This window comes from Tenuibacillus multivorans (genome assembly GCF_900103915.1).
GTDB lineage: Bacteria > Bacillota > Bacilli > Bacillales > Alkalibacillaceae > Tenuibacillus > Tenuibacillus multivorans.
In genome coordinates this window covers 57672-115342 of record NZ_FNIG01000007.1, presented here as the reverse complement: position 1 = coordinate 115342, position 57671 = coordinate 57672, and the positions used below count along the sequence as shown (strand labels likewise).

The following is a 57671-nucleotide window of genomic DNA, read 5'->3' as shown; positions in this document are numbered from 1 at the left end:
GGAAACGTGGGATGAGCATAAGCAATACGACCGTTTAGGGTTGGATGAGGCTAAAATGACGATTATGGACGTGCAGCTACCCAAGGCGACAATTCCAGTTAGACCGGGTCGTAACGTTTCGGTTATTATCGAAGTGGCCGCGATGAACTTCCGACTGAAAAGAATGGGTGTTAATACGGCTGAGGAATTCTCAGACAGACTCACAGCGGTTATTGATGATGTAGATAAAAGAGAAATTGAATAAGGGGGATAACGGATGTATTGTACGGCTGAACCATATGACAGAGTTTTTTTTAATTTAGGCCCACTTCCAGTTTATTGGTACGGGGTTTTAATTATGCTGGGAGCGCTAATCGGGTTAATCGTCGCACAGCGCGAAGGTAAGCGCCTCGGTTTGCATAAAGATTTTTTCATCGATCTACTTGTATTTGCGATTCCAGCAGCGATTGTCGGTGCGAGGCTATACTATGTGATTTTTCAATGGGAGAATTATGATTCCTTATTAGAGATAATTGATATTCGCGAGGGTGGCCTTGCGATTCACGGGGCACTTATTGGTTCCGTGTTAACGGCTTGGATTTATACGCGTTACAAAAAAGTGTCCTTTTGGAAAATTGCTGATATTGCGGCGCCGAGTTTATTAATCGGTCAAATGCTTGGGCGCTGGGGAAATTTTATGAACCAAGAAGCCTATGGAGGCCCGGTATCTGAAGCGGCTTATCAAAATGTGTTACAATATTTACCGGACTGGATTATGAATCAGATGTGTGTGGACGGTGTCTTTCACCATCCAACATTCCTATATGAATCAGTATGGAATTTTCTCGGACTAATTTTATTATTATTTTTACGCTACAAGGTTAATCCTCGCCGCGGTGTTATTTTCTTATCTTACCTCATGTGGTATTCATTTGGACGATTCTTCATCGAAGGCATGCGGACGGATAGTTTATACATCGTGCCAGGATTAAGAACAGCACAGGTAATTTCAATATTACTCATCATCGGTAGTTTAATTGTGTTATATTATCGAAAACAAAAAGGTTACGCCGATGAATTATACGATGGGACGTCATTAAAGAAAAAGTCGTCTAAAAAGAAGAAAAAGAAAAAATAGACAGATAAGAGGAGGGCATAACGTGCAGGCAACATTGAAAAGGGGATTACAAAGTGGTTTAAACTTAACGTGGACATTAGGAAAAGTTATTTTTCCAATCACGTTAATCGTAACTATTTTGCAGTATACACCAGTCCTTCCAGCTATTATTGAGTGGTTAGAACCGTTAATGGGCCTTCTCGGTTTATCTGGTGAAGCGGCTGTGCCTCTCGTTTTAGGTAATGCGTTGAACCTTTACGCGGGGATTGCCGCGATTGTAAGTTTTGATTTTACGGTAAAAGAAGTATTTATATTAGCGATGATGCTGTCGTTCTCGCACAATCTGTTTATCGAATCGACGGTTGCAGCCAAAGTAGGTGTGAAGTTCTGGGTTATTATCGTCGTTCGGGTCGGATTAGCGATTACGGCGGCGATGCTTATTAACCTTTTCTGGAATGGTGGTCAGGAATTAGCGCAATATGGTCTGATTTCAAATGAAGGACCGGAGCCAACTGGCTGGATGGAGATTAGCTTAACAGGGTTAGAAACAGCTATCTTATCCATTATCCAGCTTGCGGCGATTGTCATTCCACTGATGGTTGTGATGCAATGGCTACGCGACAATCATTGGATGGACTGGATGTCGCAAAAATTATCACCATTTACAAAATTACTCGGGGTTAATCAAAATGCGTCTATGACATTAGTAGCTGGTCTTACAATCGGCTTGGCATACGGTGCTGGGATGATGATTCAAGCGGTGAAAGAAGATGGAGTGTCTAAGAAAGATATGACCCTTGTCTTAATCTTTTTAGTGACCTGTCACGCTGTCGTTGAGGATACGCTTGTGTTTATCCCACTTGGTATACCCGTATGGCCGCTATTAGTTATTCGATTGATTACAGCGATTGTTCTAACGATGACCATTGCTTATATTTGGAATCGTGTCGAAAAGAATAAGGATAAGGACATCGGAAAGGATGCAGTTAGAAATGAGCATACGTACGATTCTATTTGACCTAGACGGGACACTAATTGATACAAACGAGCTAATCGTCGAGTCCTTTAAGCATACGATTCGGGAGCATTTAGGTGAAGAGTATAAGCGAGAGGATATTTTACCGTTTATGGGATCACCTTTAAGAGATATGTTAGAAAAGGTAAAGCCTGATGAAGTTGAGGACATGATGAAGACCTATCGCACGCACAATTTGGCGAACCACGATCTATTTGTGAAAAGCTTTGATGGTGTGTTTGAGACGATTAAAGCTTTACATGAAAAAGGAATTCCAATGGCGATTGTTACGACTAAAATTCATAAAACGGCCTTAAAAGGGCTAGCCTTAACTGAGTTAGATCAGTTTTTCGATGTGGTCATAGGCTTAGACGATGTGAGTCAGGCTAAGCCAGATCCGGAGCCAGTGTTAAAAGGAATACGTGCGTTAAACGGGGACCCGGGAACAACCCTGATGATCGGTGATAACTCACATGATATCCATGCAGGTCAAAATGCCGGTACGAAAACAGCGGGTGTCGCCTGGTCAGCAAAAGGTCGAGATTTTATTGAGTCATTAGAACCCGATTATGTATTGAACCATATCTCAGATTTGTTAGATATCGTCGAGGAGTGATGGGCATGCGCCGGACGAAGCGCTATCGCGTTCATAGCCACAATTCATTATGGCAAATCTATAAGACCGTTCCTTTTTTAAAAGTCGTCAAAAACTTCATTTTTATTCAGTTAGGTCGGTATACCCCATGGTTATCGGTTAAAAACTGGATGTATCGGACGTTTTTACGGATGAAAATTGGAAAAGAATCAGCATTAGCGCTTATGGTCATGCCCGATACAATGTTTCCTGAAAAAATTCATATTGGGGAAAACTCGATTATTGGTTACAATACAACGATTCTAGCGCATGAATATTTAATTGAGGAATATCGTTTAGGTGATGTTCATATTGGTGATGAGGTTATGATCGGTGCGAACTGTACGATTTTACCCGGTGTTACGATTGGTGATGGAGCAGTGGTTTCTGCCGCAACGCTCGTGCATGAGGATGTGGCCCCAGGTAGCTTCGTCGGTGGGAATCCGATGCATGTCATTTATACGAAAGAAGAGATGGACAAGCGAAAATTACAGTAACCATAATATTATTGGCTTGATACACGTATACTTCCTAGAGTATGCGTGTTTTTAATGTGGTAGATTGTTCTCAATATTAGGGGAGAAGTTCTCAATAAAATATGATTAGTTCTCATTATCGGAAGAAAAATTCTCAATATCGAGGAAATAGTTCTCAAAAATTATATAAAAGTTCTCAAAGTCGGAAAAGCGTTCTTAAATTTTCTTATTCTAAAAGTTTGGTAGAATATACAAAAAGGGAAGGATAAGTAAGGAGGAATGGCAATGGAGACATTCATTTTGTCACTCGATCAAGGAACGACTAGCTCAAGAGCCATTTTATTTAATCATCAAGGTGAAATAGTTGAGGTCGCGCAACAAGAGTTTAAACAGTATTTTCCACAACCGGGCTGGGTTGAACATGATGCGAATGAGATTTGGACATCAACGCAATACTGCATGACAGAAGTGTTGCGAAAAGCAGATGTTGAACCGAGTCAAATAGAAGGCATTGGGATTACGAATCAACGCGAAACAACGGTTGTCTGGGACCGGCACACAGGCCGCCCTGTTCATAAAGCCATTGTTTGGCAGTCCAGACAAACTGAGGACATTTGTCATGAGCTAAAGGAGCAGGGCAATGAAGATACGTTCCGGCAAAAAACGGGATTACTACTTGATCCGTATTTTTCAGGAACAAAAGTAAAATGGATTCTCAATCACGTTGAGGGCGCACGCGAACAAGCAGAAAAAGGTGACCTAATGTTTGGGACGATTGATACGTGGTTAATCTATAAATTAACTGGTGGCGAGGTCCATGTTACTGATTATTCGAATGCGTCGCGAACATTAATGTACAACATTCACGACTTACAATGGGATGATGAACTATTAGACATTTTAGATGTTCCGAAAAGCTTATTGCCTGAAGTACGTCCTTCATCTGAAATCTATGGCCATACGTCCGAGTTCCAATTTCAAGGTCACAACATTCCAATCGCTGGAGCTTGCGGTGACCAGCAGGCCGCGCTATTCGGTCAGGCGTGCTTTGAGCGGGGAATGGCGAAAAATACGTATGGGACCGGTTGTTTTATGCTGATGAACACGGGTGATGAAGCGGTGCAGTCTGAACACGGTTTACTGACGACCTTAGCATGGGGTATCGATGGCAAAGTTCATTACGCTCTTGAGGGAAGTATTTTTGTTGCCGGTTCTGCGATTCAATGGCTTCGTGACGGCTTACGCATGTTTAAATCATCAGCGGATAGTGAAGCGTACGCCGAACGAGTGGAATCAACGGATGGCGTTTATGTTGTTCCGGCATTTGTCGGCTTAGGTACACCGTATTGGGATAGTCAGGCACGCGGGGCAGTCTTCGGCTTAACACGTGGGACGGAGAAGGAGCATTTCATCCGAGCGACATTGGAATCATTAGCTTATCAGACGAAGGATGTTGTCAATGCTATGATTGAAGATGCTGATTTTAAGCTGAAAAAGCTTCGCGTTGACGGCGGTGCTGTAGCCAACGACTTTTTAATGCAATTTCAAAGCGATCTATTAAATGTTGCGGTTGAGCGTCCGGTTGTGAATGAAACGACGGCTTTGGGTTCTGCTTATTTAGCTGGTTTAGCGGTTGGATTCTGGAAAAGTAAAGATGAAATAGCAAATCAGTGGCATATTGATCAAATGTTTGAACCAAATATGGATAATGAAACACGCCAAGAAAAATATAATGGATGGAAACGTGCCGTTAAAGCAACTCAAGCCTTTACGTCATAGAAAGGGTGCTGATCTTTGAACTTTTCAAGCCATAAATATCGTCAGGAAAACAAAAAAGTATTAAACGAGCCATTTGACTTAATTGTAATCGGTGGAGGTATTACGGGTGCTGGTATAGCCTTAGATGCGATTACACGTGGGTTAAGCGTACTCGTTTTAGAGATGCAGGATTTTGCAGCTGGCACGTCGAGTCGTTCGACTAAGCTTGTCCATGGTGGCCTTCGTTATCTGAAAAATTTGGAGGTACGAATGGTCGCTGATGTCGGGAAAGAACGCGAAATCGTGTATGAAAATGGTCCGCATGTGACGACACCTGAATGGATGATGCTTCCGTTTTATGAACTGGGGACTTTTGGACCTTATTCCACTAACATTGGCTTGCGTGTGTACGATCTTTTAGCTGGTGTAAAAAAATCTGAGCGTCGGCAAATGCTCTCACCTGAAGAGACGTTAGAAAAAGAACCGCTGCTAAAGTGGGAAGGATTAAAAGGGAGCGGCTACTATGTCGAATATAAAACTGACGATGCGCGGTTAACCTTAGAGGTATTGAAAAAGGCGATTGAAGAAGGTGCGGTTGCTTTTAATTATATGAAGGTGGAGCAGTTTCTCTATCGTGATGGGCAAGTGATTGGCGTTCAAGCACGCGATGTTATTGATGACGAGGTTCATGACGTTTACGGACATAAATTGGTTAATGCAACAGGTCCTTGGGTTGATGAATTACGATCGAAGGACCATAACAAGAAGGAAAAGCATCTGTTCCATACGAAGGGTGTCCATTTAGTGTTTGACCAATCCGTTTTTCCACTTCAGCAAGCCGTCTATTTTGATACACCAGATGGGCGAATGATTTTTGCGATTCCACGAGACGGTAAAACGTACGTCGGGACAACTGATACAGCATATGAAGATGATTTGGCTAACCCGACGACAAATCAGGAAGACAGGACGTATCTTCTAAGTGCGATTCACGAGATGTTTCCCAACTTAAAATTACTTGAGGATGACATCGAATCGACTTGGTCTGGCATTCGTCCACTGATACATGAGGAAGGAAAAGACCCTTCTGAAATCTCGCGTAAAGACGAAATTTTCGAGTCAGATTCGGGACTAATCTCAATCGCAGGTGGCAAATTAACTGGATATCGCAAAATGGCCGAGCAAATCGTTGATCGTGTCGTTCGATTAATAAAAAAAGAAACAGGTGAAACATATCCGAAATCGAAAACGAAGCATCTAGCGATTAGTGGTGGAGATGTTGGAGGCTCGAAAGGCTTTAATGCATTTAAGGCGATTGCCATCAAGGAAGGAAAGGACCGGGGTCTATCTGAAAACTTGATGAATCGCTGGATAAAACGGTACGGGGGAAATCTTAAACACGTGCTCGATTACTATGAGTCAGCCCCTGAAGATTTACAGTTTGACTACGCGGTTTATGCTGAGTTGATGTATAGTTTAGAACATGAACTCGTCTATCGTCCGGTAGACTTTTTTGTTAGGCGGACTGGCGCGATGTTTTTTCATATCCGTTATGTTGAGGTAAATAAAAATTCAGTCATCGATTTCATGCAGGATTATTTTGACTGGTCCGATTATGAAATGGAATTTTATCAAGATGAGCTTGAACTTGCATTAAGGCAGGCGAAAGAACCAACCCCACAGGCATAAGCTTGTGGGGATTTTACGTTTTGGAGAACTTACGGGTGATTGAGAACTATTTGGCTGGGAATGAGAAAAATCTGGTCGATTATGAGAACTATTTAGCTGTGATTGAGAAAAAATGTTGTAATAATGAGAACTAATTATCCGATAATAAGAACTTTTTTACTTAGACAAAAACTGATAATCTTTTACAAATATGCTATACTTAAATATCAGCATTTTACTTGAGGAGGCCTTTATGCAAACGTCAGAGAAGAAGATCATTCCGTATCGCCATGACGGTGATTTTTATTTTTCTTATGGGGTAAAAGCATTTAAAGAAAAGCGTTTTGATCGTGCGGAAAAATGGTTTAATAAAGCGTTGGACATTAAACCGACGAGCGCGCTTTACTTATCCCAGCTATCCGTTTTATATACTGAAATGGGCGAATACCATCGGGCGAATGATTTATTACAAAAAGTGATCGACAACCATGGACATACATATGCGGATTGTTTTTATTTATTAGCGAATAATTTTGCGCATTTAGGTCTGTTTGATGAAGCTAAAAAACATGCCAATCATTATCTTGAACATAATTCTGATCATGAGTTCCGGGATGAAGTGTTGGAGTTATTGGAGATGTTGAATCAATTATCGAAAGACGAAGCGAAAGAGGATGATTTAGAGCTTGATGATATGGACGAGCTCATCATCTATCAAGAGACGGCTTTTTATCATTTGGAGCATGAAGAATGGGATGAGGCGTTAGAGGTACTAGAAGAGATGATGACGTTTTACCCTGAGTATATGTCCGCTAAGCATGAATATGCGTTTGCATTATTTCAGCATGGTGACAAGGAAGAGGCTATGACACTAGAGGAAGCTTGGTTTGACCAAGATCCGACCTCGCTACATAGTAGACTCAACCTGACTTACTTTTACTATGCAACTGGTAAAAATACTGGATTTCAGGAAATGTTGCCATCCTTGTTTAATGTATATCCAACCTATGAACCGCAGAAATTAAAGTTAGCGGTGACTCTGGCTCGTGTTGGTCAATTTGAACAGGCTTTAAAACGATTTTTAGGCATTAATCAAGTTTATGTTTCCAATTATTTAAGCTATTATTATTGGTTTTCACACGTTTTAGCTCACAATCAGCAGCATGAGCTAAGCGAACGAATATGGGGCCAAGGTGTTAAGAAGCATCCTGTTTTGGATTCGTTTAAATAAATAATTTAAGCAGAAAATTTGTCGCTTTTCAGCTAATTTAATATGATATAGAAAGATGGAAGAGAAAAAGGAGTTGAAACAAATGACCGAAGATCGTATTTTTGATGTCATTATTGCTGGTGCGGGTCCTGCGGGATTAACAGCTGCTGTTTACACGTCTCGTGCGGATTTAGATACGTTAATGCTTGAACGTGGCGTACCAGGGGGTCAAATGGTCAATACTGAAGATGTTGAAAACTACCCGGGATATGATCATATATTAGGACCGGATTTATCTAATAAAATGTATGAACACGCACAAAAATTTGGTGCAGAATATGCTTATGGTGATATTAAAGAAATCAAAGATGGAAAAGAATATAAAACCATCGTGGCAGGTAATAAGGAATATAAAACACGTTCAATCATTATTTCAACCGGAGCGGAATATAAAAAGCTAGGTATTCCAGGTGAAGAAGAATACGGTGGACGTGGGGTATCCTACTGTGCGGTATGTGATGGTGCCTTCTTTAGAGAAAAAAATCTATTCGTCGTAGGTGGAGGTGACTCCGCTGTCGAAGAAGGTGTTTACCTTACACGTTTTGCGGATAAAGTGACGATTGTTCACCGCCGTGATGAATTGCGCGCGCAAAAGATTTTACAGCAACGCGCTTTTGATAACGAAAAAATTGATTTTATTTGGAATACCGAGATGAAAGAAATTAAAGAGAAAGACGGAAAAGTTGGAAGTGCGGTTCTTTATAATAACGAAACAGGTGAAGAACGCGAAGAACCAATTGATGGGGTCTTTATTTATATTGGGATGATTCCTTTGAATGATCCGTTTAGAGATATCGGTATTACGAATGAAGAAGGTTATGTTCCGACCAATGAAAATATGGAGACGAATATTCCTGGTATTTTTGCAGCGGGTGATATTCGTGATAAAGAGTTGCGTCAGATCGTGACTGCAACGGGGGATGGAAGTATTGCGGCGCAGTCTGCTCAGCATTATGTTGAAAATCTTCTCGAGGAGCTTAAAGTCAAGCAGTAAACGTAATTACATTTTAACTCTGTTGTAACACGGGTGAAACATTCATACGTTACAATGGAATTAATTAATTGACCCCCTTTATTAACTATAGATGTTTAGTTAACACAGGTAGCCATTCTACCTGTGTATTTTTTTGTGAAAGAGGATGAGACAACATGTTTAAACTTATTCGAGGTTATACATAGTTCTTAACCTCATTCGCTGTTCTCGAAGACTTAGAACATGTATAATATAGATAGAGACAGACTTATTTATATTGACAAAAAAGGGGATCACATCATGCAGGAAAATAATAAAATGGTTGAATTAGTTATTATTACCGGAATGTCGGGAGCAGGGAAAACGATTGCGATTCAATGCTTTGAAGACATGGGGTATTTTTGTGTTGATAACCTACCACCGACACTTTTGCCAAAGTTTTTAGAGCTGATGAAGGAAAACCCTGAAGAAACCAAAAAGCTCGCTGTTGTGATGGATCTTCGTGGACGTGAATTTTTCGATAGCTTATATGAAACACTTGATCAGCTAGGGGCTGAGAGCTGGATTCATGAGCATGTGTTATTTTTGGATGCTGATAACGAATCACTCGTTCAGCGCTACAAAGAGTCTCGGCGCTCACATCCACTCGCTCCAGATGGCTTGCCTTTATCAGGGATCAAGCAGGAACGAAGTATTTTAGATGAACTAAAAGGACGTGCGCAGAAAATAATCGATTCAACAGGATCATCTGCACGTGAATTAAGAGAAAAGATTATTAATAATTATACAGAGAAAAAGCAGCAAATATTTTCCGTACAAGTGGAGTCATTTGGCTTTAAGCACGGTGTACCCATTGATGCGGATTTGGTATTTGATGTGCGCTTTTTACCGAACCCTCATTATGTTGAGTCCATGCGTGATTTGACAGGCCTGAACCAAGAGGTCAATTCCTACGTGTTTAAATGGAAAGAAACGCGTCAGTTTATTCGTAAGCTGAAGGATTTACTAGAATTTATGTTACCGCAATATGTACGTGAAGGAAAAAGTCAGCTTGTCATAGGTATTGGCTGTACAGGGGGTCAGCATCGCTCGGTTGCAATAGCTGAGAAACTCGGTGAAATTATCAATCAAAAATATACAGCGCATGTCTATCATCGTGATATTGATAAGAAGGGGAATAAGAAATAGATGACTAATATAAATGGACCGAAAGTGGTCGTCATCGGAGGAGGAACCGGGTTACCGGTTTTACTAAGGGGACTTAGACAATTTCCGGTTAATTTAACAGCCATTGTGACGGTGTCAGATGATGGGGGAAGCTCGGGACGATTACGAGAAGACTTATCGATTCCAGCGCCTGGAGATATTCGAAAAGTCATTGCCTCGATGTCCGATGTGGAACCAACGTTATTAAAATTATTTCAGCATCGTTTTGAAAACGGAAACGGTTTATCCGGCCACGCTTTAGGTAATTTAATTTTAGCGGGGATGACGTCGGTGATAGGTGATTTTTATAAAGGCATAAAAGAGATTTCGCGCGTGTTTAATGTGAAAGGCCGAATCTATCCGATTGTAAATGAGAATATGTATTTAAAGGCCGAATTTGAGGATGGAACGGTCGTCCGTGGGGAGTCGAATATTCCTAAAGTCGGTAAAAAGATCAAACGCGTGTTTTACGATTCCCCTAAAATTGAGCCGTTACCTGAGGCAGTGAAGGCGATTAAACGGGCAGAAATGATTGTCATTGCACCTGGAAGTTTATACACAAGTATTATACCGAATTTAATTGCCCCGGAAATTAAAACGGCATTACGTGAAGCTAATGCGCAAAAGCTTTATGTATGTAATATCATGACGCAGTATGGTGAGACTAGTCGTTATAATGCATCGGATCATATAAGAGCGTTGCATAACCATGTTGGAGAACCGTTTGTTGATCAAATCGTCGTTCATTCAGAAACAATCGAGTCAACGATTAAAGAAGGCTATGCTAAAGAAAAAGCAGCGCCTGTTCTTTGTGATGATGATCCAATACGTGAGATGGGTCTCGACATATTAAAAGGCGATATTGCAAGTCTCCATACAGATGGGACGTTAAAGCATGATGAGCAAAAAATCGCCAAATTACTATACGACTTGTTATAATATGTTTAGTTAAAGGATTAAAGGAATAATAAAGTTTGTCCCTGTATATGATGGTGACAAGCTTAGATTTTAGAAATGAGGGGAATACCATGTCATTCGCATCTGAAACGAAAAAAGAATTAACGAGTATTGAGAGCGATGACTGCTGTAAACGTGCTGAGCTAGCGGCGCTTATAAGAATGAACGGTTCGTTATCTTTTTCAAATCGTCAATATATATTAGACGTTCAAACGGAAAATGCCGCGATTGCAAGACGGATTTATTCATTAATTAAAGGGCTTTACGATGTCCCTTTAGAATTGTTAGTCCGTAAGAAGATGCGTTTGAAAAAGAATAATATTTATATCGTTCGCATGTATGAACAGGTCAAAAACTTACTGACAGACTTAGAAATTCTAGACGGGGCTTTTGCGATTAAGCGTATCGTTTCGAATGACTTTATTAAAGATGAATGCTGTAAGAAATCGTACTTACGTGGGGCGTTTTTAGCAGGGGGTTCTGTCAATAACCCTGAAACATCATCTTATCATTTAGAGATTTTTTCTTTTTATGAAGAGCATAATGACACGATGTGTAAGCTACTGAATTATTTCGATTTAAACGCGAAAAAGCTTGAACGGAAAAACGGTTATATTTGCTATATTAAAGAGGCCGAGAAAATCACAGAGCTCCTCATTTTAATTGGCGCCCATCAGGCCTTATTAAAATTCGAGGACGTTCGTATTATGCGAGACATGAGAAATTCCGTCAACCGACTGGTGAACTGTGAAACGGCAAACCTTAACAAAACAATTGGTGCAGCCTTCAGACAGGTTGAAAATATACGTTACATTGAAAAAACAGTCGGATTAGATGCCTTACCTGATAAGCTTCGCGAAGTAGCTGAACTCCGAGTGCAGTACCAAGACGTGTCTTTGAAAGAGCTCGGTGAGTTGTCAACAAGTGGTAAGATCAGTAAATCAGGGATTAATCACCGTTTGAGAAAGATTGATGAATACGCTGAAAAATTACGTCAGGGCCAATTGTTAGAAAAATAGACACTTAATTTAGCTTTTTATTTTAATTTATTCATGCTATAATGAATAAAAATTTCCTAATGAAGCGCTTTCGACGTCGTTATAAATACTTGGAAGAGAGGAGTAGCTGTATTGGTTGAAAAGGAATTAACCATTCAATTAGAAACGGGACTACAAGCAAGACCAGCTGCTAAATTTGTTCAAGAAGCCAATCGTTTTTCTTCAGATATTTTTTTAGAAAAGGACGGTAAACGTGTTAACGCCAAAAGTATTATGGGTGTTATGAGTTTAGCGATTGGTTCAAAAGAAGTTGTTGAGCTTCAGGCAGAAGGCCCGGATGAACAACAAGCAATGGATTCATTAATCACTTTTATTGAAAATTCATAAGACTTAGGTTCTAAACCACGATCGGTAAATAAGCTGAACGTGGTTTTTTTATGCCATTTATCAGGTAGTAAGCCTAAAAAAACATTAATTCTGGTTTGGCGATAAGCCAAGTTTTTCTTTGGCAGGTAGGAAAGTATAAAATTTTACCCTACCTGCATAAGGGCAACTACGTCTCTGACTTCGCCTAAAGGCTCGTCAATCGACAAGTTTTCTTTATAATCTTGAAGTTTGGGGAATAATAACTCTGGGAAATGAAATCAATAAACTACATGATTTGGTTTAGAAAGGTGTGAAACATCTATGTCAAAACAAGATTTTAAACCAGATGTTCCCTCAAACAAAAAGCTGCCTGAATTTACGGGTATGGCGATGTTTATTGGTGCCATACTTGCGATTGTTTTTGGTGCAGCCAATGCTTATTTAGGTTTAATTGTTGGAATGACAGTTTCTGCTTCGATTCCGGCAGCTGTTATTTCCATGGCGATTTTACGTGTGATATTAAAACGGACATCGATTTTAGAAAATAATATCGTTCAAACGATTACATCGACTGGTGAATCTTTAGCCGCGGGTGTGATTTTCACACTACCTGCTTTGTTTATTTGGCAGTTAGAGCCAAGCTTAACCACAATTGCGATTATTGCGTTAGCAGGCGGTATTTTAGGGGTAGTCTTAATGATTCCGCTTAGAAAAGCGCTTATTGTAGATGAACACGATACGTTGCCTTACCCTGAAGGAACCGCTTGTGCTGGTGTTTTACGTGCTGGCGAAAAGGGTGGTGAAGGTGCTAAGTATGTGTTTAAAGGTCTTGGGATTGGGGCCATATTTAAATTTTTAACTGATGCAGTTAAAGCGTTCCCGGCATCTGTCGAATGGGAAATATATCGATTTAAAAATGCGGCGATCGGGATGGATACCCTACCTGCGTTATTAGGTGTCGGTTATATTATTGGACCGCGCATCGCGGGTGTTATGTTCGGTGGCGCGGTTCTGGGATGGTTAGGGATTATACCATTGATCAGCTATATTGGTGAGTTTACGGACACACCGATCTATCCTGGTGAAACTCCAATTGCTGAAATGGATTACTGGGCCATTTGGGATTACTACATTCGCTATATTGGTGCTGGTGCCGTTGCTTTCGGTGGTGTCATTGGTTTAGTTAAAACGTTACCGACAATATGGTCTTCTTTTAGAGGCGCGTTGAAAGGATTCGGTGCTGATTCAGGTATGGAAGACTTAAGAACCGAACGGGAACTTCCTATGAGTGTCATTGTTGTATTGACGCTCGCCTTTTTAGGCATTTTAATGTTTTATCCAACCATTGATTTAGGCATTATTGGTTCCATCCTACTCTTTATCTTTGGATTTTTCTTTGTAACGGTATCTTCGCGTATCGTTGGTATTATTGGTAGCTCGTCAAACCCGGTATCCGGGATGACCATTGCAGCATTAATCTTTATAGCGCTTGTGTTAACAGCCGTTGGGCAAACAGGTGAGGCTGGTATGGTGACAGCGATTACGATTGGTGCGGTCGTTTGTATTGCAGCAGCAATTGCTGGTGACACGTCGCAGGACTTAAAAACGGGTTTCCTGATTGGTGCTACACCAAGATGGCAGCAAATTGCTCAGCTATATGGTGTGTTGTTAACGAGTGTGATAATCGGTTTTATCTTGATCCTATTAGATAACGCTTATGGATTCGGTTCATCTGAATTACCGGCTCCACAGGCTGTTTTAATGTCTATGGTTGTTGAAGGGATTATGAGTGGCGATTTACCTTGGAACTTAATTTTTATTGGCATGGCGGCGGCACTCATGGTTGAATTGTTTGGGATTGGTTCATTACCATTTGCCGTTGGACTTTATTTACCGATCCATTTAAGTGCGCCGATCATGTTTGGTGGATTGATTCGAGCTGCTGTCAGTAGACGGACAAAAGATAAAGAGCTACTCGAACGGAAAAATGAACAAGGTATTCTGCTAGCGTCCGGTTATATTGCCGGTGAAGCGTTGATGGGGGTAATCGTAGCCATTGCGGTTACAGCAGGTGTCGCGTTCCCAGAGAGTCCATTTTTCGGACCACTCCTATCGATAGTCGCGATATTGGCAGTTGCATGGTATCTCTACTATACAGCAAATAAAGTTAGATAACGTTTGTGAAAAGTGCAATCCATTTAAGGGTTGCACTTTTTTTATAGAGAAAAAATATGACGAAATGAGAACTTTTTGAGCTGGAATGAGAACTTTTCATAGAATATTGAGAAATAATCCAGAATTAATGAGAAATTATTACGTAAGAATAAGAACTCTGCATGTCATATCGAGAAAAATTTTCCGCATGAATTGACGATTTATGTCGTAATTTTTGACTATTCAGAGTATTGTAATTTTAATCGCTTGTGCATATAATTTAATTATAGAATGTTAATGAAATAACGTTTCAATAATTGAAATGACAGGAGGCAAAGGAGTTGAAATTTTCCTCGGAGCGGGTTGAAACATTACCTCCGTATGTATTTTCTCAGTTTCATAAGCGGAAAAAAGAGCTTGAGGCTGAGGGGTTAGATATTATTGATCTAGGCATAGGATCTCCAGATTTGCCAACACCCGAATTTATTGTTGATGAATTAGTTCAAGAAGTTTATCATGCCAACAATCATCGTTATTCACCTTATCAGGGAAGTGCTGAATTCCGTCAAGCTGTTGCAGACTTTTATCGATCAAATTACGAGGTTGATCTAGATCCAGAAACAGAAGTTTTAACACTGATTGGATCAAAAGAGGGCATCGCTAACTTAATCACCGCTGTCGTCAATCCCTCAGAAACTGTACTCGTCCCTGACCCAGGGTATCCCGTTTACCAATCAGCGATCCATCTAGCAGGCGGAAAAACAGCCTTATTACCACTCATCCCAGAAGAGGATTATAAACCCAACTATCAATCACTACCCCAAGATATTCTAGACAAAACAAAACTGATGTTATTGAATTACCCGAGTAATCCAACAGCAGGAACCGTTAATATTGACGCTTTTTTGGAGGCGGTTTCATTAGCGAAAAAACATGATATTGCGATTGCACATGATGCGGCATACGGTTTAGTGACGTTTGATGACTATGAAGCACCGAGTATTTTGCAAGCACCAGATGCAAAGGACGTGGCGGTCGAATTCGGATCTTTATCGAAAAGCTTTAATATGACGGGCTGGCGCATTGGCTATGTTGTCGGTAATCGTGACATTATTCAGGCACTTTCGGTTGTTAAAAGTAATACGGATACGAGTCAGTTTTTACCGATTCAAAAAGCGGCTGCTAAAGCGCTAAGGAGTGATTTTTCAACGGTTAATGACAACAATGCCGTTTACGAACAGCGACAAGACAAGGTACTTTGTGCTTTAAAAGAGTTAGGTATTGAGGTCAAACGGCCGCGTGGAACATTTTTTATCTGGGCCAAGGTACCAGATGGGTTTAAATCAATGGAGTTTTCCGAGCTTATGCTTGAAAAAGCGGGTGTCATCATCACACCTGGGAGCGTTTTTGGTCCGTCGGGTGAGGGTTATTTTCGCATATCATTGTCTGTTCCGAGTGAACGCTTGGAAGAGGCCATTAAACGAATGAAGGTGTTAGAGGGGGGAGTGTAGTGGAGCGAACGTTTGAATCAATGACTGGAACGAAAGAGCTAACGGCTGGGGAAGCTGTTGTTGCGTATTTAAAGCATGAACAAACAACGCAAGCCTTCTGCGTTCCAGGAGAGAGCTATTTGCCAATATTAGATGCTTTACACGATGAACCGTCCATTGATCTCATCACCAATCGCCACGAGGGAGGGGCGTCATTTATGGCAGAGGGCTATGCTAAGGGATCGGGTAAGCCTGGGGTCCTCCTGGCGACACGCGGAGTTGGTGCGGCGAATCTTTCGATAGGCGTTCATACGGCGATGCAGGACTCGACGCCAATGATTGTACTACTCGGTCAGGTCCATAGCAAATTTCGTGGGCGTGAAGGATTTCAAGAAGTGGATTTAGATCAATTTTTTAAACCAATCACGAAATGGGCGACTGAGGTTCATGATGCCGAACGTATTCCAGAGTTCATGCAACGAGCGTTTCGCATCGCACAATCGGGTCGACCTGGGCCTGTCGTTCTTTCATTTCCGGAGGATGTTTTAAAGGAAAAACATTTGTACGCTTTTGGTCCACGGTTTGAACGTCCGGCACCAAGGGCTAATCAATCGGAAATTGAAGCGATTGAACGATGTCTGCAAACGGCTCAAAGGTCTGTCGTGATCGCTGGCGGTGGTATTAAATTAGCCGGAGCAGAGGAGCTGTTCCAAGACTTTGTTGATCAATTCGAGCTTCCTGTTTTATCAGCCTTTAGACGTCATGATGTTTTGGCTAACAATCACCATTGTTATGGCGGACATTTAGGCTTGGGAACAAGTCCAAAACTCAAACAAACAGTCGAGGAAGCCGATATCGTTTTGGCCATTGGTACAAGGTTATCCGAGGTAACAACTCAGGACTATTCGATTTTAAAACCTCACCAAAAGCTGATTCACATTGATATTGCTGATGATGTCATCGGCAAATCCTATCCACCATTCATCGGGGTTCAAGCTGATGCAAAAAAAGCGTTAGAGGATTTAGTCCATATGAATGTACAACCGACATGGTCAGAATGGCGTGAGTCGAGGCGATCAGCCTATAAGCAGACTGCATTAAAACCAATTGAAGCATCAGATCCTATTAACCGGCATATAATTGAACGGTTACAAACGATACTGCCAGATGATGCCATTTTGACGAATGACGCGGGCAATTTTGCAGGCTGGATGCATAGCTTTTATCAGTTTAATGAAAAACGAACCTACGTTGGACCGACGTCCGGTGCGATGGGTTATGGTGTCCCGGCTGCGGTTGGGGCGAAAATTGCTTGTCCAGAAAGAGCTGTCGTCTCATTATCAGGTGATGGAGGGTTTATGATGACGATGCAGGAGATCGAAACGGCTGTAAGACATCAAGTTCCAATCACTAGCCTTGTTTTTAATAACGAGATGTACGGCACGATTCGTATGCACCAGGAGATTCATTATCCTGAGCGTGTCGTTGGAACTGATCTTGGACCAATCGAGTTTGCTGAAATGGCAAGGTCGATGGGCGCACTTGGTATAAAGGTATATGATATTGCCTATTTTGAACATGCCCTCAATGAAGCGTTACAGGCCAACCGACCAAGTGTCATCGAAATTATTACTGATCCTGAACAAATCTCAGTCACATCTACAATTGAAACATTACGTCAATAATGGGGGGAACCCCAATCAAATTTATAAATGGAGGGGAATCAAAATGTCAAACGTGTTAGTCACAGAAGAAAAGTTGTCCAATTTTATTAACGGAGAATGGGTATCTGTAACCCGTCAAGAATATGCACCTGTGATGAACCCAGCTAACGGGGACAAAATCCTCGATGTTCCATTATCGACAAAGGAGGACGTCGATCGCGCAGTTGAAGCGGCGAAGAAAGCTCAAAAGGAATGGGCCCTAGTTCCCGCGCCGCAGCGTGCTGAAATTTTATTCCAAGTTGGCTATTTAATGAAAGAGCGTAAAGAGCATTTGTCACAAATTTTAACGATGGAAAACGGCAAAGTGCTTGAAGAAGCACGCGGTGAAGTACAAGAAGGGATTGATATGGCCTTTTATATGGCTGGGGAAGGTAGACGACTATTCGGTCATACAACACCAGCTGAGTTAAAGGACAAATATGCGATGAGTCAGCGTGTTCCAGTTGGAGTTGTCGGCATTATTACGCCGTGGAACTTCCCGATTGCGATTGCGACATGGAAGTCATTCCCGGCGATTGTGGCTGGAAATGCGGTGATTTGGAAGCCTGCAACCGAAACGCCGATGATGGCCTATGAAATGGCGAAGATTTTTGAAGAGGCAGGCCTACCAAAAGGTGTCGTCAATGTGGTGTTCGGATCAGGTTCCGAGGTTGGTGATGCGATGGTTGAGCATCGTGACATCCGTGTGATTTCGTTTACTGGATCCAATGATGTCGGCCGCTCAATCGCAAGTAAATGCGGGCAAATGCTGAAGAAAGTTTCGCTTGAAATGGGCGGGAAAAACGCGGTGATCGTCATGGATGATGCCGATTTAGACCTCGCCGTTCAAGGGATTGTTTGGAGCGCATTTGGAACGAGTGGGCAGCGTTGTACGGCGTGTAGCCGTGTCATTGTGCACGAGGATATTAAAGAACGATTAGAAGAACGATTGCTAGCCGAGATGGAGAACATCACAATTGGTGATGGTTTAGATGAAACTAATCAAATGGGACCGATTATAAACGAAGCAGGCCTACGTAAAATTGAAAAGTATATGCAGGTTGGTCAAGAGGAAGGCGCTAAGTTACTGGCTGGTGGCTATTCGCTAAAGGATGAAAAGTTTGGCAAAGGATTTTATTTTGCGCCGACTGTATTTACGAATGTGACACCAGATATGCGTGTTGCTCAGGAGGAAATTTTTGGACCAGTGTTGTCGATTATCCCAGTTTCTAGCCTAGATGAAGCGATCGAAGTGAATAACAACGTCGCTTATGGCTTATCTAGCTCGGTTTTTACACAGGACGTGAACAAGGTGTTCAAAGCGCAGCGTGATTTAGATACTGGTATAGTCTACGTTAATGCGGGAACGACTGGTGCGGAGATTCATTTACCGTTTGGCGGAACAAAAGGAACTGGAAATGGCCACCGCGATTCTGGTCAGGCAGCACTTGATGTGTTCACGGAGTGGAAAGCGGTTTACGTCGACTTTAGTGGAAAATTACAACGTGCTCAAATCGATGTTGAATAAAATAGATTGCTAATCAGGAAGGGAGAGTTTGATACATGAAAGTAGCTGTTTTAGGATCTGGATTAATGGGAAAGGAAGCGGCACGAGACTTAGTTAAAAGTGAAGGTGTTTACGAAGTTGGGTTAGCGGATATCGATTTAGGAAGGGCTAATCAAGTCTGTGATCAATTAAACTCACCAAAAATTGAAGCTTTTAAAGTGGATGCCGGTAACAAGTCGGAACTTGGTCATTTTATCAAGCAATATGACGTGGTCATTAATGCGTTGTTTTATAGCTTTAATGAAATTGTCGCCAAAACGGCGATTGAAGTCGGAGTGCACGCCGTCGATTTAGGTGGTCACATCGGCCATATTACCGATAAAGTGCTAGATTTAAAGGACGAAGCTCAGTCGGCAGGGGTGACGATTATTCCTGATTTAGGTGTGGCCCCAGGCATGATCAACATTCTATCGGGCTTCGGTTCAAGTAAAGTCGATGAGCTTGATTCGATCCGAATTTTCGTTGGCGGTATTCCGGTCCAGCCTGAGCCACCACTGGAATACAACCATGTTTTCTCGATAGAAGGGTTGTTCGACCACTATACGGATCCAGCGCTAATTATCCGTCATGGTGAAAAGACTGAAGTCCCGGCTTTATCTGAGATCGAAACATTACATTTTGAGAAGTTCGGGCCTTTAGAAGCTTTCCATACATCAGGTGGAACGTCAACGCTACCGCATACTTATTCAGATATTCAGACACTGGAGTATAAAACGATCCGTTACCGCGGGCATGCAGAGAAATTTAGGCTACTCGTAGACTTAAATTTAACGCGTAATGATTATGAAGTGGATGTTAACGGCATGCGCGTTAGACCGAGAGATGTTTTCTTAAAAGTGCTAGAGCCAATCGTCGAATTGAAGGACCGGGATGATGCCGTTCTTTTACGTGTTGTCGTTGGTGGAAAAGAGTCCGGTGCACCGGTTGAATATCAATATCAAATGGCAACGTTTAAAGATCGTGAGCATCAAGTTACGGCGATGGCACGCGCAACTGCCAATACAATCTCAGTCGTGGCACAAATGATCGGCAATGGAACCATTACGAAGCGTGGTGTTTATCCACCAGAGCAAATTGTTCCTGGCAAAGCTTATATTGCGGAAATGGCAAAACGAGATGTTAACATTCAAGAAAATAAGAGCGAAGAATCATTAGTAGCCAAAACGACGTAATATTAAAAATCCCTCTAGTCTAAGAGGGATTTTCTTCTACATATAAATCTTTGTCACATTTGCTATAATGTTAATGTGACGTAAGGAGTAATTTCAATGAATCAAAGTGTCTTAAAAGCACTTCAATTACTGGATTTATTTGATGAACAGCATCCAGAGCTCACGTTAAAGGAAATATCGGAACTATCCAGGCTTCCTAAGCCAACTGCCTACCGGTTATTACAGGCTTTAGAGATGAGAGGGTTTTTAATGAAAACGGATGAGCAGGATCCCCGTTATCGTCTAGGACTCAAATTACTCGGTTTAGGGCAACTCGTATCCGATCAACTTGACTTAAGGCAGATGGCAAGGCCACTTATGGAAGGGCTCGCTTATACGATTAACGAAGCAGTTCACTTAGTCGTCGTCGATGGCCATCAGGCAACCTATATTGAGAAGGTTGATAGCCAGCGTGCCTTAAGGCTTTTTACAAAAGTCGGACAAAGCGTGCCACTATTTATTGGTTCTGGACCGAAACTGTTATTGGCTTATATGCCTGAAGAGGAACGGCTTGAGGTTTTAGAAAAACATGATATGTATTCCATGACGGAAGAAAAGCCGATTGATAAAGCGACATTGTGGGATGAACTTGTTATGATTAGACAGAAGGGCTACGCTTTAAGCATTAGTGAACAGGATCTAGATACAACCGGTATATCTTTTCCGATTTTAGATTATCAAGGACAAGTCCTAGCAGCTTTAACTGTAAGTGGTCTATCAAGTCGTTTTGAGGGTGACAACTTAACTTTTATTAACAAGGAAACGAAAATAGCTGCTAATGAAATATCAAAAAGACTAGGATATTCAACAGCAAAGAAAGGAGTACATTAACAATGAATACATACTTTATAGCCGGTCATGCGAAGCTTCCAACTGGAATGGCCGCACAGAACATGTATGAAAGTCTTACGATTACAGCAGAAATTGACGGGAAATACGGCGTTATTCTGGAGGCAAATTGTACATTAGTCACGGAGCATGGTCGTCGGTTTATCAGTCATATTTTAAGAGGATATAGCTTGAAGGACGGAGTCGACGAACCGGTTCGTCAGATTAAAGAACATTACTTAGGGAAGGCCGGTAACGCACTTGCCTCTGCTCTTAAAGATTTGTACCGTCAGTATAAGCAGGAGGATATAGGGTAGAGTTGATTGGAAAGGTTGTTATATGATGGGGAAAGCACAACATGACTTTACGAAAGGAAATATATTAAAGCAATTAATAGTGTTTTCAGGGCCGTTAATTTTAGCTAACCTTCTACAAACGTCCTATCAATTTATTGATAGTTTATGGGTTAGTAATTTATTGGGGGATGATGCTTTAGGGTCAGTTGCGATTTCCAGTACCATTATTTTTACGTTACTATCGTTTGTGATCGGGATTAGCAATGCGCAACTCACCATATTATCACAACAAAAAGGAAGAGATGATGAAGAAGGGCTAAGACGGTACTTAAATGCATTTGTAGTTATTTTGACCGTTTTAGCGAGTCTATTAGGGTTATTCGGCTTTCTATTTTCGGAAGGGTTGTTGAGATTATTAGGAACCCCTTCCGAAATGATGCATGATGCAACATTATATTTACAAATTAACTTTTTAGGAATTTTATTTTTATTCGGATACAACTTTATCAGCACCGTATTACGTGCCTTAGGTGACAGTAAAACACCGTTCAAAATTGTGGCTGTAGCTGTGATTCTGAATGTCTTTTTGGACCCATTTTTTATTTACGTGCTGAATTTTGGAATATCAGGCGCTGCCTATGCAACGATTCTTTCCCAAGGGATCGCGTTTTTACTCGGACTCATTTTCGTTTTAAGACGAAATTCAGCACCGTTTTCCATTCCTTTTATACCAAACAGGAAAGAAGTAGGACTGATTTTGAATTTAGGGATTCCTTCAGGATTACAGACGATGATGATTTCGGCAGGTTCTGCAGCTATCATGACAGTCGTCACTTCATTCGGTCCGGAAGTGGTATCAGGATTTAGTGCGGCTCAGCGCTTAGGCAGTTTGATTATGTTGCCTGCTATGGCTTTAGGAACGGCTGTCAACAGTATGGCTGGGCAAAATATCGGAATCGGAAATATGAAACGGGTCAGTAAAATTGCGAAAACAGCCGTTTTATACAATTTTACCATCATGGTTACCATTGGTTTGGCTGTCATCGCCCTGGCAAAGTATGGGGTTTCTTTATTTATACATGAAGAAGAATCTATTCTTTTTGGAACAAGATATTTACAAGTCATCGCCCTTTGCTATCCATTCTTAGGGATTAATTTTATCTTAAATGGAATCGTCCGCGCATCAGGCGCAATGTACCAAGTGCTCGTTTTGAATATTATTTCGTTTTGGATATTACGATATCCACTCTCAGCATTATTCTCGAAAATGTTTGGTGATATAGGGATTTCCATAGGAATGGGAAGCAGTTTTATCATCAGTAGTTTAGTAGCTTATGGGTATTTTAGGTTTGGGAAATGGCGGGGGAAGGCTTTATTTAATACATAAAAATATAGATAACAAGATCTTAATTTTTATATGGGAGAGATTGAATGATAGAATATTTTAATTCATATCCACTTATAGGTGCATTAATTTTATTGTTATCTGTTCTGTGGGCTAAAGCTTCAATCTACCTTGTGAAAAAACATCATACTTTAGATAGTGAATTAATCACGAAATTGATTCCATTATCGAGAGGCACATTTAAACAAAAACTTAAATTAAAAATATTAGTTTTATTAATAGCGGTTATAGGAATTTATTTGATATTGATAATAGATTTCACCTCATATGAAAAGTTAATAGCAGATTTCATTGTTAATCTGACGTTTGCTTCTGTTATTTACTGGTGCCTATTCTTCCTTATGTTACTGATTAATACTTATATTATAAATAATGGAACTTCAGAGTTTAGAGCTTTAAGAAACTCATATTTAATGTTTATATTTGTTTGTACCATTGGGTTATTACCATTAGCCATTTTCACAAATATCATCAATTACTTTTTCGTTATATTTAATCTATTATTAGGGATTATTGGTTATAGGGAATTGAATACAATAAAAGTGTTTAGAGTTTAGCGTTTTCTAGATACTTCGCATAATTTGTATATTAAGAGAGGTCTTAAAGAAGATAAATAGCTATGGCAAAAATCACGAGCTACTGCATCAAGATTATCAATATAAAGATGGGGAAATAACCGATGTTGGTGCTAGTGGCATAGGTTAGGTATTCCTTGGATGCCCCACTTCAAATTCTCCTGAAAATCACAGCGAAATTATTAGAATATTATGTTAGTATTGTTTTACAACTATAAGAGTTCTTGGGGAGTAATTATGAAGAAAAAGAAATTGATTTTAATTATTATATCAGCCGATATTCAATCATATTGATAGAAGTTTTTTAATAGATGTACTTAAAGTAACGGGGGCGTTAGTGGAAGAGGGGTCTTAGAATACTAAAGGCACTTGGAAATTAATCCAAGTGCCTCTTCATATGCGATTTTACTGTGATCTCAATTGAGAATTGCTTTGTGATTTTAAATCCGATTTTGATTTCATCTCTAAACTGAACCCCTTAACGATTGACACGAGAGCTTCTACTTATGCATCCCAATTGAAACGTATTTTTGTTCGACAAACTCGTCAATGCCGTGGTGACCGCCTTCTTTTCCAATACCGGATTGCTTAATTCCACCAAATGGTGCTTCGGCAGTGGCAGGGAAGACGTCGTTGACACCGACGATTCCATATTCGAGTCTTTCCATCACACGTAAGGAGCGGTCAAGGTTTTCACTAAAGATATAGGCCGCTAAACCATAGTCTGTGTTATTAGCTTGGGCGATGGCTTCATCTTCATCGGTAAATGTTTGTAGCGGAAGAAGCGGCCCAAACGTTTCCTCATTCATCACGGCCATATCATCTGTCACATTCGTTACAACTGTAGGTGAATAGAAATGCCCATCTAACTCGCCATTCCATTTTGAACAACCATAAACAACCTCAGCACCTTGGCTTACGGCATCATTTAAGTGATTCTCGACTTTCTCAAGTGCTTGCTCATTGATTAATGGCCCGATGTCAGTGCTTGGATCGCTTCCATCCCCAACTTTAAGTGCTTCAACGTGCTCAATTAGTTTTTGTGAAAACTTCTCTCGAACGGATTCATGTACATAAACACGATTTGCGCAAATACACGTCTGACCAGCGTTGCGGTATTTACTGCCTAAAGTGAGCTTAGCAGCTACATCTAAATCGGCATCTTCAAAGACGATAATCGGTGCGTGGCCACCGAGTTCAAGTGATAGTTTTTTCACGTGGTCGGCGCTTTCTCGCATAAGATATTTACCGACTTCAGTCGATCCGGTAAACGTGATCAATCTCACATCACGACTGGATAACATCGCTTCTCCAATAGCCTTCGCATCACCGGTGACAAGGTTAAGTACCCCTTCAGGTAAACCAGCCTTCTCGAAAATTTTCACGATTTCAATCGCAGAAAGTGGTGTTTCTGGAGCAGGCTTTAATAAGACGGTACAACCGGCTGCTAATGCTGGGCCGATTTTTCTTGTAATCATAGAAGAAGGAAAATTCCATGGTGTAATCGCACCGACAACGCCGACGGGCTGAGGAACGACTAGAATCCGTTTACGCCTTTGCGATGATGGGATCCATTCACCATAAATGCGGTTCGCTTCTTCGGCATACCATAATAGGAAGTTTGCAGCGCCTTTAATTTCACCCTTGGCTTCTTTTAGGGGCTTTCCTTGTTCGGTTGTTAAAATCTCTGCTAAGCGATCGACATCATCGAGCATTAGTTGATGAGCCTTATACATGATGCGTGAGCGCTTTCGCGGACTCATCTCAGACCACTCTGTAAAAGCTGTTTTCGCAGCATCAATCGCGCGTTTTGCTTCAAATTCACCTCCATAAGCCACCTCGGTAATGGTTTGTAGTGTGGCCGGATTCGTCACCGCATCGGTTTGACCGGAATCGGCATCATGCCATTCACCGTTAATAAACAGGCTTGAAATTTTCGTTTCCACTTGTACCATTTCATCATCCCCTTTGTATGATTTCATCGCCTTCATAAGGCCAAGCTGGTAGCATTTTATTTAATGGTTTGTCTTGACGATAACCTAAGACGTACTCGGCTTGCATAATTGTATGGATCTCACGTGTCCCTTCATAAATGACCGGTGCTTTTGAGTTTCGTAGGTAGCGTTCAACAGGGTATTCGCTGGAATAGCCGTAAGCCCCATGGATTTGGACAGCATCATCAGCCGCTTTGTTGGCAAAATCACACGCCTGCCATTTGGCAAGTGAAGTTTCACGAGTGTTTCGTTTACCTTGATTTTTCATCTCCCCAGCACGGTAAACGAGTAAGCGGCTCATTTGAAGACCAGCTTCCATTTTGGCCAGCATTTGTTGGACGAGCTGATGCTTTCCGATTTCTTTACCAAATGTTTGGCGCTCATGACAGTAGTTAACGCTCGCTTCTAGACAGGCTTCAATTAATCCACAGGCTCCAGCCGCGACGGTGAAACGTCCGTTGTCTAAGGCTGACATCGCAATCTTAAAGCCTTCACCTTCTTCGCCAAGAAGGTTTTCTTTTGGTACCTTCATGTCTTCAAAAAAGATCTCACCGGTATTACCAGCGCGGATTCCTAATTTTCCTTTAATCGCTTTAGAAGAAAAGCCAGGCATTGTGCGTTCAACGATAAACGCAGATATTCCTTTATGTTTTTTCGACTTATCTGTGTAAGCGAAAACTAAAAAGTGATCCGCTTTATCGCATAATGAAATCCACGTTTTTTGACCGTTTAAAATGTAATGGTCGCCGTCTTTGACTGCTGTTGTCTGAAGCGATGCAACATCAGATCCTGCACCTGGTTCAGTTAAACCGTAGGCGCCAATTTTTTCACCCTTGGCTTGTGGGGTGAGGTATTTTTGCTTTTGTTCTTCATTTCCCCACTGCAAAAGAGTAAGGCTGTTCAACCCAGTGTGGACTGATACAGCTGTGCGGAATGTCGTATCACCACGCTCAAGTTCCTCGCAAACAATTGCTAGGGCGTTGTAATCCATTCCACTTCCGCCATATTCTTCGGGAATGCAAACGCCCATTAGGCCGAGGTCAGCTAGTTGCTTCCAGATCTTTGGATCAAATGAGCCCTCTTGATCCCATTTCGCAATGTAAGGCATAATTTCGTTATCAACGAATTGCCGAAGCGTCTGTCTTAACATTTCCTGTTCATCAGTAAATTCGAAATTCATTAGTAAATTCCTCCCTATATTAATCTATTTTTTCGAAATTGGTTTAATGTTTCGTTGTCATAACCTAATGCTTGTAAAATTTCATCGGTGTGTTCACCCGCATCTGGTGGGTGCTTTTCATACTGGACAGGCGTTCGTGATAGATTTAACGGACTACCAACAAGTTTAAGATCTCCCGCAGTTGGGTGCTCAGTTTCAACAAACATGTCGCGTTCATTGAGCTGAGGGTCATTCTCTAAGTCTTGTAGGTTTTGAATTGGACCACATGGGATATTATGTTCCCGGCATTGCTTGGTCCAGTGAGCGGTTGATTCTTGTGAAAATTTTTCTTGCAACAGATCCGTTAATAATTCACGATGCTTAACGCGATCAGGATTTGTCTTGAATCTAGCGTCTTCAGCTAGATTAGGGTCACCAATCAATTGACAAAGTTTTGCAAACTGCTGGTCATTGCCTACTGCGATCACCATCTCACCGTCATTGGTTTGAAAGGTTTGATAAGGCACAATATTAGCATGGTGATTGCCGAGTCTTTTTGGGATTTGGCCGGACATGAGGTAGTTACTCGCAATGTTGACTAATGAGCTCACGGCTGAATCGTATAACGATAAATCGAGCTTTTGACCTTCACCGGAATGTGTTCGTTCCAGTAATGCCGCCTGGATTCCGATACTAGCGTAGAGACCTGTTAGAATATCTGTAATGGCCACGCCAACTTTCTGCGGCCCAGATTGTTCATCCCCGGTAATGCTCATCAGACCACTCATCGCCTGAATAATAAAGTCATAGCCTGGATATCGTTGATAAGGACCCGTTTCACCAAACCCGGTAATCGAACAGTAGACGATACCAGGATTAATTTGCTTTAAGGTTTCAAAATCTAACCCAAGACGGTTCATCGTGCCCGTTTTAAAATTATGGATTATGACATCGCTTTGTTTAACGAGCTTTTTAATAATCTCTTGTCCTTCAGCAGATTTGAGATTGACCGTTAAACTTTTTTTATTGCGATTGGCACATAAATAATAGGCACTCACCCCTTCTTGAAAGGGAGGACCCCATTTACGCGTATCATCACTGCCACCTGGTGCTTCGACTTTAATCACTTCCGCACCAAGATCCGCGAGAATCATCGTACAATAAGGGCCAGCTAACACACGTGATAAATCGAGAACACGAATACCATTTAATGCTCCAGACAGTTTGAATCACTCCTTTCAGTTGTTTTTGCTCCATGTGCTTTTTTAATAAAAAAAGCCAGTTTTCACCCATACGAAAATGTATGAATAAAAACTGGCTTCGCATCCGTTCAACCGAACCGGGCAATGGTCGGTACCAGATGGAACAGTTCATATAATGGTTAAAAAGCTCAGAGGGATTAACTTACCTATTGTCAGTAAGTTTGCTCTGTTTAATTACTATTATAGATTATTCTAAAAATTTTGTAAATAAAATTTTTCTTAATAAAAATGACAGGGAATCTGGAAGCTCCTCAAGCCCTTGAACAAGTAAATGCTCACGACCATAGATATTTTGCATCATATTGGCTTCTTGTTCATCAATTTGGTTTTCTGTTAAAAAGACACCAATCACGTCAATCCCTCTTTTTCGAGTATATAAAACCGCATCGTGCGTATCGATAATCCCGTTTTCACTGTAATTATATGCCGATGGTTCGCCGTCAGATAAAACGAGCAAAATCTGATGTTCAGCTTGATGCTGCATCAATTCTTCAGCCGCTACACGAATGCTGAATCCATCACGATTATCCTCTTGTGATTCCAGCTGCATAATCGTCGGCCCACTTTTGGGATCTAGTGATTGGTCAAAAGAGATAACGCGATGGAAATAGTTCGGCTGTTCCTCTTCATCGGCCTCAAAACCATCCTCCCAAAAACCAATAACGTTATGCGGGATCTTCAATTCCTTTAAAACTTCGTGGAATAGAACAGCAGCTTTTTTCGTTTCATCCATTTTATTGACCATAGACGCCGAGCAGTCAATCAGGAGTGTGAATACCGCATCTATTTCCTTGGATTCGTGGTCCTTTTTGTAAAAAACCCGTGGCTCATCGTCCATGACTAAAGGCAGGAGTTGCTTTTTCGATAAGCGTCCAGTTAGTAAATGGTCTCGAGCGGCATTTTGTTTATGTTCTAGCGCTTGATCAATCGTTCGTTTGAGTTTCAATTTTTCGGACTGAATCGCATTTACAAAATCTTTGTATACTTGCTGATCTTCTAGAGTAGGAGCGGGGATCTCCATATCTTGCTTTGTCGCTCGCAGGTTTTCCTTTCCATATTTACCGGTTTGGCCGTCGCGTTGTTGTTTTTGTTCATCTAAATTTTCTAAATCGGAGTAGTCATTTTCTTGACTTTCAGCTGAAAAACCTTGGACACTCGCCATCGCTTGGTCGCCATCTTCTGTTTCGCGCGCACCATCGCCAAGGATATTCGTTTTGGTTCCCTGTTCGAGTTCGTATCTTAAGAAGCTTTGACTGCGATCACTGTTTTCATTTTCGCGGTTCCAGGTAGAAAACTTTTCATCCATGACCTCATCTTGATCCTCGACATCTTCAGCATCATCATTTGCTAGTGGGTCTGTTCGAGTTAGTTCATCGAATAAGAGGTCGTTTTGAAAATTTTCCGCATGTTTGATTGGAAACACAAAATAGCGGTTAATCGCATCTTGGTAATCCTCATTTATCATATTTTCAATGCGGATACAAAGGTTCACAATTTCTTTCGTTGATTGAGCCTCGAATGCTTCAAATAAGATTGGTTTGATGCTATCTAATGTCGTTAACTGCTTCTCATTAGCCCGTTTATAATGAAGAAACGGGGAGGTAGATGTCAGTGTCAAATAGATCATGCAAAACAATTCATCTAATGGAAAATTCCGAATGACATTTGTTTCGAGCTGGGTTTCGAAATATCGGGTATACGTTTCAGTGCGTGACTGAAACCATGAAATCGTACCTCGACGCGACTTTCGAATAATTTCCTCTAAACGCAAATCCTCTAATAATGTAAAAAGCTGCGTCATAAAATGAGGTAGAGGCGTTTCCTCGACAAACTCGTAAATTCGCTGCCATTCATGTAGTGATGTGTGATTGATGGTACCGAGTGCACGGAGCAGGACATCCGTTTTGTAACCCACTAAACGTACATTTGGTTCATAATGGTCCCAAAAACGGCTCGCAGAAAGCTTTCGGTCGTTGACGTGGATGTAATGCCCGAATTGATAGTCGAATTCAAGGTCTGGGATTTTCGATAAAACAGACGCCATGTCCTGCAATTCCGCAAAAAGCTTTGCATTAATGATTTCATTATTAAATTTAATCATCGCCGACCCCTCACTCGAATAGCGTATCTGCTAGATTCCGAACGACTTCTTTTTCACGGTCATCCTCTAATTTATCAATAATTGAACGTAGAATAGCTCGTTTAGGCGGTATCATGCTACTTAAATCGCAGGCATCGAGAAGTGCTCGAATACTCGCAGCGTCTTCTGAAACTTTTCCTTGTTGCGAGGCCTCAATTAAATCATTGGATAGCTGAACAAATTGACTCATCAATTGGTCATCTTTAAGTTCCGTGTTTTCTTGAATTAATGTTTTCAACTGCTCACCTTGTAGATACGGAACATCAATGATAATGAAGCGGTTTTTAAGTGCTTCGTTTAACCGTGTTGTACCGATATAACCTTCATTAATCGCCGCTATCACATTAAAACCTTCTTTGGCCTTGATGACTTCATTCGTCAGTGGGTTCGTAATCTGACGACGATAATCGAGTACACCGTTAATGATTGGAAGTGTCTCGGGCTTTGCCATATTAATTTCATCAATATATAGAAAATGGCCGTGTGTCATCGCTTGAACGAGAGGACCAGGCACAAAGTCGATGATTTGTTTTCCTTCTTGATAATCAATTGTTTTAAAACCGACGAAGCTCTCGGCATCTAAATCAACCGAGCAATTAACGCTAAACAATGGCTGATTAAAAAGGGATGACAATGTCTCAGCCAATTTTGTTTTACCCGATCCAGTCGGTCCTTTAAGTAGTACGTTTTTACCTTGCACTAAAGCTGCGATAATATCGGTCAAAATTTCCTTATTGCTCGGAATGTAGCCACCTTCACCGATGAGGTAGTCAAAATCAGTCGCTTCTGTATGTTTATGTTGTTCGATTATGTCCTTCAACTGTTGTGATAGGTCCATATTGGGCTCCTTTCGATCTGGTTCGGTCTTTATGTTTTATGTTCGACCGTTGGGGTGTGACTTCCGTCTTTAATTTAAGTTATCAATCTAAATTGTACTACATATTAGACTATGACATTAAATCTCAGACTTCAAAGATTAGCCTTGCATGGTATAATATAATCGTCTGAAAATTTAGGGAGAGGAGTGAGATTATGGGGAAGTCCAATAAGCCAGAAGATAAACGCTTTCGGATTGCGCATAACGAAGCGATTATCGGTGTTGTTTTAGCGATTATTAACTTTCTATGGTGGTATGGTTTTGCATATGAACTAGGAAATAAACCTCCCGATGAGTATACATATATTCTTGGATTTCCAGCATGGTTTTTTTGGAGCTGTATTGTTGGTTTTTTTGTCATGGTCGGACTCGTCATTTTCGTCGTAAAGTATTTATTAACGGATGTTCCTCTTGATGATGATGGAGGGGAGGAGCAACGATGAACTGGGATGTACTTATACCTTTACTATTATTTTTGATCATCATCTTTTTTATTGGGATTTGGTCGAACCGAAAATTAAATAAATCGAAATCATTTTTGAGTGATTACTTTTTAGGAAGTCGCGAACTCGGTGGGCTTGTGTTGGCGATGACGATGGTCGCGACCTATGGAAGTGCCTCTAGCTTTTTAGGTGGACCGGGTGCCGCTTATTCCATTGGATTAGGCTGGGTGCTTTTAGCTATGACACAGGTAGCAACAGGCTATTTCGTTTTACTTATCTTAGGTAAAAAATTTGCTATCGTTACACTCAAATATAAAGCGGTGACGTTAACTGATTATTTAAAAGGGCGTTATAATAGCTCAACAGTCGTGCTCTTAGCCGCATTTAGCATTATTATCTTTTTATTTTCAGCGATGGCGGCACAATGGATTGGTGGAGCATATTTAATTCAATCGATTACTGGACTGAGTTATAAGGGAGCTCTATTCATCTTTGCGGTTGCCGTATTAATCTACGTCATTATCGGTGGTTTCCGTGCCGTTTCAGTAACAGACACGCTGCAAGGGATCGTCATGTTATTTGGAACGTTACTGCTTTTAATCGGAGTTGTGATTGCGGGCGGAGGACTTGGTCAAATTTTTCAAGATTTAACTACTGAAAATCCAAACCTTGTCACACCGTATGGAAACGATGGGAGTCTGTCACCACTATATGTTTCGTCATTCTGGATCCTCGTTGGTGTTGGGGTGATCGGTTTGCCTCAGGTTGCTGTGCGTGCGATGTCTTATCGTGACTCACGTTCGATGCACCGGGCATTAATTATCGGAACCGTTGTTGTCGGTTTTATCATGCTTAACATGCATTTAATCGGTGTCTTTGCTCGACCGGTATTACCAGGGATAGAGGTTGCGGATCAGGTTATCCCACTCGTTGCCTTAGATGTTTTACCCGGATGGCTAGCAGGAATCGTACTGGCAGCCCCATTAGCGGCGATTATGTCGACGGTCGATTCTTTGTTGTTACTTGTTAGCTCGTCTGTCGTTAAAGATGTTTACGTTAACTATATTAAACCCGAAGCGACCCGGAAAAACATTAAATATGTCAGCTATGGTATGACAGCCGTCATTGGGATTATCGTCTTTTTAATGGCCATTGAACCACCAGAGTTTATTATTTTCTTAAACTTATTTGCCTTTGGTGGACTTGAAGCGGCATTTATTTGGCCAGTTGTACTCGGTTTATATTGGAAGTCCGGCAACAAATACGGTGCCATTGCTTCGATGGTTGTTGGGATCGGATCTTATATTGGGATTCACTTTTACAATGAAGCATATGGTGAATTATTGGGCGTGCATACGGTGACACTTCCTGTATTTTTATCCTTAATCGCTTTTGTTTTAGTCAGTCTGTTCACGCGTAACAAGGTAGACTTTTCAGTGGGTACAGGGGAAGCACGATGAAATATGGAAAAATATTATTAATCTTAATTGTCATCGTTATGGTCGGAAATTTATTATATGTCACGATGTCGAATACAACGTTCCAAGCATTAGCTTTTGATGATGAGAAACCTGAAGAAATAACTTCAATTACGGTAGGGGCAAGTGTTGTTGAAAGGAAGGAGATTACGGACGAACAAACGGTTGAAGATTTCGTATCATTTCTGTCGACACTTGAGTTAAGGAAATCCCATACTTTTGATGAATTTGTCAGTGATCAGTATGCCGATGAAGGAATTGATGTCACGTTATGGAAAGATAACAAACGTGCGCTCGAACTAAGCTTTGATAACCATGGATTAGTGAGAATCCTTAATTTTGAAAACGAGGAACAAGGTGAATACTACATTAAAACAGATCGATATTTTGAAAGTTTAAAATTATTTTTAGACATAAATAACACCCGCGATTAGCTCGCGGGTGTTTCCAATAGGTTTATTTCTGCATCACGTAATCAATTAAGCCATATTTTTTAGCTCTTTCAGCTGACATGAAGAAGTCACGGTCTGTATCGCGCTCAATCACTTCATATGGCTGACCTGTGCGTTCAGAAAGAATTTGGTTGATTTTCTCACGCATTTCAACTATTCGTTTAGCGTGGATTTGGATATCAGTTGCTTGACCTTGAGTACCACCTAATGGTTGGTGAATCATGACTTCACTGTTTGGTAAACCGTAACGTTTACCAGGTTCACCAGCTGCTAGTAGGAAAGCCCCCATTGATGCAGCCATACCTACACAGATCGTTGAAACGTCTGGCTTGATGAATTGCATCGTATCGTAGATGGCCATACCAGCTGTGATGGATCCACCAGGTGAGTTAATGTATAACGAAATATCTTTATCAGGATCTTCGGCTGCTAGGAATAACATTTGCGCGACAATGGAGTTTGACACATTGTCGTCAACTGGACCTCCAAGCATCACAATGCGGTCCTTCAGTAAGCGGGAATAAATATCGTAAGCACGTTCACCGCGGTTTGTCTGTTCAATAACTGTAGGAATTAAATTCATTCTAACTTCCTCCTTTACAAGTTCAAATTGTTTCTTCACTTAATATCTTACTCCTTTGGTCAAAAAAGGTCAAACGAAATAACTGACATTCTTATGTACCGACTAAAATCAACTTACCCAAACCATGCACACTTTAAACGTAACACATTGTATTAGGAAGTCGAGAAAAGTATGCTTGAATTATATCGAATCTAGACGTATAATTACAAATGCGTTTTGTTGATGAGACATGCCCTCGTGGTGTAACGGATAACACATGAGATTCCGGTTCTCACGATGGGGGTTCGATTCCCTCCGAGGGCGTTCTTTAGTTACTTTTAGTCATGGAAGAAAATATATTATAAGCTCAAAAACGTTGATATATCAGCGTTTGAGTTACTTTCGATTTTCAATTGTTTTTAGTAAGAATTCGATTTAATAAGTTATAAAATGAAATTTTTAAACACATTTTAAACACATTAACCAACCATTTGATCTATAGTTTTGGTAGCTTTTTGTTCATCTTCTGCCCTTAATTCTTTAATAACGTGTGCATAATAAATATGGGTAGTTTGTGTATCTTTATGACCTAGTCTTTCAGATACATAATAAATCGAACATCTTAAATAAAGTAATACACTTGCATGTGTGTGTCTTAGTCCATGCATAGTTATTGTTTGTTCAATGTTTAAGACTTTTAGTAAGTTTCTTAGTACTTTGTTCAAACTTGCACTCGTGTAGACTTTATATTTTGATTGCGGACTATAGAATACAAGCTGATGAATGTTATCGGGTACCTTTTCAAATAATTGCTCAAATACCCTCATTGTTTTGTTATTTACTTTAATTACGCGTGTTTCGTGGTTTTTAGTGTCTTTAAATTTGTTTCCGCCTTTATAATCCCAAGTCTTATTGATCTTAATAGTATTATTTTTAAAGTTAATATCTCTTCTCGTTAATCCGACAAGCTCACTGTATCGCATACCAGTAGTTAAAGCTAATAAGATGATATAGTAAGTCATACCTTGATCTAAGCGTTTATAGACTTCTTTTAATAATAATTTGTATTCAAAATAATTGAGATGTTTTTCTTCTGGTCTTTTAGAATCTTTTCCTTTTAGTTTGGCATCTCGTGTAAAATCTTTAAAAATAATCCCTTCATCAATGGCTTCTCTTACACATGCTCGAATATGAATATTTAGTTTTCTAGTCGATTCTTTAGCGTGTGTTTTACCGTAATCGTTTAAAAATTCTTGATAGTCGCTTTTTTTAATATCTTGGATAGGTATATGTCCAAAATAACTATAAACAGTATTAAGCGTGTTTTTATAACGTTTTAATGTATTTTCATCAATATCAATCTTATAAACATTTATAAACTGTTCTAGGTATTCAGAAAAGCTTACAGGCTTTAGATTAGGTATAACTCCTTTTCTCATATTAGCTTCAACTTCAGCAGCTGCTACTTGTGCTTCCTTTTTAGTTTTAAAACCTCCTTTTCTAATCGGTTTATACTTCCCACCGACCATGCGACTAATCGAATATTGCCATGTCTTTCCTCGCTTTAAAAAACTCGCCATGTATTATCCCTCCCTTCTCATAAACTATTAAATCACAGTTTTATTCTTTTTGATAATAGCATTTCTTAGAATTCTTGATACTCGTTCCTTAGCAATATGATGTGGTACATTAAAATCTATTGCTAGATTCTCTGAAATTTTTTCATCTTTGAATTTATAGTTGTGCAGCATATGAAATGGAATAGAAGCGTATAACGTGAAGTGTCTTGCGTCCCATTCCTGTAACTCTCTAAATGCTTTAGGCATCATCATTTGATTACCATAATGGCGTAGGATATGACACAATTCATGATAGAAGTGTTCTCTCTTTTCATAGTCGTTTAGATTCTCATTAACGTTAATTAATTTAAAATTGTCTTGTTCAACTGAATAAGAAGCTCTAGGTTCTTCTATGTACATAATTCCTATACGTTCAGCGATTTCTTTTGGTTGTAGATCCTCAGGAATTAATAGTCCATTCAATCTATAAAAGCGACTTACCCATGATTCTAAGCTAGTTGGCTTGTATGTTTTAGTAGTCATATAGTATCACCTCTAGGAATATTATACGAACAAATGTTCTTTTGTTCAACAAAAAAAATAAGCCCTATTTTGGGCTTAAACTCTAAACAACTTATTATCACTAGAAAGTCTAAGGATTATGTCATTTTCATCTATAAAAGAGTAACCTTCAATTTTTTCATTCAGAATACCAAAAATAAATTGTGTTCCATTTTGATTAATTGTTTCTACTACCTTATCAAAATTAAATTCATCTATAGTTTCTAACTCGTCATGAACAATAAATCTTGGGTAGTCTAGATCTAGTTTATTTAAAAATGAAACATAAGCAATATCTAAAAGCAGTGTGATTGTTTTTTTGTACCCTGAACCGAAACCATCATCAAAATTAGATATCCCTACAGGAAAACCACTATTATTAGGATAAATATAAAGTCTTTGTCCTAAGGCTAATTCTGTATATTTTGAAAAGAAGTTGTTAAAAGTAGTAATGTTATCTGTCTTAGTTTGATTGTTTTCCAATTCAAGCAACTCTTTTTCTTTTTTTGTTAATTGTTCTATTTTTTCATTATAAATATTAATTACTTTGTATAATTCACCTAATAACTGGTTTTCTGCTAGTAGTGAATTATATTTTTTTTCGTACTCACTAAAGTTTTCCTCATTAATCAGAGTTATTGCATCCTTGTTTTGATTAATTATTAATTCTCTTCGGTACTCCATTTCATCTATATCTTTTTGTATATCAGAGAGTCTATTTTGATAATATTCAATTTTATTCCTCTTTATTTTTTTATTAAAATCAATCAACTCTTCAAATTCTTTAGAGATGTTGTCAATTTTTTTTGTAACTTCATTATAGAAGTTGTAAAGTATATCTTCGTTAATTTCAAGGTTGTTGTCACTTTCTTTATCAAGGATTCTCTCTGTTTTAGTTTTTCTAAAATAAGCATCATTTAACGAATCACTTATAATATTCAATTCATGTTTGATTTTAGTAACTTCTTCCAATGAATGTTTAAACTTTTCTTTGTCTATTAAAACATCAATGCTTGACTGCAATTCTTGTGCTCTTTTTTCTGCTATTTTAATTCTTTCTTTTAGATCTTCTATATTATTAAATTGATGTAAATCAAATAGTTTATTAATAGAATTAGTTAGTTGATTAATATCTTCATTAAGTTCTAATCTATATGTACTATTTTCTATATCGTCTAACTTAAATAAAAATTCATAAATATTACGATATTGATCATTATTTGTATTGGAGTGAAGATATTTTAGAGTTGCATTATTTGAATTATCGTTTTGCTTAATTCTAACGAATTTATTAATCAACTGCCTAAACGTCGGAGGACTTTCAATGTTAAACAAAATTTTATTTAATTCTTCATAATAATCATCTCGACTAAATCCCTCACCGTTAATATATCTTCTGCCTTTATTAAAAAGTTCAACTTTTAAACTATAAGTTATATTATTTTTTTCAATGGTTAATTCTGAATAGACTTTGTTTTCATGTATATATTTTTTTAAATTTCTTGTTTCACTATTAGTATCATAATCTGTCCAAATATATTTTTTATCTCTAGCTCCTAGACAAATATCAATAAGCTTAAGGAATGTAGTTTTGCCTACATTATTTCCTCTATCATTATTTGATTCATCTACAATAATATTTAAACCATTTTTTAAATTTACATCTCTAATAACTCTATCTGAAGGTGAACTTTCAGCTATTTTTAAAGAATTAAGGTACATATGATAATACACCTTCCTTTATTTCAATCTTGTCTATTAAATATAAAAAATTAACGGATAGTTGCAGTTTAAAAGAAGGTTGCTTTGGCAATACATCATTAAGAAAATCATCCAAATTATTTATTTTAATAGTCTTCACTTCTCTAAAATGATCTAAGAGAACTGCTGATAGATATAAAATAGTATCGTTAGGATTCGTATCCTTGTCTATAAGCATAAAATCACCTACTTTTAACTAAATAATTGGGTCTAATATTTTGCACTTTGTGAATGCATAATACATTATTGCGTAAATGGCTTCAACTGCCTCTTCCTCAATCATATCATAAGAACGTACGTTCGTTGAAAGTTTTTCGTATAATGATTCAAATACTAAATGGCATAAATGATCCTTGTCATCCCATTGTTTAAACTTTTTAGTGTTTTTATAAATAGAATTAATATTTTTTATTAATAATTCTCTATTTGGAATATCTTCTAAAATAGTTTCAACATCCTCTATGTAGTGTGAACAACCGATAAAGAAATCCTTAAATAAGTCTAAATCATTAAAATCCATTTTATCTTCAATGTTTGAAGTAATTGATATATCATATTCATTTTCCGGAGATAGATCTTTTTTTGAAAACTCAATACAGAAGTCAAATAAATATGACCTATTTAATGATCTAGGTTGATTATGATAATGTTTTTCATATTTTCTGAAATCATTGTTGTTACCTGAGTTATTAAAGTTGTCATCACCCTGATTTTTGATACCCATGGTATCCTCCTTTTAAAATTTGTTATGGTCGCCCGAATTATTAAAATTATTATTACCCTTATTTTTAATTTTTCGATTTTCTTTTCTTATTGTTTTTGATAGATTTTTAACCCAAAATATTGCAACAATTGATAGGATAGAAGAAATAATACTTAAAACATATGACAAATTTTCCATAAAATTACCTCCAATAAAAAAAGGCATACTAACCTTAGTTATGCCTCGAATCATGTAGGTTTTTAATTTGTAGACGCTTTTTCAATTCTTTTATTTATATTATCGGAGAAAGTTATACTTGTTTAATTATTTTTTCTTTGCTTTTTCCATTTCATATATTCGATATGTTCTTTTATGTCCTCGATTTCTTCTTCAGAAAGTCCTTCAAGGTCAAAGAAATATAGATTATCTACTTTTTCTTCTCCGGTAAGTAAATAATCGGTTGAAACATTAAAAAAGTCAGCCAATACTTTTAATGTTTCAAAGTCTGGTTCTCTTTGCCCTTGTTCATAGTTAGATATTTTACCTCTTGAAAATCCAAGTTTTTCAGCTAACTGATATTGACTTAATTTCTTTTGTTTTCTTAATTTTATTAGCATATTTGCGAACATAATAACGCCACCTTTACCTATATTATAGAAACATTGAGTTTCTATTTCTATAAAAGAAACAAAAAGTTTCTGAAAAACTCTTGACTAGACACACATAGTTTCTTTATAATTGCACGTATAGAAACAAAACGTTTCTGAAAGGAGTTCAAATAAAATGAGAAAAAAATTAATAATCTCAAGACAAAACATGAGATTGAAAAGACCTGAAGTAGCTCAAATTTTAGGGATTACTCCTCAATTTTTAGGTGCAATTGAAAGAGGAGAAAGAAATCCATCTCTTAATTTAGCGAAAAATATTGCTGATTTTTATAACTCTTCGATAGATGAACTTTTTTTTTGACTCAAACAGAAACAAATTGTGTCCGCATGTTGACAAATCACTTTTAAAATACTTTTTATCCGATAATTGTAAACTATTTTTTGCCAAAAATATGTCGAATTTTAAGGAAGGGTGTTGGTATTTATGCAACAACTGAATGTTAATTTAAACATTCCCATTCCATCTGATCGTGTACTTATTTCAAAGGTGGAACTGGAAGAGCTACGTAAAAATGAATTAGCAGGTGTTTACTGGAACATGAAGGATTTAGAACAGCGGATTAATCGTAAGCATGAGTGGATAAAAGAAAACATTTTATACCCAGAACGTTTTAGAAAAATACTTGATGTTGAGAATGGAGGTTTTGTTTATTACCCGAAAGATTCAGTCATTGTTTATGTCGGTTGTTTTGATTGGTAGTTTGCTTTTATTTAGGTTAGCTATACGAACATATTACGCAATAAAGGCAGGTGTTAAATGGTGGTAGATGCTTTTTTCTATATGTATGTTGTAGGGCTAGGGACAGCTCTAGGAGTAGGAACAGTTGTTTTAATAGGTTGGAAGGTCTATCAACGCCAGAATAAGAAATCCAAAAGAGGTAGAAAGGCGGTTGTCTAATGTTTAAGAAAAAAGATGATAAATTCTTTGATGAAACAGATGATATTTTAGTTATTTTTGATGACGATCAAAAAACAAGTGATATTCAACGTATTACAGAAATCACTGAAGATGCAGTCATTGTAAATGGACGTTATAAAGTGCCATACCAAGATTGTGAACTAACCACAGGGAATGAAGGAAGAATTTTTTTCTATCGTGCGCCTAGTCAGTCTGTAAAAGAAACCAAACGTTTAGCTGATCTTGAACGTAATACAGTGATTCGTGAAATTGCGAATTATCGTTATCAAGAAGAATCAGGGATTGATATTAGTAAGATTGCTATGATCGGTATAACTATGTTTGCAGTCTTAATGCTAGGACTATCAAGTTGTCAGGGGTGATTGAATGAGCCAAGTAGAAAACGCTGATAAGCTACAACAGGTGATAAGTGATAACTTGTTTCCAGAAGTACAACACGTTAGTGATGTTAAACAAGTTTTAGAAAGCATGGAAAAGAAAGCACAAGACCTAAGACCTGAACAGATAAGAGCTATTTTATTTTTACGTGAAATGGGCAATAACGAATATTTGCATGGTGAAGGGAATCCATATGAAAAGCTAATTGAGTTCATTATGGATGGTAAAAAGCTTGTTGCGAATCCGGGTTATTATATTGAAACGATTGAAGCTTTAATACCAAAACCACCGAAGCCTATTGTGATGGCTGAAAAGCAAGGGGGTAAGAAGTAATGGCTTACCATATCTTTATTGAAGGTGGATTAGGGGCAGGTAAAACTTTAATGATGAGTACGTTGGCTCACCATTGGCGGTATAAGGTAAGACAAGCTGGTGGTGATATTGCCCTTTTTAGCAACTATGATTTAAAGGATTCGAGTAACATGCTGAATTATCAAGATTGGTATGACGTAGCAAAGGCGCAAGGGTCAATTTGTTGCTGGGATGAAGCACAAATGGCTTTTGATAGTAGACAAGCCTTAAAATCGAAGTCTGTTTACGCAACGCAACTGCTCATGTACGTACGTAAAATGAAATCTATTCAAATTTACTGTAGTCCATCTATAAATAATATTGATTCACGAATTAGGCAGGTTGTCGAGGTTTTAGTCAGTGTGAGTAAACGAGGGAATAGAGGTATCGTGCTAAACTTCTTTGACTATCAATCTAAGCAATTTGGGGCTAATGGGAAGTTTTTACACTCGCAAATTATTCCCCGGTGGAAGCTAGAACAGATTTATAAGCAGAACTTATACGATACTCACAATATGGTGCAGGGCTTTCCGTTACCTAACACACAAAGACAAGCTGATGACTTCTTTGAAAAGCTAGAAGATATTCATAACGCTGCAAGAGGGAAGGTGAAATTGTCGTGATTAGTATTTTGCCTAAAGATTATCGTGAAAAAGATCCAAGACAGTTGCTTTATCATTTTCCGAACATGCCTATAGTTAAATACGCAAAGATGATGCAACGATACAGCTTTAATCACGCTTTAGCCGTTGCGGAAGATGTAGCGCATAAAAATGGATATATACTAATTCCATATGACTGTATGCACTGGCAAAGAAAACAAAGGTTTGTAGATCGCAGGGTGAAAATCGGGCGAAAATCATTTTTTATGATGAAAGATCACGAACTAACCAGATCTGAACGAAGTAAATTAGAGGATTATCTAAGAGAATTGGAAGTGGGTTAATGGTTTTGTTGACAAGTGAAGAGGTAGGTAGGCTTTTAGATGATATGGAGCATATTAAGCTAAGAATACTGGTTAGCTTAAAACGTTATTTTAAAGAAGGTCGGATTGAGCATTATTTTAAATTGTTTGAGGTTGCTTATAAAGACCTGGTTAAACAGTTGAAACGAGATAAAATAAATCCAACAGTTGACTTAACTGTTTACCAGCAGAGATTATTGACGTTCTTCTTGATTAACTATTTGAATCGAATCAGTGAACAGAAAATGGTTTATTTGTTTTTAGAAACAATGGAATATATAGAGCCTTATTATGTTAGGAGGTTTACAGTCTATGACAATAGCAAAGAAGGATAAGATTAGAATCACGTTAAATCAACATGAATTATCTATGCTGCTTTTAGTGGCTCAATTTATGAAAGGGGCAACTAAACAGGCATTAATTAATACAGAGGGCAAGGAAAAAGGAAAACAGCTTTATAGTGATTTTAAAAGTGCTATTAAAAACTTGAAGTCAGTTGCTAAAAGTTTAGATTCGGAAGATGGAGAAACAGAAATCAATCTAACCAATCAAGAAGGCTTTATGTTGCAGCAGTTTTTATTAGGATATTTAAAACAAGTTGCGAGAGAGCAACCAAGCGGTGAAGATGATCTAATTAATACAGCCATTTTGGAAGGTATACACGACAAATTAATAAAAGGGGTGACGGTATATGTATAAACGATTTATTATCGTTTTATTAATCGGGTTATTCTTATTAATTATAATTCCTATTCATTCAGCAGCCTACAATAACTATGAAAATGGTATGTTAGACGATGACAGCTTAATTAAAGAAAATAACTTAGATCCTGCTGTTTATGATAACGATTTAGATACAAGTTTTACTTTAAATGAAGATGATTCGCATTATGTAGAGTTTAACGAACCTGTTAATATTACAGCTATTTATTTAAATAGTGAATCTGACTCTAGTTACTCTCATGGGTATGTAACATTTATATATAACGACGGGACTTCAGAAGAGTTGGATAATCGTATGCCAGACGAAAACGGAATTATTATTTTAGAAACGACTAAAGAAGATGTAGTTAAAATTACGATACAAAACCCTAGACTGTATAAAAGCTATTTATACGAAGTTGACTTTTACGATGAATCCGACTATACACCAGTCCCGCCACCCGAATTAGAAGAAGTAACAAACCTACAAATTGAAGAAAATCTAAATAATATAAATCTAACTTATGATGTGCCTACTTACAACGGTTATAATAAAACAAATATTTATATTGATGGCGAATTAAATGGATCTGATACAACAGGATCTTATACAGTCGAAGGGTTAGAACCAAACACAATTTATGATATTAAGGTTACAACGGTAAACACAGACGGGAACGAATCAATAGGATTAATCGAAACTTTTACAACGTTAGAAGAACCGTTAGACAGCGACGGGGACGGAATACCCGATCATGAGGACGAATACCCGAATGACTTTGACAACGACGGTATTCCAGACAGTGAGGACAGCGACAGGGACGGAGACGGAATACCAAACAATGAGGATGACTACCCAGACGATCCAGAAAATACTCCGATAGATTCAGACGGGGACGGAATACCCGATCATGAGGATCCTTTACCAGATGATCCAGAGAACGAAATTCCAGAGGTTAAAAACTTATCAATAGACGTAAAAGCCGAAGAAGGTAGAGCCGATTTAACATGGGGAAAACCCGATCAACATTTTGGAAAAGCGATTATATACCGTCGAACATTAGAGGGAACTGATACAACCGCCTATAATGGTTTGTTTTCGCCTTTAGTCGTACAAGCTGCCGAGACTTATACGCCATTATTTGAAACAAACGGGACGACCTTTAGCGATTTAACGATACAAGATAATCAAGATTACGAATATAAGGTAACGAATATGTATCAAGGCGTAGAGTCAGATGGGGTTACAGTTCAAGTGACGACACCTGTATTTAGTGCAGAACTACCCGACAACATGAACGCAACAGGGCTATTAAGTACCATATTTGAACTTATCGGATTATTTGCACCGATATTATTATTAGCATTAGCGGTAGTTTTCACACCTAAACTGATTGGATTAATAAGTAAGTCAACAAATTCAAACGAAGCTTTTCAAACATTTAGAAAAGGTAATAAAAGATATGCTCTGACAGAATGGGATAGATTCAAGTTAGATCGAGCACGTTATAAAAGATAAAACAAGGAAACACAATAGATATTATGTTTCCAACAGAAATAAGCTATAAGTATTGAAATAACAGCATTCTTTAGAAAATGCTGTTTCTTTTTCAGTTATTAGGAAACATAACGGAATATCTATATAAAATATTAGGAAACATATTGAGGTGAAAACATGGATCTAAAAATGGAATACAAACACGCTAAAAATATAGTTAATAATCATGGATGGGGTTATTTTTTGAACTGTTTTCAGCAAATATATCCTGATCGTCACTTTTATGGATGTTCTCAATCAAGGTATTTTGTTGGATCGGAATATATTTGTAAATTAAAGGGCAAAAATGGAGATTTAATAGTGGGGTGGTTTAAATGAACGAGGTTCAACCAATTAGAGATCAAGAACTAATTAATAAAATGAAGTCAATTCTTATGAAACGCTCCTACAGAGATTGGTTTATATTTACTATGGGAATTAATACTGGTTTAAGGATTAGTGATTTATTACAGCTGAAAGTGGATGATGTGAAGAATAAAACACATATAAGCATACATGAGCAAAAAACAGGCAAAATAAAGCGTTTTAGAATCAATAATGACCTTAGAGAGCATATTGATCGTTACGTTGAAAATATGAGTGATGAGAGCTATTTATTTAAGTCTAGGAGAGGTAATAAGCCGATAAAAAGGGTACAAGCCTATAAAATATTAAAAGTAGCTGCAAGAGAAGCTGGTATTGATGAAATAGGTACGCATACTTTAAGAAAGACATTTGGATATCATTTCTATCAAAGGACAAAAGATGTAGCATTACTACAGGATATATTTAATCATTCAGCGCCTTCCATTACATTAAGGTATATTGGAATTAATCAAGATATAATTGATCAGGCGGTAGAGGAATTTAGTTTATAATAATTACCAAAAAATGTAATAAAAGTTGTAAAATTCTTTATGAATTTGTATACTACTAAAAAGAAGGAATATTATTTCACTAAGAAGTAAAGGAGGTATATTTTTGGATATTTATGGTAAAGTGTTTAAAAAGTATGTGAATAATAAATTAGAAGTATTTTATAAACATTACAAACCAGATATTGAATTGTACCATGAACTTATTGAAAATTCCTTGAAACTTGGTGAAAGACAAATAATCATTAACTCTGAAATAATGCTTGAAATAATGTATAGAGCTGTAGAGCAAGATAATATAATAATGGGCATTAAAATGTCTGAAAATACTGACAACGAAATAACAAGTAGTATTTCTAATGTGATAAAAAATATAAAGACTAATAAATTGGAATTTATTAAATTAAAAGAATTATTGAATTGGTCAAACACTAATGACTCGATTGATATATCATCTGTAGATATATATTTTGGCGAAAAACTATATACAATTACCGTTGAAGGCATATTTTATTGTAACCATTCTGAATGTGACTTTAGTGATATTTTTAATTCATTAATAAAAGAAAGTATTGAAAAGAAAATCTTATGAATCAAAAACTAGAAAAGCTAAAAAAGGAAATAATAAATAAAGTCACAGAAATGGTTACAGTTTTAACATCAGGTTTTTTAGTTATCAATTTTTCTTTATTTACTTTTTTTATCGAGGATAATAGTAGATTAGTTTGGACGTTGGATATTGCAGTTTTTAATTTAATAGTCAGTACAGCTTTTACTTTACTGTATATAATTTATTCTTTTTATAAAGCAGAAATTAATGTTTCTGTTAAAAATAAAGTTGAGGGTGTTAACAAACTAACCTTAGATCCTTTAGGATATGCAAAGATTTTTTGTGAGTTTAAATTGATTGGTAAATCTAAAAAATTTAATAATTGTTTTATAAGATTGAGTTTTCCAAGTTGGATTACTCCGCAAGTTGATCAAGAACCTTTCTTGAATTTTGATGAAGGGAAAAACCAGATATTAATAGATTTAGAAAAACTATTATCTAGACAAAACTTTAATAATACAGAAGGAAGTATACCGATAATGGTTATTTCGAATTCAAGTAGATATAACAAAGTTTTCTTAAAATTGGAGCATGAGCCTACTGTTTCTATATATAGAAAACTCCTTTATAAATATAAGACGACAGGCATGGAGATTGTTAATAAGGAGGGTGAGAGTTGACAAGGTACTCAAGATGGCAAGAGAATGAAGTTAATAATATGGATTCAATTATTGAAAACATTCTGAATTACGAGAGTTTTATAGAACCTTATATAGACCCTCTAACTAATGAAATATTGAATTTTAGCTTAAATAAAGTGTTTGAAGATGATCAAATAATAAATTTAAATAATAATGAATTCAGATTTAATGTAATTGAATATGATTATGAAAAGCCTAGAAATTATGACAAATACAATCATATGAGATCTTTAAGGATACTAAATGACACTGGTTATATTATAATATTTACTGATGGTTCTAGCACTCAATTTATTATTGATAAGTCAGCACACTCTACAACATTAACCTTTCTAAGAAAAATAAATAATTATACTGGAGTTAAAGAAATAGAGGAAAAACCAATTAAAGTATCAGAGGATTTCTTTGTATGGATAATAAGTAAAGTTCTAGAAGGAGTAAATGATACTGATTCTTTTACTGAAGATTCAGAAATAGTTGTTGATAGAATAGTCGGATTCAAAGGTTCAACAGAAGATAAATTAGCTGAAGTAAGAGGCTGGGGAAATAGAATAATGAATGTTCTTAGTACTTTGGCGTTTTTATTTGAAATAGAAAAAGTAACTCATATAAATCCAAGAATACAGTACAAAACTGAAGATAAATCGCATACTATAGAGGCTGGTTTACAGTTGAAAGGAAATGTAAAAGTTAATTTTGAAAAATATGTTGGAGATTATATGCAATTAATTGACATTGAAAAGGAATCTAAAGTAATTTTACTATTATATTTAGAAGTTTTGCCTAAGTTATTAACGAGCTATGAAAATGATATTGAAAATGGTTATTGGTCGAAAGATAAAAAAATAGATTTCTTTAATGAAATAGGAAATGATATTCAAAAGAAAATTAAAGAAAAAATTAATAGAATAAAGTAAATAAAACTACCTTATAATAAAGGTAGTTTTTTTTTGCAACATTTTACATTTAAAATGAAATATGTTGTTTTATTAAGGTTCACGAGCTGTACTTTATGTTCTCCGAGAGTATATAGAATGTCCAATAGTTTTAAGTCCAATATTTGAAAAGATTAATATTGTGGTAAACGTTCAACACATTTTCAACACATAGAGTTATTTAAATGCTGATACATCAACGATTTAGGCTTTATATTAGTTCCCTCCGAGGGCGTTAATTAACCACGTTATATCTGAGTTTGAAACATAAGCATATATTATTAATGGAAAGGAGTTGGATATTCATGAATATATTGACAAAGGAGCAAACCAACGCTATAGCTAGGGAATTGTCGATTGCTCTTGTGAAGTTCTCAAAAGATAATTTAAGTACAGAAGAAGCTGAACGAATAGCTGAAATTGTCTTAGAAGATATTGACTTAGATAATCCAACTCTTGCACATAAAGGAATCAACTGGTTAGCTAAAGATATTTTGAGACAAATTAGTCGATAATCATATAATAAATTTTAGCTCTGAACACCATTTAATCGACTTGAATATTAAGCTTTAAACGGCGTTCTAAATGAAAAACCACTCATATTGAGTGGTTTTTCATTTAGAAAGTTCCTAACATCAGCCCCTCGTCTTACGCACAAATAATGGTATATAATATTCTCTATTTATCATTAATAGGTAACTATGCAATATAGCGATTAAAATCGCTAACAAAAGTAAGGAATGATCAACAAATAGATGGAGTAGGAAAATGTTGGCGACTATAGGGGATAATACAGCAAGTACTAATGGAACAAATCGGTTAAATAATAGTAGGGCGCCACAAACAATCTCTAACGTTTTTTCGGCAATTAATAGATATTGAAAGTCGAAAAGTGCCATCGCTTCTGGGCTTGTCGCGATGAATGGATCTAAACCCAAAATAACAACGTATCCATTTATCCCAGCTACTAAAAATATGAAACCTAAAAGCAACCGCGGCAATGATTTTATAACATTCATTAACATTCACCTCACAATGGTCATTTTCTTATATTTATTTTAACACAGCGTTATTGTCGAAATTTGTCTATAGCGTATCCGTTTTAATCATGCACTTAATTGGTCAAACATTGATCTAGAATGCTATATTCAAAATAGGAAAGTAAACTTTAATGAATAGGTGAACAGAACATGAAGCCCAAAATGACATTTTACACTAAGCCTAACTGCAAGCTATGTGATGATGCGAAAGCTTTATTAGAAACATATCAACTGATGTATAGTTTTGACATAGAGGAACACAATATTGAAGAAGATGATGAGCTGTTAGAAAAATATTTTTTAACGATTCCAGTGATTAAATATCATGATCAGGAAATCAACGCTGAAGAGCTTAATCCTGAAACGTTAGATACATTTTTAAAGGAAAATTTATCAGATTAAAAGTTTGCGAACCAATGAACGGTTTGCTATTCTAATTATAGAATATTTTTTTGATTTATGCGGGACGTTTTTTGACTACCTAAAGGACAATAATTGACCAACTTAACTGAAAGGTGGTGGTCGTTCGTTTGGATAAATTATTCCAGTTTCAAAAAAAGCTTGTCCCTGACTTATTAGAAGTGATTGAAGATCGTTATCAAATTTTAAAAACAATCTACTTAAATGAACCAATTGGTCGACGGGCGTTGGCTGAGCAGTTGAACTGGACCGAGCGTCAAATGCGGAGTGAGATTGAATTTCTAGATGAACAAAAGTTAATAAAAGTCACGAATAAAGGCATGTGGGTGAGTGAAGAGGGCCAACATACGGTTGTATCTTATCCGGCCATTTTGCGTGAGATTTCAGATTTAGATGGGTTAGAAACGCAATTACGTCAATCTCTTCCGATTCAAGACGTTAAAGTTGTTCCGGGGGATGCCGATCAATCGAAGGAAGTCAAGCAATTGCTTGGTAAAGCTGCAGCACAAATGTTAGCGAATCAAATTAAAAACGATTCGATTGTGACGGTCACCGGTGGTTCAACAATGGCGGCTGTTGCGGATCACATGCGTCCCGTGCAAAACTTTCATCCATTGTTTGTCCCGGCACGCGGCGGACTTGGAGATATGTATGAATACCAGGCCAGCTCCATTTGCGTGCAGATGGCTAAGCAGGTGAATGGTAGTTATCGCTTGCTTTATGTTCCGGACACGGTTGGTGAAGAGATTTACTCCAAAATGATGGAAGAACCAGCTGTTAAAGATGTCCTTTCATTAATTGAAAAAGCCGATTTTGTGATTCATGGAATTGGTGATGCAATGAAAATGGCGAAAAGACGTAAAGCGAGCCAGGAGCAAATTGAACATTTAAAGAAAAATTCGGCAGTTGGTGAAGCTTTTGGTTATTACTTTGACCAAGACGGGAAAACTATACACCAGTTGAACTCGATTGGGATGACGAAGGAACATCTAACTGAAGATAAAACGATCATTACGGTTGCAGGTGGTACTTCGAAATGTCAGGTTATTTCCGCCTTTTTCAAGTGGGGGCCAAGTGATGTGTTAATTATTGATGAGGCTATGGCGCGTCATTTATTAAATCAAATTAATCAATCATAGGAGGTATTTTAAATGGCAGTAAAAGTAGGTATTAATGGTTTTGGAAGAATTGGGAGACGAGTTTTCCGTGCGGCCATGACGAATGATGATGTTGAGGTTGTTGCGGTAAACGATTTAGCTGATCCTAATATGTTAGCTCATTTATTAAAATATGACACGATTCATGGCGAGTTAGAAGCGGATATTGATGTAACCGAAGATGCGTTTAATATTAACGATAAAGAGGTCAAAGTGTTATCAGAACGTGACCCAGCTAACTTACCATGGAATGACTTAGGTGTTGAAATCGTCATCGAATCAACAGGTCTTTTTAGAAAACGAGAGGATGCGAAAAAACATTTAGATGCAGGTGCGAAAAAGGTTATCATTTCTGCACCAGGGTCTGATGACGACTTAACAGTAGTGATGGGTGTTAACGAGGATAAATATGATAAAGATAGTCACGATATCGTCTCTAATGCGTCGTGTACAACGAACAGCTTAGCGCCTGTTGCAAAAGTATTGAGTGACAAATTCGGTCTTAAGCGTGGGATCATGACGACCGTGCATTCATTTACAAACGACCAGCAAATTTTAGATTTACCACATAAAGATTATCGTCGTGCTCGCGCAGCATCTGAAAACATTATCCCAACGACAACAGGTGCAGCTGAGGCTGTAGCTAAAGTTTTACCAGAAGTGAAAGGTAAATTAACGGGTATGGCGATGCGAGTTCCAACACCGAACGTCTCGATCGTTGACTTAGTGGCTGAGCTAGATCAAAACGTGACGGTTGAGGAATTAAACCAGGCATTTAAGGATGCATCTGAACATGAATTAAAAGGTATACTTGGTTATAGTGACCTACCATTAGTATCAAGCGACTACAATGGTAGTCCACTATCGTCCATTATTGATGGACCGTCAACGCTAATTATTGAGGACAACATGGTGAAGGTCATCTCATGGTATGACAACGAATCAGGTTATTCTACGCGTTGTGTGGACCTAGCAGCTTATATGGCGAAACAAGGTTTATAAGTTTTTCTCATAAATAGGGTTGAAATGGTAAAATATAGGGAGGAACATTGAGTTGTTCCTCCCTATTTTCTAGTGAAAGTTCTAGAAAGTGAAGGGATTTTTCTCAATACTTGGGGAAGAGTACTCGAAACTGAGGAAAAAGTTCTCAATAATGAAGTGGAAGATCTCAATAACAGGAAAAAAGTTCTCAAACAGAACCAAAAAGTTTTCATTGCTTAATGAATTATTCTTAAAGAAGATTAAAAGTTCATTAAGATTTAGCATGTATTAGGAGAAAGATGAAAATTTTGCTATATTAGTTACATAACAAGGTTTTGGAGGTCAGATTTAGATGCGTAAAATGACGGTTAAAGATGTTGATCTAAAGGGCAAGCGAGTCTTTTGTCGCGTTGATTTTAACGTTCCAATTTCGAACGGTGAAATCTCAGATGATACGAGAATTCGCGCGGCTTTACCTACGATTATGTATTTAACAGAACAGGGAGCTCGAGTCGTTCTAGCGAGTCACTTAGGTCGCCCTGGCGGTGAAGTGGTGGATGAGCTGCGTTTAGATCCTGTTGCACAGCACTTAAGTAATTTATTAGAAAAACCAGTATTAAAATCGGATGATGTTTACAGCGAGGAAGTCACTCAGAACATTAACAGCATGGATAACGGTGATGTATTGTTATTGGAAAATGTTCGTTTTCATCCAGGTGAGAAGAAAAATGATGAGGAGCTTGCTAAGCAGTTTGCATCCTTAGCTGATGTGTATGTGAATGACGCGTTTGGTGCGGCTCACCGTGCGCATGCCTCAACAGAGGGGGTGGCTCATCATTTGCCGGCAATGTCTGGCTTTTTACTAGAAAAAGAAATCGAGGTATTAGGACAAGCGTTAGAAAGTCCTGAACGTCCGTTTACCGCGATTATCGGTGGGGCAAAGGTCAAAGATAAAATTGGTGTCATTGATCATCTATTAGATAAGGTCGACCATCTATTGATTGGTGGTGGTTTATCGTACACGTTTATTAAAGCGCAAGGCTATGAAATCGGGAACTCATTATTAGAAGAGGATAAAATAGATTTAGCAAAAGATTTTATGGACAAGGCTGAACATCAAGGTGTAGCGATTCATTTGGCATCTGATGTGGTCGTGGCGGATGAGTTTTCACCTGATGCGAACACAAAAGTCGTTCCGGTAGAAGAAATCCCTGAAGGCTGGGAAGGTTTAGACATCGGACCGAAGACGGTTGAACAGTTTAGTCAGGTTGTTAAAGATTCTAAATTAATCATGTGGAATGGACCAATGGGTGTGTTCGAATATGATGCTTTTGCGCATGGAACAAAAGGTGTGGCCGAAGCGTTAGCCGAAACAGATGGCTATACTATCATTGGTGGCGGTGATTCAGCGTCAGCAGTTGAGAAGTTTGGCTATGCGGAGCAAATGGATCATATCTCAACTGGTGGGGGCGCTTCCCTAGAGTTTATGGAAGGAAAAGTCCTCCCAGGTGTTGCGGCATTAAATGATCAAGAGGATGAGGTGAAATAATGCGGAAACCGATTATTGCAGGAAATTGGAAAATGAATAAGCTCGTCGCGGAAGGAGCGCGTTTTGTTGTGGATATACGAGAGAAGGTCCCACCGAACGAAGAGGTCGATACGGTAGTGTGTGCGCCGTTTGTTCACATTCCGTTTATCTCAGAAGCGGCTCGAGCCTATCATGTTAAAATTGGCGCACAAAATATGCACTATGAAGAGAGTGGTGCGTTCACAGGAGAAGTGAGTCCGACAATGTTAGAGGATTTACTCGTGGATTACGTTATTATTGGGCACTCTGAACGCCGTCAATATTTTAACGAAACTGACGAAACGGTTAATAAGAAGACGAAAGCGGCATTCGAGCACAATTTGTTACCGATTGTTTGTGTTGGCGAATCGTTAGAACAACGTGAGAACAATGAAACGGTGGATTTTGTGTCGGGTCAGGTAAAAAAAGCACTGGATGGATTAAGTGATGAGCAAGCGAAACAAGTCGTCATCGCTTACGAACCGATTTGGGCAATCGGAACAGGCAAAACGGCAACAAGTGAAGAAGCCAATGAAGTGTGCAAGCATATCCGGGAAGTCGTCAAAGAAGCCTATAGTGAAGATGTCTCTGAAGCGGTTCGCATTCAGTACGGTGGAAGTGTCAAACCTGAGAATATTGAAGAGCTTCTTGGCATGTCAGACATTGACGGCGCATTAGTTGGTGGTGCTAGCTTAAAAGAGGATGCATTTTTAAAACTCGTGGAGGCTGGTCAACATGTCCGCTAACCCTTTAGCAGCATTGATTATATTGGATGGATTCGCTTTCCGAGACGAGGAATACGGGAATGCGGTGAAACAAGCCAATACACCGAATTTTGATCGCTATTGGAACCAGTACCCTCATTCCACGTTGACAGCCTTTGGCGAAGCAGTTGGTCTCCCTGAAGGTCAGATGGGGAATTCGGAGGTCGGTCATTTAAACATTGGGGCGGGTCGTGTCGTTTATCAAAATTTATCTCGAATCAATTTGGCGATTAAAGAACGTGAATTTCATCAAAACGAAGCATTCATTAAAATGGGAGAACACGTCAATTCCTACGACGGCGCTTTGCATATCTTTGGTTTATTATCTGATGGTGGTGTACATAGCCATATTGAGCACATTTTTGCCTTATTAGAAATGGCCAAAGAGCAGCAAGTTGATGACGTCTACGTCCATGCTTTTTTAGACGGTCGCGATGTAGGGCCGAAAACGGCAACCCGCTATATTAAAGAGCTCGAAGAAAAAATGGATGAGCTTAATGTCGGAAAGCTTGCCACTGTTTCTGGTCGCTATTATGCGATGGACCGCGATCAGCGCTGGGAACGCGTCGAAAAAGCGTTTCGTGCTATTCGTTTAGGTGATGGACCAACAGCAACTAACGCGATTGAAGCGGTTGAAAAATCATATGAACAAGATGTCGTGGATGAATTTGTTGAACCATTCGTCATGGTTGATGAACAGAACGAACCAGTCTGTACAGTTAAAAATGGCGATGCGATCATTTTTGCGAATTTTCGTCCAGACCGTGCCCTGCAGTTAACCGATGTATTATGGAATAACCGGTTAGACGTTTTTGAACAGGCCTATGAGCCGTTAGAAAACATTCATATGGTAACCAAAACGCAATACAGTGACGAGCTCGATGTAGGTGTTGCGTTTCCACCAAACATGCCACAAAACACGATTGGCGAGGTCGTTGCTAAGCAAGACTTGAAGCAATTACGCATCGCCGAGACAGAAAAATACCCACATGTAACGTATTTTATGAGCGGTGGATTAGATAAAGCGTTTGATGGAGAGAAACGAATTTTAATTGATTCGCCGAAAGTGGCGACTTATGATTTAAAACCGGAAATGAGTGCCTATGAGGTTACTGACGCACTCCTTGATACGTTAGACCATGATCCACCTAATCTTATAATTCTAAACTTTGCCAACCCTGATATGGTCGGTCACTCTGGAAAAATAGAACCGACCATAAAAGCGGTCGAAGCTGTTGATGAATGTTTAGGCAAAGTGGTTGATCAAATCATCGAGATGGGTGGGCATACCTTGATTACCGCTGATCACGGAAACGCCGATCAAGTTTTAAATGATGACGGTAGCCCGATGACAGCTCACACAACTAATCCAGTTCCAGTCATCGTGACTAAAGAGGGTGTAGAGTTGCGCGATGGTGGTATTTTAGGTGATTTAGCGCCAACCATATTAGAATTATTATCCATTGAGAAACCCGAAGAAATGACAGGTCAATCATTAATAAAAAAATAAAGGAGAGACGACGATGCCTTTTATTATTGATGTTTACGCAAGAGAAGTTTTAGATTCAAGAGGTAATCCAACAGTTGAGGTTGAAGTGACGACGGAATCTGGTGCATTTGGTTCAGCCCTCGTCCCAAGTGGGGCCTCAACCGGTGAATATGAAGCGGTTGAGCTTCGTGACGGCGACCAAGGGCGCTATTTAGGGAAAGGGGTTCAAGATGCCGTTAAAAATGTGAACGACATGATCGCACCTGAACTCGTGGGTTATAGTGTGACGGATCAAGTATTAATTGACCAACAACTCATCGCGGTTGACGGCACTGAAAACAAAGGCCATTTAGGTGCTAACGCGATTTTAGGTGTATCGATGGCTGCCGCTCATGCCGCTGCGAACTATTTAGATTTGCCGTTATATCAATACTTAGGTGGTTTTAATGCGACGACACTACCAACACCTATGATGAACATCCTAAACGGTGGAGAACATGCTGATAATAACGTGGATATCCAAGAATTTATGATTATGCCAGTAGCTGCACCTACCTTTAAGGAAGCCCTTCGTCAAGGAGCGGAAATTTTCCATGGCTTAAAGAAAGTCCTAAAGGACAAAGGCTATAATACTGCTGTAGGTGATGAGGGAGGATTTGCACCAAACCTGAAATCGAATGAAGAAGCCCTTGAAACAATCGTCGAGGCGATTGAAAAAGCGGGATATAAACCAGATTCAGAGGTTAAATTAGCGATGGATGTAGCGGCTTCAGAAATTTATCAAGACGGAAAGTATAACTTAAAAGGTGAAGGTGTTACGCGTACGGCAGAAGAAATGGTTGAGTGGTATGAATCACTCGTAAATAAATTCCCGATTGTCTCGATTGAAGACGGCCTAGATGAAAATGATTGGGACGGCTTTAAATTATTGACCGATCGAATTGGAGACCGGGTCCAATTAGTTGGAGATGACTTATTTGTCACAAACACGAAAAAATTATCTCAAGGTATTGAGAAGGGAATCGGAAATTCTATATTAGTTAAAGTGAACCAAATTGGGACCCTGACCGAAACATTTGAAGCGGTAGAGATGGCTAAACGCGCTGGCTATACTGCTGTTATTTCGCACCGTTCAGGTGAAACAGAAGATGCAACGATTGCAGATATCGCTGTTGCGACCAATGCCGGTCAAATTAAAACGGGTGCCCCTTCCCGTACAGACCGTGTTGCCAAATATAATCAATTATTAAGAATAGAAGACTTTTTAGCTACAGCAGCAACCTATGCTGGACGAACAGCTTTTTATAATTTAAAATAAATGTTGTGCCCCGTCATTTATTGGCGGGGTTTATTACCTTTTACTTATCTATTCGTACAAGGTGTGATAAAAAAGAAGGAGTTAACATATTATTGTAGTATCAGTAAATAAAAGGGAGGTTGAAATATGAAAAACTTAACAAAATCAATCTTAATAGCACTCTTTCTCGGTATTGTCATCGGGTTAGGTTTAAATTTATTTGCACCTGAAATATTTACACCAATAGATCAATACTTTTTTGCGCCATTAGGTGATATATTCTTACGTCTTATTCAAATGATGGTTATTCCAATCGTCTTCATCTCTATCGTATTAGGTGTGGCGAACCTTGGCGATCCAAAGAAGTTAGGACGTATCGGTGGTAAAACGATTCTATTTTTCTTATCGACAACTGCGATAGCGATTACAATCGCGATGTCACTAGCTTTTTTGTTCCAGCCAGGTGAATATGATCCAGATCTATTAAATTCTGAAGAAGCAACCTTTGAAGCGGAAGAAGCTCCGTCGGTCGTTGATACGTTAATCAATATTATTCCAACAAACCCAATACAAGCCATGACAAGTGGAGAAATGCTACAAATCATCTTCTTTGCAGTATTTCTCGGCTTCGGACTAGCTATTTTAAGTAAAAAGACAGATCGTGTTTTACGGCTATTTGAACAAGCAAACGAACTGGTGATGTATCTCATTCAGATTATTATGTACACGGCTCCATTTGGTGCGTTTGGTCTAATTGCATCAGCTGTTGGTGGAGCTGGTATTGATGCTATTATGCAGATGCTTGCGTACTTTTTAGTTGTATTAGCTGGGCTAATCATACATGCCATCATCACATATGGTTCTGTTATTAAATTTATGATCAAAAAGAGCCCGCTTTGGTTCTTTAAAAACTTCTCACCAGCTATGAGTGTTGCCTTTGGTACCGCAAGTAGTAGTGGGACACTACCAGTTTCGATGAAAACAGCACAAGAAAACCTAGGTGTTCGTAAACCGGTTAGTAGTTTCGTACAACCACTCGGAGCAACTATTAACATGGATGGTACTGCCATCATGCAAGGTGTTGCGACTGTTTTCATCGCTCAAGTATCTGGGGTCGATTTGACCTTCACACAAATTATCACCGTTGTCTTAATAGCGATTCTAGCATCGGTTGGTACAGCAGGTGTTCCAGGTGTGGGACTCATCATGCTAGCGATGGTATTAGACCAGGTTGGGTTACCAGTGGAAGCTATTGGTTTAATTCTCGGGGTCGACCGTCTACTTGATATGACTCGTACAGCTGTTAACATTACAGGTGATGCAACTTGTGCCTTGCTGATCTCCGAATCAGAGGGTGACGTTGAAGAGAAAAAACCATCCATTAGTGATGAAGCTTAAGAGTTAAATTAAAAATAAAAAAGATTGAGTACACTACTTTGATGAGTAGTGTACTTTTTTTGTTTATAAATTTTTCGATCAAAGTGAAATATTTTAAATAGCGGGTTCGACTAATTAATGACTTTTAAATATTTTACGGGGAGAAATGGATGGCGATCAGTAAAATTTCAGAGTGGTTTTATCTATACAGCAAAGACATCTACCATTTCTTACTTTATTATGTCGGTTCAGGCGATATTGAAGATTTGGTACAAGAGGTTTTTATACGAGCCATTAAAGGCTTTGATACATATCAGGAAAATTCAAGCCCTAAAACATGGCTATTTTCAATTGCCCGTCATGTTGGTATAGATGAATTGAGAAGAAGGAAACGATCTAGAA

The 57671-nt window shown here is 38.5% G+C and carries 63 protein-coding genes and 1 tRNA gene (2 of these 64 cut by a window edge); 50 read left to right on the top strand and 14 right to left on the bottom strand.

What is annotated here, in order from left to right; all coding sequences use genetic code 11:
- From hprK to BLP77_RS11475, 22 genes are all read left to right on the top strand, one after another.
- On the top strand, positions 1–244 hold the 3' end of the coding sequence (gene hprK / locus BLP77_RS11580; protein WP_093857299.1) for an HPr(Ser) kinase/phosphatase. 695 nt of this gene lie to the left of the window's left edge; 244 of the gene's 939 nt are visible here — the last part of the coding sequence; its start codon lies off the left edge, out of view; the stop codon is at positions 242–244.
- 12 nt (positions 245–256) lie between these two features.
- Positions 257–1117, top strand: coding sequence for a prolipoprotein diacylglyceryl transferase (gene lgt, locus BLP77_RS11575; RefSeq protein WP_093857298.1), 861 nt, complete (start codon positions 257–259; stop codon positions 1115–1117).
- Between the two features lie 22 nt (positions 1118–1139).
- Positions 1140–2114 (top strand): nucleoside recognition domain-containing protein, encoded by a 975-nt coding sequence (locus BLP77_RS11570; RefSeq protein ID WP_093857297.1) that lies wholly within the window; start codon positions 1140–1142, stop codon positions 2112–2114.
- A complete protein-coding gene (gene ppaX, locus BLP77_RS11565; protein ID WP_093857296.1) occupies positions 2089–2727 on the top strand; it encodes a pyrophosphatase PpaX in 639 nt (212 codons plus the stop codon). Before BLP77_RS11570 ends, ppaX begins: the two co-directional genes overlap by 26 nt.
- Before the next feature lie 5 nt (positions 2728–2732).
- Positions 2733–3242, top strand: a complete 510-nt coding sequence (locus BLP77_RS11560) for an acyltransferase (RefSeq protein WP_093857295.1) — start codon at positions 2733–2735, stop codon at positions 3240–3242.
- Positions 3243–3506: 264 nt separating this feature from the next.
- The gene (gene glpK, locus BLP77_RS11555) at positions 3507–5000 is read left to right on the top strand and encodes a glycerol kinase GlpK (RefSeq protein WP_093857294.1); all 1494 of its coding nucleotides are present in this window, start codon (positions 3507–3509) and stop codon (positions 4998–5000) included.
- 15 nt (positions 5001–5015) lie between these two features.
- Entirely contained in the window at positions 5016–6668 is a 1653-nt protein-coding gene (locus BLP77_RS11550; RefSeq protein WP_093857293.1) for a glycerol-3-phosphate dehydrogenase/oxidase, read from the top strand.
- A gap of 232 nt (positions 6669–6900) precedes the next feature.
- Positions 6901–7878, top strand: coding sequence for a tetratricopeptide repeat protein (locus BLP77_RS11545; protein WP_093857292.1), 978 nt, complete (start codon positions 6901–6903; stop codon positions 7876–7878).
- 82 nt (positions 7879–7960) lie between these two features.
- On the top strand, positions 7961–8911 hold the full coding sequence (gene trxB / locus BLP77_RS11540) for a thioredoxin-disulfide reductase (RefSeq protein ID WP_093857291.1): 951 nt from the start codon (positions 7961–7963) through the stop codon (positions 8909–8911).
- Positions 8912–9190: 279 nt separating this feature from the next.
- Positions 9191–10078: an RNase adapter RapZ gene (rapZ, locus tag BLP77_RS11535; RefSeq protein ID WP_093857290.1), complete on the top strand. Its 888-nt coding sequence runs from the start codon at positions 9191–9193 to the stop codon at positions 10076–10078.
- Entirely contained in the window at positions 10079–11035 is a 957-nt protein-coding gene (locus BLP77_RS11530; protein WP_093857289.1) for a gluconeogenesis factor YvcK family protein, read from the top strand.
- Positions 11036–11124: 89 nt separating this feature from the next.
- The gene (whiA, locus tag BLP77_RS11525) at positions 11125–12072 is read left to right on the top strand and encodes a DNA-binding protein WhiA (RefSeq protein ID WP_093857288.1); all 948 of its coding nucleotides are present in this window, start codon (positions 11125–11127) and stop codon (positions 12070–12072) included.
- 111 nt (positions 12073–12183) lie between these two features.
- The gene (locus tag BLP77_RS11520; protein WP_093857287.1) at positions 12184–12438 is read left to right on the top strand and encodes an HPr family phosphocarrier protein; all 255 of its coding nucleotides are present in this window, start codon (positions 12184–12186) and stop codon (positions 12436–12438) included.
- A 300-nt stretch (positions 12439–12738) separates the two neighbouring features.
- Complete coding sequence (locus BLP77_RS11515; RefSeq protein WP_093857286.1) at positions 12739–14592, top strand: OPT family oligopeptide transporter; 1854 nt, start codon at positions 12739–12741, stop codon at positions 14590–14592.
- 320 nt (positions 14593–14912) lie between these two features.
- Positions 14913–16082, top strand: coding sequence for an LL-diaminopimelate aminotransferase (locus tag BLP77_RS11510; protein WP_093857285.1), 1170 nt, complete (start codon positions 14913–14915; stop codon positions 16080–16082).
- 20 nt (positions 16083–16102) lie between these two features.
- Positions 16103–17746 (top strand): thiamine pyrophosphate-dependent enzyme, encoded by a 1644-nt coding sequence (locus BLP77_RS11505; protein ID WP_093857325.1) that lies wholly within the window; start codon positions 16103–16105, stop codon positions 17744–17746.
- A gap of 43 nt (positions 17747–17789) precedes the next feature.
- Positions 17790–19292 carry an aldehyde dehydrogenase family protein gene (locus BLP77_RS11500; RefSeq protein ID WP_093857284.1) on the top strand — a complete coding sequence of 501 codons (1503 nt, stop codon included), beginning with the start codon at positions 17790–17792 and terminating at the stop codon, positions 19290–19292.
- A 35-nt stretch (positions 19293–19327) separates the two neighbouring features.
- Positions 19328–20503 (top strand): saccharopine dehydrogenase family protein, encoded by a 1176-nt coding sequence (locus BLP77_RS11495; RefSeq protein ID WP_093857283.1) that lies wholly within the window; start codon positions 19328–19330, stop codon positions 20501–20503.
- A gap of 96 nt (positions 20504–20599) precedes the next feature.
- On the top strand, positions 20600–21373 hold the full coding sequence (locus BLP77_RS11490) for an IclR family transcriptional regulator (protein WP_093857282.1): 774 nt from the start codon (positions 20600–20602) through the stop codon (positions 21371–21373).
- A 2-nt stretch (positions 21374–21375) separates the two neighbouring features.
- Positions 21376–21687: a DUF3870 domain-containing protein gene (locus tag BLP77_RS11485; protein ID WP_093857281.1), complete on the top strand. Its 312-nt coding sequence runs from the start codon at positions 21376–21378 to the stop codon at positions 21685–21687.
- A gap of 25 nt (positions 21688–21712) precedes the next feature.
- Positions 21713–23053: an MATE family efflux transporter gene (locus tag BLP77_RS11480; protein WP_093857324.1), complete on the top strand. Its 1341-nt coding sequence runs from the start codon at positions 21713–21715 to the stop codon at positions 23051–23053.
- Between the two features lie 44 nt (positions 23054–23097).
- The gene (locus tag BLP77_RS11475) at positions 23098–23628 is read left to right on the top strand and encodes a hypothetical protein (protein ID WP_093857280.1); all 531 of its coding nucleotides are present in this window, start codon (positions 23098–23100) and stop codon (positions 23626–23628) included.
- 518 nt (positions 23629–24146) lie between these two features.
- On the opposite strand, the gene BLP77_RS11470 is transcribed toward BLP77_RS11475, so the two are convergent.
- The 5 genes from BLP77_RS11470 to BLP77_RS11450 all read right to left on the bottom strand — a co-directional run bounded on the left by BLP77_RS11470 (position 24147) and on the right by BLP77_RS11450 (position 31039).
- Positions 24147–25601: an NAD-dependent succinate-semialdehyde dehydrogenase gene (locus tag BLP77_RS11470; protein ID WP_093857279.1), complete on the bottom strand. Its 1455-nt coding sequence runs from the start codon at positions 25599–25601 to the stop codon at positions 24147–24149.
- A gap of 4 nt (positions 25602–25605) precedes the next feature.
- A complete protein-coding gene (locus BLP77_RS11465) occupies positions 25606–26820 on the bottom strand; it encodes an acyl-CoA dehydrogenase family protein (RefSeq protein ID WP_093857278.1) in 1215 nt (404 codons plus the stop codon).
- Between the two features lie 14 nt (positions 26821–26834).
- Positions 26835–28022, bottom strand: coding sequence for a CaiB/BaiF CoA transferase family protein (locus BLP77_RS11460; protein WP_093857277.1), 1188 nt, complete (start codon positions 28020–28022; stop codon positions 26835–26837).
- Positions 28023–28248: 226 nt separating this feature from the next.
- Positions 28249–30162: a vWA domain-containing protein gene (locus tag BLP77_RS11455; RefSeq protein ID WP_093857276.1), complete on the bottom strand. Its 1914-nt coding sequence runs from the start codon at positions 30160–30162 to the stop codon at positions 28249–28251.
- 10 nt (positions 30163–30172) lie between these two features.
- Positions 30173–31039 (bottom strand): ATP-binding protein, encoded by an 867-nt coding sequence (locus BLP77_RS11450; RefSeq protein ID WP_093857275.1) that lies wholly within the window; start codon positions 31037–31039, stop codon positions 30173–30175.
- A gap of 194 nt (positions 31040–31233) precedes the next feature.
- Here BLP77_RS11450 and BLP77_RS11445 point away from each other — a divergent pair, with 194 nt between their 5' ends.
- The 3 genes from BLP77_RS11445 to BLP77_RS11435 are packed head-to-tail and all read left to right on the top strand — an operon-like array spanning position 31234 to position 33433.
- The gene (locus tag BLP77_RS11445; RefSeq protein WP_093857274.1) at positions 31234–31521 is read left to right on the top strand and encodes a YhdT family protein; all 288 of its coding nucleotides are present in this window, start codon (positions 31234–31236) and stop codon (positions 31519–31521) included.
- A complete protein-coding gene (gene panF / locus BLP77_RS11440) occupies positions 31518–32981 on the top strand; it encodes a sodium/pantothenate symporter (protein ID WP_093857273.1) in 1464 nt (487 codons plus the stop codon). Before BLP77_RS11445 ends, panF begins: the two co-directional genes overlap by 4 nt.
- Complete coding sequence (locus BLP77_RS11435) at positions 32978–33433, top strand: hypothetical protein (RefSeq protein WP_093857272.1); 456 nt, start codon at positions 32978–32980, stop codon at positions 33431–33433. The genes panF and BLP77_RS11435 overlap by 4 nt, the downstream gene beginning before the upstream one ends.
- A 22-nt stretch (positions 33434–33455) precedes the next feature.
- Here the strand turns inward: BLP77_RS11435 and clpP are convergent, their stop codons facing one another.
- Entirely contained in the window at positions 33456–34034 is a 579-nt protein-coding gene (clpP, locus tag BLP77_RS11430; protein WP_093857271.1) for an ATP-dependent Clp endopeptidase proteolytic subunit ClpP, read from the bottom strand.
- A gap of 231 nt (positions 34035–34265) precedes the next feature.
- Here clpP and BLP77_RS11425 point away from each other — a divergent pair.
- Positions 34266–34337: transfer RNA gene (locus tag BLP77_RS11425), tRNA-Arg, on the top strand.
- A gap of 155 nt (positions 34338–34492) precedes the next feature.
- Here BLP77_RS11425 and BLP77_RS11420 read toward each other — a convergent pair.
- The 7 genes from BLP77_RS11420 to BLP77_RS11395 all read right to left on the bottom strand — a co-directional run bounded on the left by BLP77_RS11420 (position 34493) and on the right by BLP77_RS11395 (position 39226).
- A complete protein-coding gene (locus BLP77_RS11420; RefSeq protein WP_093857270.1) occupies positions 34493–35593 on the bottom strand; it encodes a tyrosine-type recombinase/integrase in 1101 nt (366 codons plus the stop codon).
- Positions 35594–35620: 27 nt separating this feature from the next.
- Positions 35621–36115 (bottom strand): ImmA/IrrE family metallo-endopeptidase, encoded by a 495-nt coding sequence (locus tag BLP77_RS11415; protein WP_093857269.1) that lies wholly within the window; start codon positions 36113–36115, stop codon positions 35621–35623.
- Between the two features lie 75 nt (positions 36116–36190).
- Complete coding sequence (locus BLP77_RS11410; RefSeq protein ID WP_093857268.1) at positions 36191–37855, bottom strand: hypothetical protein; 1665 nt, start codon at positions 37853–37855, stop codon at positions 36191–36193.
- Positions 37845–38072: a hypothetical protein gene (locus tag BLP77_RS11405; RefSeq protein ID WP_093857267.1), complete on the bottom strand. Its 228-nt coding sequence runs from the start codon at positions 38070–38072 to the stop codon at positions 37845–37847. Before BLP77_RS11405 ends, BLP77_RS11410 begins: the two co-directional genes overlap by 11 nt.
- Positions 38073–38090: 18 nt before the next feature.
- Positions 38091–38618, bottom strand: coding sequence for an ABC-three component system protein (locus tag BLP77_RS11400; protein WP_093857266.1), 528 nt, complete (start codon positions 38616–38618; stop codon positions 38091–38093).
- A gap of 12 nt (positions 38619–38630) precedes the next feature.
- Positions 38631–38795, bottom strand: coding sequence for a hypothetical protein (locus tag BLP77_RS15870; protein WP_176753055.1), 165 nt, complete (start codon positions 38793–38795; stop codon positions 38631–38633).
- 122 nt (positions 38796–38917) lie between these two features.
- Entirely contained in the window at positions 38918–39226 is a 309-nt protein-coding gene (locus BLP77_RS11395) for a helix-turn-helix domain-containing protein (protein WP_093857265.1), read from the bottom strand.
- 154 nt (positions 39227–39380) lie between these two features.
- Between BLP77_RS11395 and BLP77_RS11390 the strand changes: the two genes are divergently transcribed.
- The 15 genes from BLP77_RS11390 to BLP77_RS11320 all read left to right on the top strand — a co-directional run bounded on the left by BLP77_RS11390 (position 39381) and on the right by BLP77_RS11320 (position 47692).
- Positions 39381–39566: a helix-turn-helix transcriptional regulator gene (locus BLP77_RS11390; protein ID WP_093857264.1), complete on the top strand. Its 186-nt coding sequence runs from the start codon at positions 39381–39383 to the stop codon at positions 39564–39566.
- 123 nt (positions 39567–39689) lie between these two features.
- The gene (locus BLP77_RS11385) at positions 39690–39965 is read left to right on the top strand and encodes a DUF771 domain-containing protein (RefSeq protein WP_093857263.1); all 276 of its coding nucleotides are present in this window, start codon (positions 39690–39692) and stop codon (positions 39963–39965) included.
- A 60-nt stretch (positions 39966–40025) separates the two neighbouring features.
- Positions 40026–40163: a hypothetical protein gene (locus tag BLP77_RS15865; protein WP_176753051.1), complete on the top strand. Its 138-nt coding sequence runs from the start codon at positions 40026–40028 to the stop codon at positions 40161–40163.
- On the top strand, positions 40163–40546 hold the full coding sequence (locus BLP77_RS11380; protein WP_093857262.1) for a hypothetical protein: 384 nt from the start codon (positions 40163–40165) through the stop codon (positions 40544–40546). The genes BLP77_RS15865 and BLP77_RS11380 overlap by 1 nt, the downstream gene beginning before the upstream one ends.
- A gap of 4 nt (positions 40547–40550) precedes the next feature.
- A complete protein-coding gene (locus tag BLP77_RS11375; protein ID WP_093857261.1) occupies positions 40551–40895 on the top strand; it encodes a hypothetical protein in 345 nt (114 codons plus the stop codon).
- A complete protein-coding gene (locus BLP77_RS11370; protein ID WP_093857260.1) occupies positions 40895–41536 on the top strand; it encodes a zonular occludens toxin domain-containing protein in 642 nt (213 codons plus the stop codon). Before BLP77_RS11375 ends, BLP77_RS11370 begins: the two co-directional genes overlap by 1 nt.
- Positions 41533–41859, top strand: coding sequence for a hypothetical protein (locus tag BLP77_RS11365; protein ID WP_093857259.1), 327 nt, complete (start codon positions 41533–41535; stop codon positions 41857–41859). The genes BLP77_RS11370 and BLP77_RS11365 overlap by 4 nt, the downstream gene beginning before the upstream one ends.
- Complete coding sequence (locus tag BLP77_RS11360) at positions 41859–42212, top strand: hypothetical protein (protein WP_093857258.1); 354 nt, start codon at positions 41859–41861, stop codon at positions 42210–42212. The genes BLP77_RS11365 and BLP77_RS11360 overlap by 1 nt, the downstream gene beginning before the upstream one ends.
- A complete protein-coding gene (locus BLP77_RS11355; protein WP_093857257.1) occupies positions 42190–42576 on the top strand; it encodes a hypothetical protein in 387 nt (128 codons plus the stop codon). The genes BLP77_RS11360 and BLP77_RS11355 overlap by 23 nt, the downstream gene beginning before the upstream one ends.
- Complete coding sequence (locus BLP77_RS11350) at positions 42569–44098, top strand: fibronectin type III domain-containing protein (protein WP_093857256.1); 1530 nt, start codon at positions 42569–42571, stop codon at positions 44096–44098. Before BLP77_RS11355 ends, BLP77_RS11350 begins: the two co-directional genes overlap by 8 nt.
- 353 nt (positions 44099–44451) lie before the next feature.
- Positions 44452–44994, top strand: coding sequence for a site-specific integrase (locus BLP77_RS11340; RefSeq protein WP_093857254.1), 543 nt, complete (start codon positions 44452–44454; stop codon positions 44992–44994).
- A gap of 103 nt (positions 44995–45097) precedes the next feature.
- Positions 45098–45583, top strand: a complete 486-nt coding sequence (locus BLP77_RS11335; RefSeq protein WP_093857253.1) for a hypothetical protein — start codon at positions 45098–45100, stop codon at positions 45581–45583.
- Entirely contained in the window at positions 45580–46221 is a 642-nt protein-coding gene (locus tag BLP77_RS11330; protein WP_093857252.1) for a hypothetical protein, read from the top strand. The genes BLP77_RS11335 and BLP77_RS11330 overlap by 4 nt, the downstream gene beginning before the upstream one ends.
- Positions 46218–47159 carry a hypothetical protein gene (locus BLP77_RS11325; protein ID WP_093857251.1) on the top strand — a complete coding sequence of 314 codons (942 nt, stop codon included), beginning with the start codon at positions 46218–46220 and terminating at the stop codon, positions 47157–47159. Before BLP77_RS11330 ends, BLP77_RS11325 begins: the two co-directional genes overlap by 4 nt.
- Before the next feature lie 323 nt (positions 47160–47482).
- Positions 47483–47692, top strand: a complete 210-nt coding sequence (locus BLP77_RS11320; RefSeq protein ID WP_093857250.1) for a hypothetical protein — start codon at positions 47483–47485, stop codon at positions 47690–47692.
- A gap of 120 nt (positions 47693–47812) precedes the next feature.
- Here BLP77_RS11320 and BLP77_RS11315 read toward each other — a convergent pair whose 3' ends face one another.
- Positions 47813–48196: a hypothetical protein gene (locus BLP77_RS11315; protein WP_093857249.1), complete on the bottom strand. Its 384-nt coding sequence runs from the start codon at positions 48194–48196 to the stop codon at positions 47813–47815.
- A 171-nt stretch (positions 48197–48367) separates the two neighbouring features.
- Here BLP77_RS11315 and BLP77_RS11310 point away from each other — a divergent pair, with 171 nt between their 5' ends.
- The 9 genes from BLP77_RS11310 to BLP77_RS11270 all read left to right on the top strand — a co-directional run.
- A complete protein-coding gene (locus BLP77_RS11310; RefSeq protein WP_093857248.1) occupies positions 48368–48619 on the top strand; it encodes a glutaredoxin family protein in 252 nt (83 codons plus the stop codon).
- Between the two features lie 128 nt (positions 48620–48747).
- Positions 48748–49776, top strand: a complete 1029-nt coding sequence (locus BLP77_RS11305) for a sugar-binding transcriptional regulator (protein WP_093857247.1) — start codon at positions 48748–48750, stop codon at positions 49774–49776.
- A gap of 12 nt (positions 49777–49788) precedes the next feature.
- Complete coding sequence (gap, locus tag BLP77_RS11300) at positions 49789–50796, top strand: type I glyceraldehyde-3-phosphate dehydrogenase (RefSeq protein ID WP_093857246.1); 1008 nt, start codon at positions 49789–49791, stop codon at positions 50794–50796.
- A gap of 331 nt (positions 50797–51127) precedes the next feature.
- A complete protein-coding gene (locus BLP77_RS11295; protein WP_093857245.1) occupies positions 51128–52324 on the top strand; it encodes a phosphoglycerate kinase in 1197 nt (398 codons plus the stop codon).
- The gene (tpiA, locus tag BLP77_RS11290) at positions 52324–53088 is read left to right on the top strand and encodes a triose-phosphate isomerase (protein ID WP_093857244.1); all 765 of its coding nucleotides are present in this window, start codon (positions 52324–52326) and stop codon (positions 53086–53088) included. Before BLP77_RS11295 ends, tpiA begins: the two co-directional genes overlap by 1 nt.
- Positions 53078–54616, top strand: a complete 1539-nt coding sequence (gene gpmI, locus BLP77_RS11285) for a 2,3-bisphosphoglycerate-independent phosphoglycerate mutase (RefSeq protein ID WP_093857243.1) — start codon at positions 53078–53080, stop codon at positions 54614–54616. Before tpiA ends, gpmI begins: the two co-directional genes overlap by 11 nt.
- Positions 54617–54629: 13 nt before the next feature.
- Positions 54630–55913, top strand: a complete 1284-nt coding sequence (eno, locus tag BLP77_RS11280) for a phosphopyruvate hydratase (protein ID WP_093857242.1) — start codon at positions 54630–54632, stop codon at positions 55911–55913.
- A gap of 126 nt (positions 55914–56039) precedes the next feature.
- Entirely contained in the window at positions 56040–57290 is a 1251-nt protein-coding gene (locus BLP77_RS11275; protein WP_093857241.1) for a dicarboxylate/amino acid:cation symporter, read from the top strand.
- Between the two features lie 149 nt (positions 57291–57439).
- Positions 57440–57671: the 5' portion of an RNA polymerase sigma factor gene (locus BLP77_RS11270; RefSeq protein ID WP_093857240.1), read on the top strand. 281 nt of this gene lie beyond the right edge of the window; only the first 232 of its 513 coding nucleotides appear in the window; it begins with the start codon at positions 57440–57442; its stop codon lies off the right edge, out of view.

Coding starts and splice junctions, on each gene's coding strand:
- lgt (WP_093857298.1), top strand. CDS start 257: ATGTATTGTACGGCTGAACCATATGACAGAGTTTTTTTTAATTTAGGC.
- ppaX (WP_093857296.1), top strand. CDS start 2,089: ATGAGCATACGTACGATTCTATTTGACCTAGACGGGACACTAATTGAT.
- BLP77_RS11560 (WP_093857295.1), top strand. CDS start 2,733: ATGCGCCGGACGAAGCGCTATCGCGTTCATAGCCACAATTCATTATGG.
- glpK (WP_093857294.1), top strand. CDS start 3,507: ATGGAGACATTCATTTTGTCACTCGATCAAGGAACGACTAGCTCAAGA.
- BLP77_RS11545 (WP_093857292.1), top strand. CDS start 6,901: ATGCAAACGTCAGAGAAGAAGATCATTCCGTATCGCCATGACGGTGAT.
- trxB (WP_093857291.1), top strand. CDS start 7,961: ATGACCGAAGATCGTATTTTTGATGTCATTATTGCTGGTGCGGGTCCT.
- rapZ (WP_093857290.1), top strand. CDS start 9,191: ATGCAGGAAAATAATAAAATGGTTGAATTAGTTATTATTACCGGAATG.
- BLP77_RS11530 (WP_093857289.1), top strand. CDS start 10,079: ATGACTAATATAAATGGACCGAAAGTGGTCGTCATCGGAGGAGGAACC.
- whiA (WP_093857288.1), top strand. CDS start 11,125: ATGTCATTCGCATCTGAAACGAAAAAAGAATTAACGAGTATTGAGAGC.
- BLP77_RS11515 (WP_093857286.1), top strand. CDS start 12,739: ATGTCAAAACAAGATTTTAAACCAGATGTTCCCTCAAACAAAAAGCTG.
- BLP77_RS11505 (WP_093857325.1), top strand. CDS start 16,103: ATGACTGGAACGAAAGAGCTAACGGCTGGGGAAGCTGTTGTTGCGTAT.
- BLP77_RS11500 (WP_093857284.1), top strand. CDS start 17,790: ATGTCAAACGTGTTAGTCACAGAAGAAAAGTTGTCCAATTTTATTAAC.
- BLP77_RS11495 (WP_093857283.1), top strand. CDS start 19,328: ATGAAAGTAGCTGTTTTAGGATCTGGATTAATGGGAAAGGAAGCGGCA.
- BLP77_RS11490 (WP_093857282.1), top strand. CDS start 20,600: ATGAATCAAAGTGTCTTAAAAGCACTTCAATTACTGGATTTATTTGAT.
- BLP77_RS11485 (WP_093857281.1), top strand. CDS start 21,376: ATGAATACATACTTTATAGCCGGTCATGCGAAGCTTCCAACTGGAATG.
- BLP77_RS11480 (WP_093857324.1), top strand. CDS start 21,713: ATGGGGAAAGCACAACATGACTTTACGAAAGGAAATATATTAAAGCAA.
- BLP77_RS11475 (WP_093857280.1), top strand. CDS start 23,098: ATGATAGAATATTTTAATTCATATCCACTTATAGGTGCATTAATTTTA.
- BLP77_RS11470 (WP_093857279.1), bottom strand. CDS start 25,601: ATGGTACAAGTGGAAACGAAAATTTCAAGCCTGTTTATTAACGGTGAA.
- BLP77_RS11465 (WP_093857278.1), bottom strand. CDS start 26,820: ATGAATTTCGAATTTACTGATGAACAGGAAATGTTAAGACAGACGCTT.
- BLP77_RS11455 (WP_093857276.1), bottom strand. CDS start 30,162: ATGATTAAATTTAATAATGAAATCATTAATGCAAAGCTTTTTGCGGAA.
- BLP77_RS11450 (WP_093857275.1), bottom strand. CDS start 31,039: ATGGACCTATCACAACAGTTGAAGGACATAATCGAACAACATAAACAT.
- BLP77_RS11445 (WP_093857274.1), top strand. CDS start 31,234: ATGGGGAAGTCCAATAAGCCAGAAGATAAACGCTTTCGGATTGCGCAT.
- panF (WP_093857273.1), top strand. CDS start 31,518: ATGAACTGGGATGTACTTATACCTTTACTATTATTTTTGATCATCATC.
- BLP77_RS11435 (WP_093857272.1), top strand. CDS start 32,978: ATGAAATATGGAAAAATATTATTAATCTTAATTGTCATCGTTATGGTC.
- clpP (WP_093857271.1), bottom strand. CDS start 34,034: ATGAATTTAATTCCTACAGTTATTGAACAGACAAACCGCGGTGAACGT.
- BLP77_RS11420 (WP_093857270.1), bottom strand. CDS start 35,593: ATGGCGAGTTTTTTAAAGCGAGGAAAGACATGGCAATATTCGATTAGT.
- BLP77_RS11415 (WP_093857269.1), bottom strand. CDS start 36,115: ATGACTACTAAAACATACAAGCCAACTAGCTTAGAATCATGGGTAAGT.
- BLP77_RS11410 (WP_093857268.1), bottom strand. CDS start 37,855: ATGTACCTTAATTCTTTAAAAATAGCTGAAAGTTCACCTTCAGATAGA.
- BLP77_RS11405 (WP_093857267.1), bottom strand. CDS start 38,072: ATGCTTATAGACAAGGATACGAATCCTAACGATACTATTTTATATCTA.
- BLP77_RS11400 (WP_093857266.1), bottom strand. CDS start 38,618: ATGGGTATCAAAAATCAGGGTGATGACAACTTTAATAACTCAGGTAAC.
- BLP77_RS15870 (WP_176753055.1), bottom strand. CDS start 38,795: ATGGAAAATTTGTCATATGTTTTAAGTATTATTTCTTCTATCCTATCA.
- BLP77_RS11395 (WP_093857265.1), bottom strand. CDS start 39,226: ATGTTCGCAAATATGCTAATAAAATTAAGAAAACAAAAGAAATTAAGT.
- BLP77_RS11390 (WP_093857264.1), top strand. CDS start 39,381: ATGAGAAAAAAATTAATAATCTCAAGACAAAACATGAGATTGAAAAGA.
- BLP77_RS11385 (WP_093857263.1), top strand. CDS start 39,690: ATGCAACAACTGAATGTTAATTTAAACATTCCCATTCCATCTGATCGT.
- BLP77_RS11380 (WP_093857262.1), top strand. CDS start 40,163: ATGTTTAAGAAAAAAGATGATAAATTCTTTGATGAAACAGATGATATT.
- BLP77_RS11375 (WP_093857261.1), top strand. CDS start 40,551: ATGAGCCAAGTAGAAAACGCTGATAAGCTACAACAGGTGATAAGTGAT.
- BLP77_RS11370 (WP_093857260.1), top strand. CDS start 40,895: ATGGCTTACCATATCTTTATTGAAGGTGGATTAGGGGCAGGTAAAACT.
- BLP77_RS11360 (WP_093857258.1), top strand. CDS start 41,859: ATGGTTTTGTTGACAAGTGAAGAGGTAGGTAGGCTTTTAGATGATATG.
- BLP77_RS11355 (WP_093857257.1), top strand. CDS start 42,190: ATGACAATAGCAAAGAAGGATAAGATTAGAATCACGTTAAATCAACAT.
- BLP77_RS11350 (WP_093857256.1), top strand. CDS start 42,569: ATGTATAAACGATTTATTATCGTTTTATTAATCGGGTTATTCTTATTA.
- BLP77_RS11340 (WP_093857254.1), top strand. CDS start 44,452: ATGAACGAGGTTCAACCAATTAGAGATCAAGAACTAATTAATAAAATG.
- BLP77_RS11330 (WP_093857252.1), top strand. CDS start 45,580: ATGAATCAAAAACTAGAAAAGCTAAAAAAGGAAATAATAAATAAAGTC.
- BLP77_RS11320 (WP_093857250.1), top strand. CDS start 47,483: ATGAATATATTGACAAAGGAGCAAACCAACGCTATAGCTAGGGAATTG.
- BLP77_RS11315 (WP_093857249.1), bottom strand. CDS start 48,196: ATGAATGTTATAAAATCATTGCCGCGGTTGCTTTTAGGTTTCATATTT.
- BLP77_RS11310 (WP_093857248.1), top strand. CDS start 48,368: ATGAAGCCCAAAATGACATTTTACACTAAGCCTAACTGCAAGCTATGT.
- gap (WP_093857246.1), top strand. CDS start 49,789: ATGGCAGTAAAAGTAGGTATTAATGGTTTTGGAAGAATTGGGAGACGA.
- BLP77_RS11295 (WP_093857245.1), top strand. CDS start 51,128: ATGCGTAAAATGACGGTTAAAGATGTTGATCTAAAGGGCAAGCGAGTC.
- tpiA (WP_093857244.1), top strand. CDS start 52,324: ATGCGGAAACCGATTATTGCAGGAAATTGGAAAATGAATAAGCTCGTC.
- gpmI (WP_093857243.1), top strand. CDS start 53,078: ATGTCCGCTAACCCTTTAGCAGCATTGATTATATTGGATGGATTCGCT.
- eno (WP_093857242.1), top strand. CDS start 54,630: ATGCCTTTTATTATTGATGTTTACGCAAGAGAAGTTTTAGATTCAAGA.
- BLP77_RS11275 (WP_093857241.1), top strand. CDS start 56,040: ATGAAAAACTTAACAAAATCAATCTTAATAGCACTCTTTCTCGGTATT.